Annotated in this window: 61 protein-coding genes, 1 other RNA gene, 1 pseudogene and 3 other annotated features (2 of these 66 cut by a window edge); of the genes and pseudogenes, 11 read left to right on the forward strand and 52 right to left on the reverse strand. The window is 47.2% G+C overall.

The features are described 5' to 3' along the window. The 4 genes from ssrS to M654_RS17115 form a co-directional block, all read right to left on the reverse strand. Positions 1-133, reverse strand: a non-coding RNA gene (gene ssrS, locus M654_RS17100) — 6S RNA; it reaches 64 nt to the left of the window's first position. A gap of 68 nt (positions 134-201) precedes the next feature. Beyond that, a complete protein-coding gene (gene aspS / locus M654_RS17105; protein WP_026588075.1) occupies positions 202-1,980 on the reverse strand; it encodes an aspartate--tRNA ligase in 1,779 nt (592 codons plus the stop codon). 14 nt (positions 1,981-1,994) lie between these two features. After that, a complete protein-coding gene (hisS, locus tag M654_RS17110; protein WP_026588076.1) occupies positions 1,995-3,269 on the reverse strand; it encodes a histidine--tRNA ligase in 1,275 nt (424 codons plus the stop codon). 78 nt (positions 3,270-3,347) lie between these two features. Further along, positions 3,348-3,591 (reverse strand) — a binding site (T-box leader). 54 nt (positions 3,592-3,645) lie between these two features. Next, positions 3,646-3,810 carry a YrzK family protein gene (locus M654_RS17115; protein ID WP_163170565.1) on the reverse strand — a complete coding sequence of 55 codons (165 nt, stop codon included), beginning with the start codon at positions 3,808-3,810 and terminating at the stop codon, positions 3,646-3,648. Between the two features lie 143 nt (positions 3,811-3,953). Here M654_RS17115 and M654_RS17120 point away from each other — a divergent pair, with 143 nt between their 5' ends. Continuing rightward, positions 3,954-5,525, forward strand: coding sequence for an N-acetylmuramoyl-L-alanine amidase family protein (locus M654_RS17120; protein ID WP_026588077.1), 1,572 nt, complete (start codon positions 3,954-3,956; stop codon positions 5,523-5,525). 25 nt (positions 5,526-5,550) lie between these two features. On the opposite strand, the gene dtd is transcribed toward M654_RS17120, so the two are convergent. The 7 genes from dtd to M654_RS17155 form a co-directional block, all read right to left on the reverse strand. After that, on the reverse strand, positions 5,551-5,994 hold the full coding sequence (dtd, locus tag M654_RS17125) for a D-aminoacyl-tRNA deacylase (protein WP_026588078.1): 444 nt from the start codon (positions 5,992-5,994) through the stop codon (positions 5,551-5,553). Between the two features lie 12 nt (positions 5,995-6,006). Then, complete coding sequence (locus M654_RS17130; protein ID WP_026588079.1) at positions 6,007-8,208, reverse strand: RelA/SpoT family protein; 2,202 nt, start codon at positions 8,206-8,208, stop codon at positions 6,007-6,009. Between the two features lie 164 nt (positions 8,209-8,372). Further along, positions 8,373-8,885, reverse strand: a complete 513-nt coding sequence (locus M654_RS17135) for an adenine phosphoribosyltransferase (protein ID WP_026588080.1) — start codon at positions 8,883-8,885, stop codon at positions 8,373-8,375. Positions 8,886-8,890: 5 nt separating this feature from the next. Continuing rightward, the gene (gene recJ, locus M654_RS17140; RefSeq protein ID WP_026588081.1) at positions 8,891-11,251 is read right to left on the reverse strand and encodes a single-stranded-DNA-specific exonuclease RecJ; all 2,361 of its coding nucleotides are present in this window, start codon (positions 11,249-11,251) and stop codon (positions 8,891-8,893) included. A gap of 53 nt (positions 11,252-11,304) precedes the next feature. After that, complete coding sequence (locus M654_RS17145) at positions 11,305-11,613, reverse strand: LapA family protein (RefSeq protein ID WP_026588082.1); 309 nt, start codon at positions 11,611-11,613, stop codon at positions 11,305-11,307. Between the two features lie 151 nt (positions 11,614-11,764). Then, a complete protein-coding gene (secDF, locus tag M654_RS17150) occupies positions 11,765-13,990 on the reverse strand; it encodes a protein translocase subunit SecDF (RefSeq protein ID WP_026588083.1) in 2,226 nt (741 codons plus the stop codon). A gap of 38 nt (positions 13,991-14,028) precedes the next feature. Then, the gene (locus M654_RS17155) at positions 14,029-14,325 is read right to left on the reverse strand and encodes a post-transcriptional regulator (RefSeq protein WP_026588084.1); all 297 of its coding nucleotides are present in this window, start codon (positions 14,323-14,325) and stop codon (positions 14,029-14,031) included. A 116-nt stretch (positions 14,326-14,441) separates the two neighbouring features. On the opposite strand from M654_RS17155, the gene spoVB reads away from it, so the two are divergent. Continuing rightward, positions 14,442-15,995: a stage V sporulation protein B gene (spoVB, locus tag M654_RS17160; protein WP_026588085.1), complete on the forward strand. Its 1,554-nt coding sequence runs from the start codon at positions 14,442-14,444 to the stop codon at positions 15,993-15,995. Between the two features lie 4 nt (positions 15,996-15,999). On the opposite strand, the gene M654_RS17165 is transcribed toward spoVB, so the two are convergent. Next, positions 16,000-16,644 (reverse strand): DUF421 domain-containing protein, encoded by a 645-nt coding sequence (locus M654_RS17165; protein ID WP_026588086.1) that lies wholly within the window; start codon positions 16,642-16,644, stop codon positions 16,000-16,002. A 152-nt stretch (positions 16,645-16,796) separates the two neighbouring features. On the opposite strand from M654_RS17165, the gene M654_RS17170 reads away from it, so the two are divergent. Further along, positions 16,797-17,180 (forward strand): TIGR04086 family membrane protein, encoded by a 384-nt coding sequence (locus tag M654_RS17170; protein WP_026588087.1) that lies wholly within the window; start codon positions 16,797-16,799, stop codon positions 17,178-17,180. 70 nt (positions 17,181-17,250) lie between these two features. On the opposite strand, the gene yajC is transcribed toward M654_RS17170, so the two are convergent. From yajC to M654_RS17205, 7 genes are all read right to left on the reverse strand, one after another. Next, entirely contained in the window at positions 17,251-17,514 is a 264-nt protein-coding gene (gene yajC, locus M654_RS17175; RefSeq protein ID WP_085959518.1) for a preprotein translocase subunit YajC, read from the reverse strand. A gap of 46 nt (positions 17,515-17,560) precedes the next feature. Beyond that, on the reverse strand, positions 17,561-18,706 hold the full coding sequence (tgt, locus tag M654_RS17180) for a tRNA guanosine(34) transglycosylase Tgt (protein WP_026588088.1): 1,146 nt from the start codon (positions 18,704-18,706) through the stop codon (positions 17,561-17,563). A gap of 28 nt (positions 18,707-18,734) precedes the next feature. After that, positions 18,735-19,763: a tRNA preQ1(34) S-adenosylmethionine ribosyltransferase-isomerase QueA gene (queA, locus tag M654_RS17185; RefSeq protein ID WP_026588089.1), complete on the reverse strand. Its 1,029-nt coding sequence runs from the start codon at positions 19,761-19,763 to the stop codon at positions 18,735-18,737. Between the two features lie 34 nt (positions 19,764-19,797). Next, entirely contained in the window at positions 19,798-19,998 is a 201-nt protein-coding gene (locus tag M654_RS17190; protein ID WP_026588090.1) for a DUF2905 domain-containing protein, read from the reverse strand. Then, positions 19,991-20,995, reverse strand: coding sequence for a Holliday junction branch migration DNA helicase RuvB (gene ruvB / locus M654_RS17195; RefSeq protein ID WP_026588091.1), 1,005 nt, complete (start codon positions 20,993-20,995; stop codon positions 19,991-19,993). The genes M654_RS17190 and ruvB overlap by 8 nt, the downstream gene beginning before the upstream one ends. Positions 20,996-21,005: 10 nt before the next feature. Then, positions 21,006-21,611 (reverse strand): Holliday junction branch migration protein RuvA, encoded by a 606-nt coding sequence (gene ruvA, locus M654_RS17200; RefSeq protein ID WP_026588092.1) that lies wholly within the window; start codon positions 21,609-21,611, stop codon positions 21,006-21,008. Positions 21,612-21,740: 129 nt separating this feature from the next. Then, positions 21,741-22,214: an intercompartmental signaling factor BofC gene (locus M654_RS17205; RefSeq protein ID WP_026588093.1), complete on the reverse strand. Its 474-nt coding sequence runs from the start codon at positions 22,212-22,214 to the stop codon at positions 21,741-21,743. Between the two features lie 310 nt (positions 22,215-22,524). Here M654_RS17205 and M654_RS17210 point away from each other — a divergent pair, with 310 nt between their 5' ends. Beyond that, positions 22,525-23,163: a protein kinase domain-containing protein gene (locus tag M654_RS17210; RefSeq protein WP_026588094.1), complete on the forward strand. Its 639-nt coding sequence runs from the start codon at positions 22,525-22,527 to the stop codon at positions 23,161-23,163. A gap of 80 nt (positions 23,164-23,243) precedes the next feature. Next, a complete protein-coding gene (locus M654_RS24150) occupies positions 23,244-23,372 on the forward strand; it encodes a hypothetical protein (protein ID WP_256860365.1) in 129 nt (42 codons plus the stop codon). A gap of 138 nt (positions 23,373-23,510) precedes the next feature. On the opposite strand, the gene M654_RS17215 is transcribed toward M654_RS24150, so the two are convergent. From M654_RS17215 to M654_RS17225, 3 genes are all read right to left on the reverse strand, one after another. Next, a complete protein-coding gene (locus tag M654_RS17215; protein WP_026588095.1) occupies positions 23,511-23,690 on the reverse strand; it encodes a small acid-soluble spore protein H in 180 nt (59 codons plus the stop codon). A gap of 90 nt (positions 23,691-23,780) precedes the next feature. Beyond that, the gene (locus M654_RS17220; protein ID WP_026588096.1) at positions 23,781-24,245 is read right to left on the reverse strand and encodes a DinB family protein; all 465 of its coding nucleotides are present in this window, start codon (positions 24,243-24,245) and stop codon (positions 23,781-23,783) included. A gap of 60 nt (positions 24,246-24,305) precedes the next feature. Next, positions 24,306-25,028 carry a poly-gamma-glutamate hydrolase family protein gene (locus M654_RS17225; RefSeq protein ID WP_035428224.1) on the reverse strand — a complete coding sequence of 241 codons (723 nt, stop codon included), beginning with the start codon at positions 25,026-25,028 and terminating at the stop codon, positions 24,306-24,308. 420 nt (positions 25,029-25,448) lie between these two features. Here M654_RS17225 and M654_RS17230 point away from each other — a divergent pair, with 420 nt between their 5' ends. Next, on the forward strand, positions 25,449-25,628 hold the full coding sequence (locus M654_RS17230) for a DUF8096 family protein (RefSeq protein ID WP_026588098.1): 180 nt from the start codon (positions 25,449-25,451) through the stop codon (positions 25,626-25,628). Positions 25,629-25,729: 101 nt separating this feature from the next. Here M654_RS17230 and M654_RS17235 read toward each other — a convergent pair whose 3' ends face one another. The 7 genes from M654_RS17235 to nadB all read right to left on the reverse strand — a co-directional run bounded on the left by M654_RS17235 (position 25,730) and on the right by nadB (position 32,590). Next, entirely contained in the window at positions 25,730-26,047 is a 318-nt protein-coding gene (locus tag M654_RS17235) for a hypothetical protein (protein ID WP_026588099.1), read from the reverse strand. 184 nt (positions 26,048-26,231) lie between these two features. Further along, positions 26,232-26,954, reverse strand: coding sequence for a YebC/PmpR family DNA-binding transcriptional regulator (locus M654_RS17240; protein ID WP_026588100.1), 723 nt, complete (start codon positions 26,952-26,954; stop codon positions 26,232-26,234). 114 nt (positions 26,955-27,068) lie between these two features. Further along, on the reverse strand, positions 27,069-27,704 hold the full coding sequence (locus tag M654_RS17245) for a YhcN/YlaJ family sporulation lipoprotein (RefSeq protein ID WP_026588101.1): 636 nt from the start codon (positions 27,702-27,704) through the stop codon (positions 27,069-27,071). A gap of 166 nt (positions 27,705-27,870) precedes the next feature. After that, positions 27,871-28,947 carry a SafA/ExsA family spore coat assembly protein gene (gene safA / locus M654_RS17250; protein WP_026588102.1) on the reverse strand — a complete coding sequence of 359 codons (1,077 nt, stop codon included), beginning with the start codon at positions 28,945-28,947 and terminating at the stop codon, positions 27,871-27,873. Between the two features lie 118 nt (positions 28,948-29,065). Next, on the reverse strand, positions 29,066-30,175 hold the full coding sequence (nadA, locus tag M654_RS17255; protein WP_026588103.1) for a quinolinate synthase NadA: 1,110 nt from the start codon (positions 30,173-30,175) through the stop codon (positions 29,066-29,068). A gap of 20 nt (positions 30,176-30,195) precedes the next feature. Further along, positions 30,196-31,035: a carboxylating nicotinate-nucleotide diphosphorylase gene (gene nadC, locus M654_RS17260; RefSeq protein ID WP_026588104.1), complete on the reverse strand. Its 840-nt coding sequence runs from the start codon at positions 31,033-31,035 to the stop codon at positions 30,196-30,198. Then, on the reverse strand, positions 31,016-32,590 hold the full coding sequence (gene nadB, locus M654_RS17265; protein WP_026588105.1) for an L-aspartate oxidase: 1,575 nt from the start codon (positions 32,588-32,590) through the stop codon (positions 31,016-31,018). The genes nadC and nadB overlap by 20 nt, the downstream gene beginning before the upstream one ends. A 98-nt stretch (positions 32,591-32,688) precedes the next feature. On the opposite strand from nadB, the gene M654_RS17270 reads away from it, so the two are divergent. Then, positions 32,689-33,867: an IscS subfamily cysteine desulfurase gene (locus M654_RS17270; protein ID WP_026588106.1), complete on the forward strand. Its 1,179-nt coding sequence runs from the start codon at positions 32,689-32,691 to the stop codon at positions 33,865-33,867. Next, positions 33,836-34,378 (forward strand): transcription repressor NadR, encoded by a 543-nt coding sequence (locus tag M654_RS17275; RefSeq protein WP_026588107.1) that lies wholly within the window; start codon positions 33,836-33,838, stop codon positions 34,376-34,378. The genes M654_RS17270 and M654_RS17275 overlap by 32 nt, the downstream gene beginning before the upstream one ends. Before the next feature lie 53 nt (positions 34,379-34,431). Here the strand turns inward: M654_RS17275 and pheA are convergent, their stop codons facing one another. From pheA to M654_RS17320, 9 genes are all read right to left on the reverse strand, one after another. Beyond that, on the reverse strand, positions 34,432-35,283 hold the full coding sequence (gene pheA / locus M654_RS17280; RefSeq protein ID WP_026588108.1) for a prephenate dehydratase: 852 nt from the start codon (positions 35,281-35,283) through the stop codon (positions 34,432-34,434). Between the two features lie 27 nt (positions 35,284-35,310). After that, positions 35,311-35,754 carry an ACT domain-containing protein gene (locus M654_RS17285; RefSeq protein ID WP_026588109.1) on the reverse strand — a complete coding sequence of 148 codons (444 nt, stop codon included), beginning with the start codon at positions 35,752-35,754 and terminating at the stop codon, positions 35,311-35,313. A gap of 115 nt (positions 35,755-35,869) precedes the next feature. Beyond that, complete coding sequence (gene obgE, locus M654_RS17290; RefSeq protein WP_026588110.1) at positions 35,870-37,156, reverse strand: GTPase ObgE; 1,287 nt, start codon at positions 37,154-37,156, stop codon at positions 35,870-35,872. A gap of 34 nt (positions 37,157-37,190) precedes the next feature. Next, the gene (locus tag M654_RS17295; RefSeq protein ID WP_026588111.1) at positions 37,191-37,760 is read right to left on the reverse strand and encodes a sporulation initiation phosphotransferase B; all 570 of its coding nucleotides are present in this window, start codon (positions 37,758-37,760) and stop codon (positions 37,191-37,193) included. 234 nt (positions 37,761-37,994) lie between these two features. Continuing rightward, on the reverse strand, positions 37,995-38,276 hold the full coding sequence (gene rpmA / locus M654_RS17300) for a 50S ribosomal protein L27 (protein ID WP_026588112.1): 282 nt from the start codon (positions 38,274-38,276) through the stop codon (positions 37,995-37,997). Positions 38,277-38,289: 13 nt separating this feature from the next. Further along, on the reverse strand, positions 38,290-38,631 hold the full coding sequence (locus M654_RS17305; RefSeq protein WP_026588113.1) for a ribosomal-processing cysteine protease Prp: 342 nt from the start codon (positions 38,629-38,631) through the stop codon (positions 38,290-38,292). A gap of 12 nt (positions 38,632-38,643) precedes the next feature. After that, on the reverse strand, positions 38,644-38,952 hold the full coding sequence (rplU, locus tag M654_RS17310; RefSeq protein ID WP_006637846.1) for a 50S ribosomal protein L21: 309 nt from the start codon (positions 38,950-38,952) through the stop codon (positions 38,644-38,646). 12 nt (positions 38,953-38,964) lie between these two features. After that, positions 38,965-39,040, reverse strand: a sequence feature (ribosomal protein L21 leader region). Between the two features lie 77 nt (positions 39,041-39,117). Further along, positions 39,118-39,984, reverse strand: coding sequence for a M50 family metallopeptidase (locus M654_RS17315; protein WP_026588114.1), 867 nt, complete (start codon positions 39,982-39,984; stop codon positions 39,118-39,120). Next, entirely contained in the window at positions 39,977-40,771 is a 795-nt protein-coding gene (locus M654_RS17320) for a M23 family metallopeptidase (protein WP_026588115.1), read from the reverse strand. The genes M654_RS17315 and M654_RS17320 overlap by 8 nt, the downstream gene beginning before the upstream one ends. Before the next feature lie 149 nt (positions 40,772-40,920). Here M654_RS17320 and M654_RS17325 point away from each other — a divergent pair, with 149 nt between their 5' ends. Together M654_RS17325 and M654_RS17330 are read left to right on the forward strand one after the other, a co-directional pair. Continuing rightward, positions 40,921-41,358 (forward strand): SRPBCC family protein, encoded by a 438-nt coding sequence (locus M654_RS17325; protein WP_026588116.1) that lies wholly within the window; start codon positions 40,921-40,923, stop codon positions 41,356-41,358. After that, positions 41,358-41,735, forward strand: coding sequence for an ArsR/SmtB family transcription factor (locus M654_RS17330; protein WP_026588117.1), 378 nt, complete (start codon positions 41,358-41,360; stop codon positions 41,733-41,735). Before M654_RS17325 ends, M654_RS17330 begins: the two co-directional genes overlap by 1 nt. On the opposite strand, the gene minD is transcribed toward M654_RS17330, so the two are convergent. The 11 genes from minD to M654_RS17385 all read right to left on the reverse strand — a co-directional run bounded on the left by minD (position 41,732) and on the right by M654_RS17385 (position 53,419). Then, positions 41,732-42,538 (reverse strand): septum site-determining protein MinD, encoded by an 807-nt coding sequence (gene minD / locus M654_RS17335; protein ID WP_026588118.1) that lies wholly within the window; start codon positions 42,536-42,538, stop codon positions 41,732-41,734. The genes M654_RS17330 and minD overlap by 4 nt on opposite strands. A 2-nt stretch (positions 42,539-42,540) precedes the next feature. Further along, the gene (minC, locus tag M654_RS17340; RefSeq protein WP_026588119.1) at positions 42,541-43,221 is read right to left on the reverse strand and encodes a septum site-determining protein MinC; all 681 of its coding nucleotides are present in this window, start codon (positions 43,219-43,221) and stop codon (positions 42,541-42,543) included. Positions 43,222-43,275: 54 nt separating this feature from the next. Continuing rightward, positions 43,276-43,794 carry a rod shape-determining protein MreD gene (mreD, locus tag M654_RS17345; RefSeq protein WP_026588120.1) on the reverse strand — a complete coding sequence of 173 codons (519 nt, stop codon included), beginning with the start codon at positions 43,792-43,794 and terminating at the stop codon, positions 43,276-43,278. Then, positions 43,791-44,699, reverse strand: coding sequence for a rod shape-determining protein MreC (gene mreC / locus M654_RS17350; RefSeq protein WP_026588121.1), 909 nt, complete (start codon positions 44,697-44,699; stop codon positions 43,791-43,793). The genes mreD and mreC overlap by 4 nt, the downstream gene beginning before the upstream one ends. Before the next feature lie 30 nt (positions 44,700-44,729). Then, positions 44,730-45,740 (reverse strand): rod shape-determining protein, encoded by a 1,011-nt coding sequence (locus M654_RS17355; RefSeq protein ID WP_026588122.1) that lies wholly within the window; start codon positions 45,738-45,740, stop codon positions 44,730-44,732. A gap of 87 nt (positions 45,741-45,827) precedes the next feature. Beyond that, entirely contained in the window at positions 45,828-46,502 is a 675-nt protein-coding gene (radC, locus tag M654_RS17360) for a RadC family protein (protein WP_026588123.1), read from the reverse strand. 54 nt (positions 46,503-46,556) lie between these two features. Then, positions 46,557-47,129: a Maf family protein gene (locus tag M654_RS17365; protein ID WP_026588124.1), complete on the reverse strand. Its 573-nt coding sequence runs from the start codon at positions 47,127-47,129 to the stop codon at positions 46,557-46,559. Positions 47,130-47,292: 163 nt separating this feature from the next. Continuing rightward, entirely contained in the window at positions 47,293-48,315 is a 1,023-nt protein-coding gene (locus tag M654_RS17370; protein WP_026588125.1) for an SPOR domain-containing protein, read from the reverse strand. Between the two features lie 205 nt (positions 48,316-48,520). Beyond that, the gene (locus tag M654_RS17375) at positions 48,521-49,270 is read right to left on the reverse strand and encodes a prepilin peptidase (protein ID WP_026588126.1); all 750 of its coding nucleotides are present in this window, start codon (positions 49,268-49,270) and stop codon (positions 48,521-48,523) included. Positions 49,271-49,384: 114 nt separating this feature from the next. Beyond that, the gene (locus M654_RS17380) at positions 49,385-50,698 is read right to left on the reverse strand and encodes a bifunctional folylpolyglutamate synthase/dihydrofolate synthase (protein WP_026588127.1); all 1,314 of its coding nucleotides are present in this window, start codon (positions 50,696-50,698) and stop codon (positions 49,385-49,387) included. A 78-nt stretch (positions 50,699-50,776) separates the two neighbouring features. Next, positions 50,777-53,419 carry a valine--tRNA ligase gene (locus M654_RS17385; RefSeq protein WP_026588128.1) on the reverse strand — a complete coding sequence of 881 codons (2,643 nt, stop codon included), beginning with the start codon at positions 53,417-53,419 and terminating at the stop codon, positions 50,777-50,779. A 59-nt stretch (positions 53,420-53,478) separates the two neighbouring features. After that, positions 53,479-53,710: a binding site (T-box leader), on the reverse strand. A gap of 168 nt (positions 53,711-53,878) precedes the next feature. On the opposite strand from M654_RS17385, the gene M654_RS17390 reads away from it, so the two are divergent. Next, positions 53,879-54,070 carry a hypothetical protein gene (locus tag M654_RS17390; RefSeq protein WP_026588129.1) on the forward strand — a complete coding sequence of 64 codons (192 nt, stop codon included), beginning with the start codon at positions 53,879-53,881 and terminating at the stop codon, positions 54,068-54,070. Between the two features lie 16 nt (positions 54,071-54,086). On the opposite strand, the gene ysxE is transcribed toward M654_RS17390, so the two are convergent. The 3 genes and pseudogenes from ysxE to hemL form a co-directional block, all read right to left on the reverse strand. After that, the gene (gene ysxE, locus M654_RS17395; protein WP_026588130.1) at positions 54,087-55,109 is read right to left on the reverse strand and encodes a spore coat protein YsxE; all 1,023 of its coding nucleotides are present in this window, start codon (positions 55,107-55,109) and stop codon (positions 54,087-54,089) included. 796 nt (positions 55,110-55,905) lie between these two features. Then, positions 55,906-56,454 (reverse strand): annotated as a pseudogene (locus M654_RS24435) (LysM peptidoglycan-binding domain-containing protein); the annotation flags it as partial. Positions 56,455-56,589: 135 nt separating this feature from the next. Beyond that, on the reverse strand, positions 56,590-57,671 hold the 3' portion of the coding sequence (gene hemL / locus M654_RS17405) for a glutamate-1-semialdehyde 2,1-aminomutase (protein ID WP_026588132.1). Its footprint extends 214 nt past the window's final position; 1,082 of the gene's 1,296 nt are visible here — the last part of the coding sequence; the start codon falls outside the window, past its right edge; its stop codon occupies positions 56,590-56,592.

A 57,671-nucleotide genomic window follows, 5' to 3' on the forward strand; every position in this document is an offset into this window, starting at 1 on the left:
TCTGTTCCAAACTTTGCAAGTCCTCTTTAGCACCCGAGTGATAAGAGGCGTTTGCTCCATTTGAAAACGTCGAACTCCCAAGTAAAAAAATGTTCGGTCAAAACTAGGTGTACAACAAACACATCAGGACTTTATTTGTTAAAAATGATATCATACGTCCCTTTGATTTTCAATGGGATGTACAGCCGTATATTTTACAATTTACTGTCGAATTTTGTGTTTAATTTCCAGGTGCAGCTCATCAAGCTGAGCGTTGTCGACCTCGCTTGGCGCTTCGGTCATCAGGCAGCTTGCGCTGGCCGTTTTCGGAAATGCGATCGTATCCCTCAAATTCGTACGGCCGCTGAGCAGCATCACCAGCCTGTCAAGACCGAGCGCAATACCGCCGTGCGGAGGAGCCCCGTATTCAAAAGCCTCGAGCAGGAACCCGAATTGCTCCTTCGCTTCTTCTTCTGAAAAGCCGAGAAGGCCAAACATTTTCTCCTGAACGTCTTTTTCAAAAATACGGATCGAACCGCCGCCAAGTTCATAGCCGTTTAGGACAAGATCGTAAGCCTGCGCCTTCATGTCCTGCGGGTTCGTCTCGATCAGCTTGAGATCCTCCCTGACAGGCATTGTGAACGGGTGGTGCGCGGCATAGTAGCGGCCTTCCTCAGCATCGTACTCAAGAAGCGGCCAGTCGACAACCCATAAGAAGTTAAACAAGCTTTCATCGATCAGGTTCAGCTCTTTACCAAGCTTTAAACGAAGCGCTCCCAGCGCGTCATTGGCGACTTCGAGCTTGTCGGCCACAAAGAGAAGCAGATCCCCATCTGCGGCGTCAAGCGCCTGAACAATCGCCTCCTGTTTTTCGCCGGCAAAAAACTTCGCAATCGGTCCTTTAAGTCCATCCGCTTCTGTTTTCAGCCAAGCCAGCCCTTTTGCTCCATAGTTTGCAGCGAACTCTCCAAGCGCATCGATATCTTTGCGAGAGTAGTTTGCAGCGGCACCTTTAACATTGATCGCTTTGACCGCTCCTCCGTTCGCCACGGCTGAAGCGAACACTTTAAAGTCCGAATCCTTCACTGCTTCTGACACATCCGTCAAAAGCATGCCGAAGCGCGTATCCGGTTTGTCTGAGCCGTATCGGTTCATGGCATCCTCATACGACATTCTAGGAAGCGGAAGCGAGATTTCAATGCCGTGCGTTTCACGCATCACATGCGCCATCATTTCTTCTGAGAGCTTCATGATGTCTTCCTGGCTCATAAACGACATTTCGATATCGATTTGCGTAAACTCAGGCTGACGGTCGGCGCGCAGGTCCTCATCCCTGAAGCAGCGGGCGATTTGATAATAGCGGTCAAACCCTGACACCATCAAGAGCTGCTTAAAGATTTGCGGAGATTGCGGAAGCGCATAAAATTCCCCTTCATGCACACGGCTCGGCACAAGATAGTCGCGCGCGCCTTCTGGCGTGCTTTTTGTTAAAACAGGCGTTTCAATATCAAGAAAGCCGTTGTCATCCAAAAAGCGGCGGACAGCTTTTGTGACGTTATGGCGCATTTTCAGGGAGTTGAACATCTCCGGACGGCGCAAGTCGAGATAGCGGTGCTTCAATCTGATGTCTTCAGATACTTCTGCAGCCTGGTCGCTGATCGCAAAAGGAGGCGTTTTAGCCGCACTCAGCACATCGACGGATTCCGCCTGAATTTCGATCCTTCCGGTTTTCAAGTTCGGATTGACTGTTGCTTCTTCACGGGCAACGACTTTGCCTGTAATGTCAAGCACATATTCGCTGCGGATGCTTTCAGCTGTTTCCAGGGCGTCTTTGGAAACGTCTGGATTAAATACGACCTGCACAATGCCGGTACGGTCTCTCAAATCAATAAAAATCAAGCCTCCGAGATCGCGTCTTTTTTGAACCCATCCTTTTAAAACGACGGATTCTCCGATCGCCTTCTCCGTTATTTCGCCACAATAATACGTTCGTCCAAACAAAGCGGTCCTCTCCTTTAACTTTCAGTGTTTGTTTTCAAAAAACGGATGAATTCATCAAGGCCAATGGCCTGTTGATCTCCTGTTTTCGCATCTTTGACATTCATTTGATTTTGGTTCAGTTCATCCTCGCCTAAAACAGCGATATATTTCGCATTGAGGCGATCGGCGGCTTTAAACTGGCCTTTCATTTTTTTCTGTTCATAGTCGATTTCAGCGGATATCCCCGCTTCTCTCAGTTTATAGAGAAGGGATACGGAATAGTCTTTGGCTTTGTCGCCAAGTGTGACGATATAGCAGTCAATGCCTTCATCCGCTCCGACTTTTACATTTTCAGCATCCAGTGCGGCAAGCAGGCGCTCAATGCTCATCGCAAAGCCGATGCCCGGCGCTTTCGGTCCGCCGAATTCCTCGGTCAGCCCGTCATAGCGCCCTCCGCCGGCAAGCGTCGTGATGGCTCCGAAGCCTTCCGCATCACTCATGATTTCAAAAGCTGTATGGTTGTAGTAGTCAAGTCCTCTGACGAGATTCGGATCCACTTCAAACGAAATCCCGATGTCTGTTAAGTATTGCTGCACTTTTGCAAAATAAGCTTTTGACTCTTCGTTTAAATATTCCAAAATGGACGGCGCCGTTTTCATCAGCTCATGATCTCTGTCCTTTTTGCAGTCTAAAATCCGCAGCGGATTCTGCTTGAGACGCTTTTGGCAGTCGCCGCAAAATTCATCAATGCGCGGTTCGAAGTGATCGATCAGCGCTTCTCTGTGAGCTGCCCGGCTCGTTTTGTCGCCAAGGCTGTTAATGACGAGCTTCAAATTGCGCAGACCAGCTTTTTTGTACACGCTCATCGCCAGCGCAATGACTTCCGCATCAATCGCCGGATCGCTTGAACCGATCGCTTCGATGCCAAATTGATAAAATTGACGGAAGCGTCCGGTCTGCGGCCTTTCATAGCGGAACATCGGGCCGATATAATACAGCTTTGTCGGCTGGACAGGATTTGCAAACAGTTTATTTTCAACAAAAGAACGGACTGCAGAAGCCGTACCCTCGGGACGGAGCGTCAGGCTTCTCCCCTTTTTGTCAACGAACGTATACATTTCCTTTTGAACGATATCAGTCGATTCTCCCACACCGCGTGAAAATAGCTCTGTATGTTCAAAAATCGGCGTCCGGATTTCTTTATATTGATACGCATGACACGTCTCTCTCGCAATCTTCTCTACATATTGCCAGCGCTCTGATTCTCCGGGGAGGATATCCTGCGTTCCCCTTGGAATATTAAATCCCATTTGTAAAGCCTCCTCTTCAAAATACCTTTTTCTTATATGTAAAATAGAAAAAACCCCCGATCCTACTATAAAACCAATAGTAGGGACGAGAGTTATACCCGTGGTGCCACCCTAGTTGGAACTTTTTACAGTTCCCGCTTTTCTTACCTTTAACGCAGGCTCACGTCCTCCGCCTAATCACCTGTCTTTTTCGACCTTAGTTTTCAGCGGGAAACCTTCGGAGTGTTCATTCGGATAAGATACCGTGCAGACCGCTTTCAGCCCAGGGCGGTTCCTCTCTTTTCACGTACTCTTACCTACTATTCTCCATCTTCAGTTCAACTCATATGTATACCAATTTATATTATAATACGAAGGTTCTGTTTCCATGTCAACCCTAATGACGGTTCTTTTTATTCTTTAGTGATTCTTTTGATGTCAGACCCAGCTCTGTTGCTGTTTCTTCAAGGAAGCCTATGTGCTCGGGATCGGCATCATCCTTAAGATGCAGATTCGCATCCAGCTCATGGATCGCTTTACCCATCCTTTGATTATACCTCATATCGCAACATCCTTTTGCAATCTTTTTTCTATAGTATAAACAAATCATTTTCATTTTATTAAAAAATCTCCAAGGAATATACGATATAAAGAAAGAAGTATTGTTCCAAGTTTCTTACTGAAAGGAGGAGATGGAGAATCAATATGAAAAAAAGCGCAATATTGATCCTGTCGATCATGCTGGCAGCTCCTGCGGCCATTTTCACACCGTCCGGCACCGCGTCGGCGGCGATCGGGGAAGCCGTGATCGCCACCGATGAAATCAACGTCAGAAGCGGTCCGGGATTGAGCCACGAGATCATCAGCGTCGTCAGCCGGAATGAAAGCTATCCGATCCTCGAAGAAAAAGGGGACTGGGTGCAAATCCAGTTGAACAACGGTCAAAAAGGCTGGGTTGTCGATTGGCTGATTCAGAAAAAAGCTCAAAGCTCCGGCGGATCTGAATCCACAAGCGGAAAGGTGACATCTTCCGCATCTGATTTGAGGATCAGAAAAGGGCCCGGCACTTCATATGAAGTCCAAGGCACTTTCCCTCAAGGTGAACAGGCTGATGTATTAAAAATCGATGGAAAATGGATGAAGATTTCCTATCAAAATATAACAGGATGGGTTCATTCCGATTATGTCACACAAGATGGTTCAGAGCAAAAAACAGCTCAATCATCAGGTACAAATACTTCATCTAAAACAGGCACAGTCGGAGTCTCCATTCTAAATGTCCGCAGCGATGCTTCCCATCAAGGAACAATCATCGCTACGCTGAAACGGAACACAGACGTGACGATTATAGATGAACAGCACGGATGGTATGAAATCGAGTTTGACGGGCAAAAGGGCTGGGCAGCAAGCCACTATATTGTAGAGGATCATAAAGAGAACACGGGCGATGGAGAAACAAGCGCCGCATCCGATGCTAAACAGAAAGCCACCATCGTGTACGAAGGAACAAATATTCGCAGCGATGCTTCGACTTCCTCGCCGATTGTCGAACGCGCCGAAAAAGGCGAGTCCTACCCGATTACAGGCGAAAAAGCGGACTGGTATGAAATTACGCTGTCAAACGGTAACACGGCTTATGTCGCCAGCTGGGTCGTTCAGACGTCTGATGGATCAAGTTCAGCGGGAGATTTGGACATCCCTTCACCTCCCTCATCAAAACGTTCGGATTCAAACGGTTCTATCCAAAACAAAACGGTTGTGATTGATGCCGGACATGGCGGACATGACAGCGGAACAATCGGAACGCGGGGGACGCTTGAGAAGAGGCTGACCATAAAAACGGCGAATCTTCTCGCCGCCAAGCTCAAAGCCGATGGGGTTAACGTCTACATGACGCGCAATGACGACACCTTCGTCAGCCTTCAGTCGCGTGTTGCGACCTCTCATTATCGAAATGCCGATGCATTCATCAGCATTCATTATGATAGTATCGCCAATTCATCTGTAAATGGTAACACGGCTTATTACTACAGTACGTCTAAAGATCAGAAGCTGGCCGCAGACGTCCAGTCTGAAATCGAAAAACACTCGCCTCTGAAAAGCCGCGGCGTGTTGTTCGGCGATTATTTTGTGTTGAGGGAAAATCAGCAGCCGGCTGCCCTGCTAGAACTCGGCTATTTAAGCAATCCGCAGGAAGAAGCGGTCGTCAGCACAAACGCTTACCGTGAACGGGTGACGGACGGGATCAGAAGCGGACTTGAACATTATTTCGACTAAAAAAAGCTGCCATTTGGCAGCTTTTTTACGCTTTTGAATCCATGATAAATGTAACCGGGCCGGAGTTCGTCAATTTGACATCCATCATTTCCCCAAACCTGCCCGTTTCGACAGTGACGCCTTTTTCCCGGAGGAGGCTGTTCCACTCTTCGTACAATTGAAGCGCCGTATCCGGCTTCGCCGCCTTAGTAAAATTCGGGCGCCTCCCTTTTTTCGTCTCTCCGTACAGTGTAAATTGAGAGACCGACAAAACCGAGCCTCCAACATCCAATAGAGAAAGATTCATTTTTTCGCCGTCATCCTCAAATATTCGCAGATTGACGAGCTTTTCCGCTAAATATGCGGCATCTTCACTTGTGTCATCATGTGTGACGCCGACAAGCACCATCAAGCCGGCCCCGATCTTGCCGACCGTCTCGCCGTTTACTGAGACGCTTGCCTCTGTCACGCGTTGCACAACCAATTTCATGACCTTTTCCCCCTAATTCATCACCCTGCGTACGGAATAAATGTCTTTGATTTGCTTAATCCGCTCGACCACTTTGTGCAAATGATTGATATTTTGTATGAAAATGGCCATATGAATGGTGGCTACTTTATTGCGGTCCGATTTTCCGGAAACGGATGATATATTCGTTTTCGTTTCGTTTACGGCCTGAAGCACTTCATTCAAGAGCCCGCGGCGGTCGTAGCCGAGGATTTCGATCTCGACATTATATTCCTTTCTCTGCTGCGTCTGCCGTTCATGCTCCCATTCCACCTGAATGAGGCGGTCGAGCGCTTCACTTGTCATCACATTCGGACAGTCTTCGCGGTGAACCGATACACCCCGACCTTTTGTAATGAAACCGACAATCGGATCTCCCGGAACCGGGTTGCAGCATTTGGAAAGCCTGATGAGAAGGTTCTCGACACCTTTCACGCGTACGCCTGCTTCGCGTTTTTTCCCTTGGTAAGGCTTCGATTCGACCGTTACTTCCTGAACGCTTTTCACCTGTTCTTCCTGATCGCGCATCTTCCGCTCTTTTTCTGTCAGACGGTTGGCGACCTGTGCGGCTGTAATCCCGTTATAGCCGACAGCCGCATACATGTCTTCCTCATTGGAAAAATTAAACTTGTCCGCGACCTTTTGAAGATTTTCAGGTGTTAACACATCTTTCACTTCAAAATCCAAGTTCTTAATCTCTTTTTCGACAAGCTCCCTGCCTTTTTCGACATTCTCTTCTCTCCGCTGCTTTTTGAAGAACTGGCGAATTTTATGCTTCGCCTGAGATGTTTGGGCAAGGTTGATCCAGTCCTGACTCGGTCCGTATGAATGCTTAGACGTCAAAATTTCAACGATATCTCCCGTGCGCAGCTTGTAGTCAAGCGTGACCATTTTGCCGTTTACTTTGGCGCCGATCGTTTTGTTGCCGATTTCCGAATGAATGCGGTATGAAAAATCGATCGGTACAGAGCCTGAGGGAAGCTCAATGACGTCGCCTTTTGGCGTAAAGACGAACACCATGTCGGAAAACAAATCGATCTTAAGAGATTCCATAAATTCTTCGGCATCGGTCGACTCATTTTGGAATTCCAGAATCTCGCGGAACCAAGACAGCTTTTTGTCAAAGCTTGACTCTTCATTCGCGGCCTTGCCTTCTTTGTATGCCCAGTGCGCCGCGATCCCGTATTCGGCGATTTCATGCATGTCAAACGTCCTGATCTGAACCTCCAGCGGATCTCCTTTCGGACCGATGACGGTCGTATGCAGGGATTGGTACATGTTCGGCTTCGGCATCGCAATGTAATCCTTGAACCTGCCAGGCATCGGCTTCCAGCATGTATGGATAATGCCCAGTACCGCGTAGCAGTCCTTAATGCTGTTGACAAGGATCCGCACTGCGAGCAAGTCATAGATTTCGTTGAATTGCTTGTTCTGCATGGCCATTTTTCTGTAGATGCTGTAAATATGCTTCGGCCGTCCGGAGAAGTCGGCTTTAATGTTGACCTCTTCGACGCGGGTTTTGACTTCATTGATGACTTCTTCGACGTACAATTCTCTTTCGGCCCGCTTTTTCTTCATCAAATTGACGATCCGGTAGTACTGCTGCGGATTCAAATACCGCAATGCGGTATCCTCAAGCTCCCACTTTATTTTCGAAATCCCAAGGCGATGAGCCAGCGGAGCAAATATTTCCAGCGTCTCATTTGAAATCCGGCGCTGCTTTTCCTGCGGCAGATGCTTGAGCGTTCTCATATTGTGAAGGCGGTCCGCCAGCTTGATCAAAATGACGCGGATATCCTGAGCCATAGCCACAAACATTTTCCGATGATTTTCCGCCTGTTGTTCTTCCTGTGATTTATATTTAATTTTCCCCAGTTTTGTGACGCCGTCGACAAGCATCGCGACTTCTTCGTTAAACGCTTCTTTTAAATCTTCAAGCGTGACGCTCGTATCCTCCACCACATCGTGAAGAAAACCTCCCGCAATGGTGGCAGGGTCCATTTCCAAATCGACGAGAATGCCCGCCACCTGAATCGGGTGGATGATGTACGGCTCACCTGATTTTCGGTACTGTTCGCGATGCGCGTCTTCCGCATATCGATACGCGTTTTGGATAAAAGCTATATGTTCATCGGAAAGGTAAGACTTTGCCTTTTCAATGACTTGCTCAGCAGTTAATACTTGTTCGTTCGCCATGGAATCACCTTTTTTATATTGAAAACTGTATTGTAATTATTATCAAGAAAAATGTCACAGATGTAAAGAGAAGAAATTGAAAAGGACACACCGGTCCGCAACATTTTAACGAATAGGAAAAAAGCACCCGCTTTTATGAGTGCTTTTTATAGTATAAAATTTGTTTAGTATTGCATCAAGGTTAAAATATCATATCCGTCCAGTTTATTTCTTCCTTCAAGATATGTCAGTTCGATCAGAAAGGCGATTCCGGCAACGACGCCGCCGAGCTCTTCAACAAGCTTGATTGTCGCTTCAATCGTCCCTCCGGTCGCCAAAAGATCGTCTGTGATCAAGACGCGCTGGCCAGGTGAAATGGCATCTTTATGGATGGTCAGGACATCTTTTCCATATTCCAGACCATAGTCGACTTTAATGACTTCCCGCGGCAGTTTGCCTTCTTTGCGGACCGGTGCAAATCCCACGCCAAGAGCGTAAGCAACCGGACAGCCGATGATAAATCCCCTCGCTTCAGGGCCGACGACAAGATCAATCTGTTTTTCTTTCGCATAGGTCACAATTTGATCTGTCGCATAGCGATAGACGTCCCCTTTATCCATCAATGTCGTAATATCTTTAAATTGTACGCCTTCCTTCGGGTAATCCGGCACAATTGTCACATACTTCTTCAAATCCATCTGTTTCATGTCCTCCTCATACTTTCATAAGCTTCAGCGCTTTCGCCCATCAGCTTATTCAGCCACTGTTTGAGCTCGTCCGCCGAAGAATAGACGAGCTTTTGCTCCAATTCAATCAGGCGCTGTTTTTCACGGTAAGTGTCAGATTCTGTTAAATCCCGCTTCGCGGCATCGAATTTAACAGATAAAACACCATTCTCTATTGTAACAAAACCGAGCTCAAAAAACACCTTTGTCATAAAATCAATTGTGTCTTTTGTCCAGCCTTTATGTCTGGCAAGCTCTCCGGCGTATTTTGCTAAGTCAAACGAGCCTCGTTTGAGAAGGAAAGCGTAGTACCATTTGAAATGATCCCTCGTTGGAAACGTCGAGAAAAAATGCTCGTCAGACTGATGAAAAATCAGATAAATCCGCTCAAGCTTTTTGCCTTTTACAGCATGGTCGAACCTCTCAAGCGACTGGGGCGTGTCAATGAAAACCGCATAACGGTTATGTAGATCGAGACGCTTTGCCTCCTCTTCCCCGCTGATGAAGATCAGCTCATCTGCGAGCTCAGTTCCCGCAAATGTCGTTTTCGTTTCTTCCCGGAAACAAAGGAATATCCGTTTTGCCGGATCAAGCTTTAAGATTTTTTCTTTCCATGAACGCTTTCCCCGGAAGTCAAACAGCTGCCATTCGTTTACGGCCGCATCCTTGATCATGAGCTGCGGCTTTTTTCTGTTATTCCATTCATTGATCGACAATTCGCCGACAATGGAAATATTTGCGCCGGATACGATTTTTTCTTCGATATCGCCTTTATAGAATCCGACACAATCAAGCTTTGTCCCTTCGTCTGCCAACACGAGCTTTAGGTGATTCTGATTGGCGCCGATTTTTCTCGCCTCATCAATTTTGGCGTCGCTGACAAGGACGAACGGCTTCGGGTTTCCCGTGCCGAACGGAGCCAGCTTGTTCATTTCTGCGATGCTGTCCACCGTAATATCTTCCAATCGGCAGCAAAGGTCGACTTCCTGGACGGGAATGAAGTCTTCCGCTGTTAAAACAGCTTCAGCCTGGCGGTTGATTCGTTCTCTTAATAGCGGAACATCTTCCTGGCTGAGCGTCATTCCGGCCGCCATCGGGTGGCCGCCAAAATGGGGAAGGATATCCCGGCATTCCGAAAGGTTTTGAAACAGGTCAAAGCCTTTAATGCTGCGCGCAGAGCCTTTGGCAATCCCTTTTTCTTCATCAATTCCGAGAACGATGGCCGGCCGGTAAAACCGTTCGACCAGCTTGGAGGCGACGATCCCGACAACGCCCGGATTCCAGCCGGCCCGCGCACAGACGATGACAGACTGGTCCAGACCCTCGTCCTCTATCATTTGGACCGCTTCTTCTGTGATCTGGTTGACGATTTTTTGCCGTTCTTTGTTCAGTGCGTTAATTTCTTCAGCCAGCTCCCCGGCTTCTGTGTCATCTTCTGTGTTTAAAAGATAAACAGCCGGATCAGCCTGAACGATTCGGCCGACGGCATTGATTCGCGGAGCAATTTGAAACCCGATCGTCTCTTCATCCGCGCTTTGAATCTCGGCTCCCGCAATCTTCGCGAGCGCTTTTAAGCCGGGGCGGTTCGTCTTTCTAAACCGGGCCATCCCGAGCTTGGCGATGTGCCTGTTTTCATCATGAAGCGGCACAAGATCGGCAATCGTTCCGATCGCACAAAGATCAAGAAGGTCCTCAGGAATGTCGCCGTTCAAAGCATGAGCAAGCTTAAATGCGACCCCGACGCCGGCCAGCTCTTTGAAAGGATAGCTGCATCCGGGCTGCTTCGGATGAATGATCGCATAGACGTCAGGCAAAACCGGACCAGGCTCATGGTGATCGGTAATAATCAAGTCGATGCCGAGCTCTTTTGCGACCTCTGCTTCGTGAACACCGGCAATCCCCGTATCCACCGTGACAATCAGTGAATAGCCCTGTTCCTTTATATGCCGGAATGCGGCTTCATTCGGGCCGTAGCCTTCTTTAAAGCGGTCAGGTATATAAAAATCGGCTTGAGCTGAATATTTTTTTAAGATCTGCAGGAGGACAGTCGTGCTTGTCACACCGTCCGCATCATAATCTCCATAAATCATAATCTTTTCATTTTCTGAAATGGCCTGTTTGATTCGCTGTACAGCTTTCTCCATATCTTTAAGCAGATAAGGATCATAAAAGACAGCATCTTTGCCGTACAAAAATGAAGCTGCTTTGTCTGCTGTATCGTAGCCTCTCATGACAAGCAACGAGGCGGCAAGGGGAGTGATACCCAACTGTTCGGAGAGCAGCTCCACCTTTTCTTTGTCGGGTGTTTTCACATCCCAACGCATTTTTGACGCTAACATAAATTCACCCCTCAACCACCCTATTATACTAGAGCGGCCTGAGGGGATTCAATTTATTTCGTATATCTTTCATCCTTTTGTTCTGCTGATGCAGGCTCTTCAGAATCTGAATGTTGCAGTTTTTCCATTTCCTCCTTTTTGAGCGTCCTGAGCTCTTTTTTCAGCCTCATGATCTGAAAAGCGCCTGCTGAACCGATAATCAGCGCTCCCATCAAAACAGATACCAAAATAACGAGAATCAAGGGCCATTCAGCTGTGCCAAAGAGAAAATCGACCGTGACAGGCTCGACATTGATGACCGCGAAAACAGCAACAATCAGAGTAAAAATAAGTGCAGAAATTAATGTCCATTGTTTGTTCATGATTAGTCTCTCCATTCGCATAATTGTCTAGGCGTTATTTTCCCGCCATGCTCCAATTTTAAACAAAAAGGCGCCGAGCAGGAAGCAGGCGCGTGAAAAAATCTGATTTTCACTAAAAAAAACTGCCCGGCCTATCCCGGGCAGTTCAGATCTATTCTTCTTCCAGCTTCGCTTTAGGCTTTTTCAGCTCGCGGCCTTTCCAGATCAGCCATAATTGAGCTGCGATATAGAGCGAAGAATACACACCGCTCAATAGACCGACCAGCAGTGCGACAGAGAAGTTCGTAATCGATGCAGCGCCGAAAACGAGGAGCGCAATCACGACGATGACAACGGTCAAAACCGTATTAATCGAACGCGTAAAGGTTTGCTGCAAGCTTAAATTCACGATATGAGACAAATCGCTGAATGTCTTCGGTTTGCGCTTTTTGACATGCTCCCTGATCCTGTCGAACGTAACGATCGTATCGTTGATCGAATAACCGATAATCGTCAATACAGCGGCAATAAAGGTGATATCCACCTCAAGCCTTGTGATGCTGAAGACGGCGATAATGAAAAATGCGTCGTACAGCAATGAAGCAATGGCCGCAATCGCCATCTTGTACTCGAAGCGGATCGATACATACAAGATGATGCCGAGGGCAGCGATCGCCACAGCGAAAAGCGCATTTCGCGCCAGCTCTTTTCCGACAACCGGCGAAACGGTGCTGACATTCGGCTCCATTCCATACTTGTCTTTAAAATAATCTTTCACTTCTGCAATTTTTTTCTGGTTCGGAACACCGACGAACCTGGCGACACCGCGGTGGTCACCATCCCCTGAAAGAACGATCGAATCGGCGGTGAGCCCGACTTCCTCAAAGTCCTTTTGGAGCTGTTCGCTCGTCAGCTTATGGTCGCTTTGGACTTCGATCCTTGCTCCGCTGGAGAAATCAATCCCCAGATTCAGCCTGAATACAAGGAGAATGACAATTCCGGCAGCTAAAATGATTCCGGAGAAAGCGAAAAACCATTTTCGTTTTCCGACAAAATCCCATTTTTCAAACGGTGTCGGCGGCTCGGTATTTTCGTCCGTTTTGTTGATGTCCAAGATATCTTTTTTACGGACGCCGAACCAGCCTTTTTTCCGGTCGAGCCAGCGGCTTTCGACCAATAAACCGAGCAAAAATCTCGATAGGAAAACGGCCGTGACAAAGCTTGTCAAGATCGACAGAATCAGCATTGTCGCAAACCCTTTGACAGAGCTTGTTCCAAAGATAAACAGAACGATTCCGGCAAGCATCGTTGTGATGTTGGCGTCAAAAATCGTCGCAAACGATCTTCTGTTCCCTGATCTGAAAGCCGAGCGGACCGATTTGCCGAGCTTCAGCTCTTCTTTGATCCGTTCGTAGGTAATGATATTGGCATCAACGGCCATACCTACACCTAATATGAGCGCCGCTATTCCCGGAAGGGTGAGGACGGCGTTCATCCAGTCAAATATCTGCAGGGTGATGTAAATGTAGACGGAAAGCGTGATAATCGCGACTAACCCAGGCAGACGATAGTAAAGAAGCATAAATAAGAAAATAATAGCGATTCCGATGACTCCGGCAAACACCGTATCGTTTAAAGCCTGTTCCCCAAACTGCGCACCGACGGATGTCGAGTATTTTTCAACGAGCTTGACAGGAAGGGCTCCGGCATTCAAAATGCTTGCCATGTCTTTCGCTTCCTGAACTGTGAAATTCCCTTCGATCATGACGTCAGACATATTCAGCACCTGGCTGACATTCGGGGCTGAAATGTATTTATGGTCCGCTTTTTGCGATTCTTTTTTGTAAGAATCGCCTTTTTTGTAGTCAAGCCAAATGACAAGCTGATTGTTCGGCTTCATATCGAGCACTTTTTTAGTGACTTCCCCGAATTTATCCGCATCCTTCAGCTTGATCGTCACGATCGGCTCGTTCGTATCTGGTTTAAAAGACTGTTTGGCGCCGTTTTCCACAAGGTCTGAGCCATTTAAAAGCTCCTTGTCATTCGTGTCTCTGAATGAGAGCTGCGCCTGTGTGGATAAAATTTCCCGCGCCCTGTTCTGGTTGTCAACGCCTGCGAGCTGCACCCTGATCCGGTTGTTGCCTTCAATCTGGATGTTCGGCTCGCTGACCCCCAATACATTGGCCCGGCGATTGAGCGCTTCAACGGTGCTGACGAGCGCATCCCTGTCAATTTTATCCCCTTTTTTGGCAGGCTGGACTTCATACAAGACCTCAAAACCGCCTTGAAGGTCAAGGCCAAGGCTGATGTTGTCGGCAGCCGGCTTCGTAAACAATCCCAGTCCCGTACCGATCAACAGAACGGTAACGAAAAACGCAATCAAGCGTCCTTTTTTCATTATGTATTTCCTCCTTAAATCAACCAAAAAATCGACGGTTACTTCAGCAGCTCATCGAGCATATCCTGCCCTTCTGGGCTGTCGAGTAAATTAGACGTTTTAAACGATTCGACGGTTGCATAGTTCATAAATTCGCCAATTTTCACAGTTAAAATATCATCGGCCAGCTGGTGAATTTGAACATCCTTCTTGTTCTTCCATTTCTTATTCAATAAGTATGACCATAATTCCTTTATTTCAATATCATCATAACCAAGGACCATGAACTCTTCCGTTTTGCTGAGAAGAAACGGTTTCAGATGATCCTTGTACAGATCGGCCGGATGTTTGTCCATGCTAAAGCCACGCTCCTTTCACATTTTTTCAGAGAGACTTGTCATGCTTGGACGATGTATGCGCATATCTTATTGTATATGATTAAAGGTTGTTTGAGAAGGCAGGGGACTAAGAAATGACCAAGCAGACGTTTTTAAAAGGCACGCTCATCTTGATAGCAGCAGGTTTGATTACAAGAATGCTCGGCTTTATCAACCGGATTGTCATCGCCAGATTCATCGGCGAAGAAGGCGTAGGGCTGTATATGATGGCGGCGCCGACCTTTTTTCTGGCGGTGACCCTCACCCAATTCGGCCTTCCCGTCGCTATCAGCAAACTCGTGGCTGAAGCGGAGGCCCGCGGCGATCACAGAAAAACAAAGCAGATTTTGGTGATGTCTCTTGCGATCACGGGCACGCTCAGCGCCCTTATCACACCGGTGTTCCTTATTTATGCGCCGCTGATGGCCGAAACGCTTTTAACGGATGAACGAACGCTGTATCCGCTTTTGGCGGTGACACCGGTCGTTCCGATCATCGCCGTTTCCAGCGTGCTGCGGGGCTATTTTCAAGGCAAGCAGAATATGAGGCCGCTCGCCGTATCCCAAGTGCTTGAACAAATCGTCCGGATATCGCTTGTCGCGGTCTGCACAACTGCCTTTTTGCCGCTCGGAATCGAATACGCCGCAGCAGGCGCGATGCTGTCCTCCGTTTTTGGAGAGCTTGTTTCACTGCTTTATTTGTTTATCGCCTTTAAATATAAAAAGAAAATCCGCATTCGCAAACGCTTTTTTAAGTCGCTGATATCCGGACGAACAACTTTTTTCGAGCTGATGAGCGTCTCGCTCCCGACAACAGGCAGCCGGTTTATCGGCAACTTGTCATGGTTTTTTGAACCGATCGTCGTTGCGCAAAGTTTGGCGATTGCCGGAGTCGCCGCTTCGGCTGCAACGGGTCAATACGGGGAGCTGACCGGTTTTGCCATGACCCTTCTCACCCTGCCAAGCTTTATTACGTATTCGCTGTCAACTGCCCTTGTTCCGGCCATCAGCGAAGGCATCGAACAGAAAAAAATGCAGGTTGTTGAATACCGGTTAGAACAGGCGATGCGGCTCTGCCTTTTAAGCGGCGGAATTTCCGTTGTCGTTTTGTTTTCCTATGCGGATGAGCTTGTCAGCGTGATGTACGGTTCTTCAAATGCCGCGATTTATGTCAAAGTGATGGCCCCGTTTTTCTTGTTTTATTATTTTCAGGGCCCGCTTCAAGCCGTATTGCAGGCTTTAAACCTGGCCGGGGCGGCCATGATGAACAGCCTTGTCGGCGCCCTTGTGAAAACGGGTCTGATATTCGTGCTCGCTTCACGCCCGTCGCTCGGCATTATGGGGGCGGCTCTGGCGATTGTAACAGGCATGATCCTTGTGACGATGCTGCATGCGGCAACGGTCAGCAAAGTGCTCCCCATCAGCATCAATTTAAAGGAATATGTGCTGTCCTTTGCTGTCATTTTCATTTCGGGCTGGGTAAGCCTCTGGATGAAGCAGCACCTCTTCATCGAGCACGCCGAACCGATCCGCCTCTTTTACTGCGTGCTGGCGACAAGCTGTCTGTACGTATTCCTTTTGGTCGCTTTCAGGCTCATCAAAAAAGAAGAAATCCAGCGTTTTCCTTTGTTCGGCCGCTGGATTTCCTAACGCTTTATATTTCGTCCTTGAGATCAATAAAGAAAGAACCTTTGTGATACGCGCAGAACGATATCTCGGACAGGTCGCGGTGGCCTCTTTCGGCAAGCTTTTGTTCAAGCCACTCCTGATTTTTGCCGATCCGCTGCAAATGGTCTTTCTGAACGATTCCATCGACGATCAGCGGCAGTTCAATCCGGTGATTCGTCCGGTCTTTGGTAAACACCGACAGCTTGCCCGTCGGCTCCAAAATCGCATAGGAAACATCTGCAATGCGCTCGATGTTCTTTTCTCTCAGCTGGGTCAGCAAGTCATCAAAATTATAGCGCTGGGTTCTCATTGCCTGCTCATCGATTTTCCCGCGATCAATGATAATCGTCGGTTTTCCATCGAGAAGGTGGCGGATTTTTTGGTTTTTCAATGATAAATAAGCAAAAAAAACTTGAATCAATGTTAAGACAAAAATCGGAACGAGCGTATGCAATAGGTGATCATCGTGATCCTCTATGGCCAGCACCGCTATTTCAGCGATCATAATAAAAACGACAAGATCCAATATGCTTAATTCTCCTATTTCTCTTTTTCCCATGAAGCGAAACAAGATGAAAATGACCGCATACAAAAAGACCGTCCGAAAAATAAGAGCAAATATTTCCTCCATAACGGCCGCCTCCTTCCGCTTGAACCTCTATTCATAGCCTTTGTTAAAACAGGGCTTTTATGTACAAAAAGCTCGGAACAGCTAGTCTATTTGCCGGACAGGCAGAATACATTTAAAGAGGAGGCCATCTATTTTTAGAGAGGAGGTTCTTGATGAACGAGCCAAAGCAAATCGGCAAGGGGATTTTATACAGTCTGGTCGTCATTTTCGCCTTGATGTTTGCGGGAAGCCTGCTGATTTCACTGCTCTTGACATGGACATCGCTCACCGAAAGCTCATTCGGCTGGTTGATTACCGCTATATCCTTTATTACACTGTTCATCGGCGGGTTTGTTTCCGGAGGAAAGGCGAAGGAAAAAGGGTGGCTGATCGGAGCTTTGACAGCTCTCTGCTTCTCGCTGACAGTGCTGCTGTTTCAATATCTCGGGTTCGGAGAAGCTTTCAACCTCAAACAGCTTCTGTATCATGCAGGGTTTATGGGTGTCAGCATGATCGGGGGGATTTTCGGGGTCAATCTCCACGGAAGCCGGGCATAGACCGAAAAATGAGGGAGCGGATCAATCCGCTCCCTCATTTTTGTTCGCTTATGTAATAAGCAGCTGCCGGCTATTCGGCTGACGCCTCTCGAATCGCGCGGCGATCGAATGTCAGACGTGTATTGTCGCCTGTTTTGATGACAACCTTGCTTTCGTCAATTGAATCAACGATACCGTGCAGGCCGCCGATCGTTACGACTTTATCTCCTTTTTTCAGCTCCTCCTGCATCTGGCGGACAGCTTTCTGCTGCTTCTGCTGAGGACGGATCAACAGGAAATAAAGAACCGCAAACATTAAAATAATCGGAAGTAATGTTCCAAGCATCTCCATTATTTTTTCACCCCTTTCAAATGAAATATCGCTGGTTTTCGTTTATGTGTCAGAAACTTTTAGCGTTTGGTTTATTAAAACCGTAGCGTTCAAAAAACTCTTCCCGGAAATCACCTAAACGATCTTCACGAATGGCATCTCTGACTTGCCCCATTAATTTTAACAGAAAATAAAGATTATGATAAGAAGTTAAACGAATTCCAAACGTTTCATTGCAGCGGATTAAATGTCTGATATACGCCCGTGAATAGTTTCGGCACGTATAGCAGTCACAGTGCTCATCAATCGGCCTGAAATCCTTTTCATACTTGGCGTTTTTGACGACGAGGCGGCCTTCGCTCGTCATGAGCGTGCCATTTCTGGCAATTCTCGTCGGCAGCACGCAGTCAAACATGTCGACACCGCGGATCGCGCCGTCAATGAGTGAATCCGGTGAACCGACACCCATCAAATAGCGCGGTTTATCCGCAGGAAGCAAAGGAGTCGTAAACTCCAGCACGCGGTTCATGACATCCTTCGGTTCTCCGACTGAAAGTCCACCTATAGCATAGCCCGGGAAATCGAGCGAAATCAAGTCTTTCGCACTCTGTTTCCGCAAATCTTCATATTCGCCGCCTTGAACGATCCCAAAGAGCCCCTGCTCATCAGGGCGCTTGTGGGCTGCAAGGCACCTTTCCGCCCAGCGGCTTGTCCGTTCAACAGACCTTTTCATGTAGTCGTATTCCGCCGGATATGGCGGACATTCATCAAACGCCATCATAATATCGGAGCCGAGGGCGTTTTGGATATCCATCGCTTTTTCAGGCGATAAAAACAGCTTGTCTCCGTTTAGATGATTGCGGAAGTGAACGCCTTCCTCTTCAATTTTGCGGAATTCGCTTAGAGAAAACACCTGGAAGCCGCCTGAATCGGTCAGAATTGCGCGATCCCAATTCATAAACTTGTGAAGGCCGCCCGCTTCCTTGACGATTTCATGGCCTGGTCTCAGCCAAAGGTGATAGGTGTTGCTTAAAATAATGCCGGCGCCCATCTCTTTCAGCTCTTCCGGAGCCATTGTTTTGACGGTGGCCAGTGTCCCTACCGGCATGAATGCCGGTGTATCAAAGGAGCCGTGGGGGGTGTGGACTTTCCCCAGCCTTGCTCCTGTTTGTTTGCATGTTTTTATGAACTCATAACGTATCGGTTGCTGCGACAAATGATGAGCCCTCCAATCTTTTTGTACTTTATTTGATCAGCATCGCATCTCCAAAGCTGAAGAAGCGGTATTCGTGCTCGACCGCGGTGCGGTAGGCGGAAAGCACGTTCTCCCGGCCCGCAAGCGCGCTGACAAGCATTATCAAGGAAGATTTCGGGAGATGAAAGTTCGTAATCATCCCGTCTATCGCCCGGAATGTATAGCCGGGATATATAAAGATCGATGTCCAGCCTCTCGCTTCCCTGAAACGACCGTCATTCTCGGAAGCGATCGTCTCGAGCGTCCTCGTTGATGTCGTTCCGACGGAAATGATCCTTCCCCCGCTCTGTTTGATTCGATTCAGGGCTTCGGCTGTCTCTTCCGTCATTTCATAAAACTCCGCATGCATATCGTGTTCCTCAACATTTTCCGCACTGACGGGCCGGAAAGTTCCCAATCCGACATGTAGGGTGATGAAGGCGATGTGCACGCCTTTTTCCTTCAGCGCGTCAAGAATCTCTTCCGTAAAATGAAGTCCTGCCGTCGGCGCCGCGGCTGAGCCTTGTTTTTTGGAGTAGACCGTCTGATAGCGCTCCTTGTCATCAAGCTGTTCTTTGATGTAAGGAGGCAGCGGCATTTCTCCCAGAGATTCGAGGACTTCGTAAAAAATCCCTTTATAGCGGAATTCTATTTTTCGTCCTCCGTGGTCAAGCTCTTCTGTACAGACCGCCGTCAGCCGACCGTCGCCGAACGTAAGAACGGTTCCCCGCTTCACCCGTTTCGCCGGTTTGACAAGCGTTTCCCACACGTCGCCTTCCTCCTGCTTCAAAAGAAGCACCTCAACCTTTGCACCCGTTTCCTCTTTCACTCCGAACAAACGGGCCGGCAAAACCCTTGTATCGTTCAGGACGATACAGTCGCCGGCTTCCAAAAAATCAAGGATGTGCTTAAATGTACTGTGGGTGATATCGCCCGTTTCTTTATCCAGCACCATCAGCCTTGAAGCATCCCGTTCTTTTAAAGGAACCTGGGCGATCAGGCGTTCAGGCAGGTCAAAATCAAATAAATCAACTTTCATTTTTTTCACCTTATTCTATCTATATACTTTGGTCTCATTTCATCCGTCCGAAGATCGAAAACAATAAGGACAGGATGATGCTGATGACAATGCATGTAACAACAGGAAAGAAAAATGTAACGTTTCCTTTTTTCACAAAAATGTCTCCCGGAAGCTTGCCGATGACTTGCATGAATAAACCAATGCCAAAAATGACCGCGCCTAAAATCATCAAAAGCTTTGGAAACTCAGTCATGGTTCGGAACCTCCATTTTAAAATGGCTGTAGACATCCGGCGTTACAATCCGCCCCCGCGGTGTTCTTTGAATAAAGCCGATTTGCAGGAGGTACGGCTCGTAAACGTCCTCAATCGTATGGGACTCCTCCCCGATCGTCGCCGAGATCGTATCGATGCCGACGGGGCCGCCGCCGAATTTTTCGATCATCCCCATTAACAGCTTGCGGTCGATATGATCGAGCCCGAGCTTGTCGACTTGAAGGCGCTCAAGTGCATCAAGGGCTACTTCCTCTGTGATGGAGCTGTTTCCAAGAACCTGGGCAAAATCCCTGACCCTTCTCAGCAGCCTGTTGGCGATCCGCGGCGTTCCTCTTGAACGCCGCGCGATTTCCAAAGAGGAAAGCCTGTCGATGTCAATCTCGAACAGCTCGGCTGTTCTGACGACGATTTCTGACAGCTCATCCCGGGTGTAATACTCAAGCCTTGACAATACACCGAATCTGTCTCTGAGAGGCGCGGTCAAGAGTCCGACTCTGGTCGTCGCGCCGACGAGTGTAAAAGGCGGCAGATCAAGCCTGACAGAACGGGCTGACGGCCCTTTGCCGATGACGATATCAAGGCAGAAATCCTCCATCGCCGGGTACAGTACCTCTTCAATCGAACGGTGCAGACGGTGGATTTCGTCAATGAATAAAACGTCACCGGGTTCGAGGGCGGTCAAAATCGCCGCCAAATCGCCGGGGCGTTCGATTGCAGGTCCTGACGTCGTGCGGAAATTGACCCCCATTTCATTGGCGATGATGGCGGCAAGGGTCGTTTTCCCCAATCCGGGAGGGCCGTATAGCAAGACGTGGTCCAAGGTCTCCTCCCGCATTTTCGCGGCTTCGATGAAGACCCTGAGATTGTCTTTGACTTTTTCCTGGCCGATGTACTGCGCCAGTTTTTGCGGACGCAGGCTTTGCTCAATCGCTGATTCATGGTTGTCTAGTTCACTTGATACGAGCCGCTCATCCATGAACATCACCTTACTTTAATAATTTTTGTAATGCTTTTTTAACATATTGATCTGTTGAAAGCGCCTCTTCCTTTTTCAGGTGAGGCTGAACTTTTTTAATCTCGCGGTCTGAGTAGCCGAGCGCCTGCAACGCTTCAAGCGCTTCCCCTAGAGCGGTCTTAGCTTCATGGGCTTCTTCCCGCTCTTCGTGGTTGAAAAGACTTGCCGCCGCTTCAGGAATGGCATCAGCCAATTTGCCTTTCAAATCGAGGATGATCTGTCTGGCGGTTTTTTTCCCCACTCCGGGGAACTTCACCAAAAACGCTTCATCTTCATTCTCGATCGCTTCAATCACCGCACCCGGATCACCGGAAGCAAGGATCGCAAGCGCACCTTTCGGGCCGATGCCCGTTACATTCAGCAATTTTGTAAACAGCATTTTTTCTTCCCGTGTCGAAAAGCCGTACAAAGCAGCTGTATCTTCTCTCACATAGTGATATGTATAAATCGTTTCCTCGCTGTTTTCTTTATAGATAAACGGATTAGGCGTATAAATTTGATAGCCGATTCCGCCGTTCTCAATGACAATATACTGGGGCGACACATAATCAATGGTGCCCTTTACGAATTCGATCAACGTTCATTCACCTCTTTGACTGCTCTTCATTGTAACATAAAACAGGCAAAGCTAGAATGAAAAAGTTAACATATGTTCGCTCTAGTCATAACAGGACGTTTTTTTCACCCTAAAAAAGACATAACAGCGTCATGTCTTCATATCTTTCATAATTCCCGATGATTTTACGGCTTCAATGACATGCTGAAATTCATGTTTCGTCCGATAGGGAATCCCTTTGCGCAGGTCATCCGCCATTCGGCTCTCAAGCCGCTTTATATCAATCTGAAAAAACGATTGAATCGGCTCTGACAAAACGCCGGGACGGCCGTGAAAAGTCGATATGACGCCATCCTCCGTCACCCCGATATAGCCGTTTGTTTTGCTTAAAGGAGAGATGTCATCCACCTGCTTGCGAAACAGCATGAACCCTTTTTTTTGATCAACAAGCTGCCATCCTTTATATGCGGCTTTTACATCTTCCACCTTACCGAGCGGCTCTTCCTTGTTTTCAATGCCAACATCCCCGTCTAAATACACCTTTTCAAACTGAATGTGCACCCTGTCCTGCTCCTTTGCCTCCGATGCCGATCTTCCTGCAGCTTCCTGCTGAAAACTGAACATAACGGTAAACACCAGGGTGACAAACAAACTGATTCTCTTCCATAATTTCAGGCTGTCCACACATATCACCTTCTTTTTTGCCTTCAAGATATTACCCTTAGTTTGACCAACGCTTGCAAAAATTAGTCGTCTGCATGCGTTTCCTGTTCAAGCCCCGGGGGATGCAGGATACAATGATTTTACAGACCGATGACAATGATTACATTTTAAAGCCAATGGAGAAGATGTGAAGCATTTAGGATGCAAAGCCGCCCGTTCTCATGTATAAAAGCAGTATAGAGTTTCTTTTTAAAAAGAAGGTGGACTCAGCGTGACAAAGGCGAAAAGATATTCAGAAGCAGTAATCTACGATACGAAAAAGCGGTTTAACAAGCTTGTCCAAAAGCCCGATGATTTAGAATTGATCGGGAAGGGACGAAGCGCATACGTTTTTAAGCTGACAGAGTGCGGGAGAGACATGGCGCTGAAAGTCTTTTTCCCAGAATTTACAGACATCGCTCAAAAGGAAGCGGAGATCTATCAAAAACTGGCTGATTCCCCGTATTATCCTGATATTTATGAAACAGGGCATTCATATATATTAATGGAATATATTAAAGGACATACTTTTTACGAATGTTTAAATCAAGGCATCCCTATCGAGGAAGAGATGATCCGGGAAGTGGACCGCGCTTTGCATTATGCCCGGCAGCAGGGATTAAACCCTTCCGACATTCACCTTAGAAACCTGATTCTGACCCCGTCCGGAGCGGTAAAGGTCATCGATGTCGCCAGATTTCGGCAAACAAAGGAATGCAGGCAGTGGGATGATCTGAAAACAGCCTATCGATATTATAAAAAGAGAAAGTTCCCGCAAAAACTCCCTAAATTATGGATGGAAATGATTGCGTTTCTTTATAAAAAAAACTGGCTCCAAAAACGTTGGGACGCCAGAAAAAATAAAATTTGACCGATAAAGCGAACTCATGAAACTTCAAGGAATATTCCTCGTATGAAGAAATAACACTCTCCTGAAAGGAGCATTCGAGATTGAGATTAAAAAAGAAAAAACGGCGGGAACATGCCGAATCGGATTATTGGTTTCTGCTTGATCTGATCGAGCCTTTATATTATGTGCTGAGATTCGCATTCAGAGGCATTGTGAAATTCATTAATTAACACGTCCCCGCTAAAGCGCTTTTTAGCTGAGCAACAAATACACCGCAGATGTGACGAGGCAAAAATAGCGGCTTTTCCGCTTATATCAGCGAATAAAAAAATCCCCTTTCAAGAAAAGGGGATCGCTTTGTTTCGTTTTTATTGCTCCTGTAGGTTTGCAAGCGGTACTTCCTGTTCGTTCTCAGGCTGTCCGAGCGGATAGATTCTGGCCGTTCCGTTTTGCTGATCGACATGCTGAATATAAATCGGCCGGCCGTTGTAAGTGACATCGACCATCACCGGAGATTCAACGATCTCTTGGGCGCGCTGTGTATTCATCATAAAATCCTCCTTTAGATTTTATTCATAATGTGCGCTCCCTCTTGCTTTCATATTCATATTGGCCGGTTTTTCAGGACACACTCGCGGTCAGCGAAGCTTGACGTATAAAGGCAGGTCGGTATGCCCCATTTCGCGCACATACACAAATAGGTTGCCCTTATGGTGAATCTCATGGCCAACGGCAAGCTGGACGAGCTGTTCAGCAGCCACTTTACGGCCGAACATCTTGGTCAAGTCAATTTCACGATCCAATTCCTCATCTGTAAACGATTCAAGCAATTGTTTCGTTTTTTCCGTATACGCTTGCGCCAGCTCGGCAAGGCTTGTCTCAGGGTCTTCCAATTTCCTTTTAAAGCCTTCCGGGGTTCCTTCCTTGGCTGTCAAAGCAAATCGATAAAATGAATGCAGCATATGTGTGATGAGATCTCTGGCTGACATTGAAGTTTCGGTCGGTTTGTAATCCATGTGTTCATCATCAATCTTTTGAATCAGCTCTTCTGTGACACTGCGATGTGATAAAAATTCCTGAACGATACGGTCTTTGCGCTCCACCTTCTCATTCCCCCTTTATGTTGATACAGTTTTAGAATAACATCTTTTACCTGAATGTTTTCAACATTTGTCTTCCAAAACTTTTCGAACCGCTTTGACATACCTGTAGAACTTTCTTGTTTTTGTTTCTTCCCTGTCCTGATAATCAAAGTCTTCAAAAAATGCTTTTCGTTGCGCCGTGCTGATTTCCAGCTGCACACTCATGCCTGAGCTGCTTTCATTGTTGATGTTCTCAGTATCCGTTCCGGCAAATCTGCCGTCTACTTCGACCAGTTCTGCGGAAAAATCATATTTTTTAAGCGATCTGACGATGGCTTTGGCGAGCTTTCTGTCGGTGCCGCCCACCAATGTGTGCCGACGATCGCCTGAATAGCCGTGAAAAGCGATCGTATAACGGTGTTCTTTTATTTTTTGCAATGCGAGCGGCTCGTCAAAATTTGTGCTTGTGATATGCAGATCTGAATTATTCTCATCCTTTTTTCCTTCGAATAAATAAGTCGAGTAATCATCGTTAAAAGCGCGGACAAGCTCGCTGACCCCGCCTTCGATTCTCCCGCCGTGGGGTGAAAAGATTAAGCACCTGCTTCCCGCTTCTTCATGATAATCGATATCATATCCGCCATTTTCATGCTTTTGCAGTTCCTTGAAACTGACATATTTGTCACCGGCCTGGCGCTGATATTCCTCCCTGGCCGTTTTTTCAGTCCACCTGTATACACCATTTATCATCACAACCAGAATCACCAAATAGATGAATCCTTTTATGACTACATTCTTCCTCATGTTTACTTCCCCTTTTGTTTCATGTATTGCCAAATGAAAAAAGCATGTCGGTCATGCTGAACTGTTCAAGTGTTTTTGACTTTTTTGTGACACAGTTATTTTACGCTTTACATATGACGCATTCAATTATGAATAAGTTTGATAAAAAATAAAAATTTAAAATTTTTTTATTAAACAATACTTTTTCTTTAGTGTTAAAGATAGATAAAACTTAAGAAGAAAATCTCATAAGAAAATTCGGAAAAAGACCATTTTTTCTGCCGTAAGCCCATTCCGTTCGGAAACGAGGAGCGTTTTACCACAATCAGGGTATACGGTTTGATAAAAGTGTGTCCGTCCGTTGTATGCTGAAGTTCTATTTCCTTTTTTTTATTTCTTCTGTTATCCTATAACCGATAATAAAAGTGCAGGTGAACGATATTGGAAACAGAGTATGAAACAAAAGGCTATGACACGACAACCGTTTATGACTACAACCAGTACCCCGATGTCCACCACGGCCGTTGCGATAATTGCGACTACACGCTTTTTAAGAGCTCGGTCAAGGACGGGCAATTTTTGCGCGAATGCCGGCGCTGCGGCATGAAAAAAAGCATTTAAAGCAAACCGCTTCCTGAAGATCAGGGAACCCTTCATATGTATAAAAAGTTGCCGGCAATGCGATGAAGCTTTGCCGGCAAAGTGGATTTCATTGTCAATTTCTACGCGTCTTTATTTTGGCTGGTGATGATACCGTTAACCGAATTGCCGATCTTTTCACTGATTTCAGCATTCAGGCTGTTGACATTTTGAATGTATTCGTTGATGATATTTTGCATCGCTTGGTTGAACTCTGTGTTTTCGTTTGATGAAAAATTGGTTACATCGATACCGCTGTTCTTTTGGACCAATTCATTAACGGATTGGCCAAAACCGCTGACAAGGCTGTTGATTTTTTCAATGACTTGAGCGACTTCCTGGTCTTGCTGGTTTGTGTTCAAAGCTGAGAACGGCTGCTGATTTTGCTGCTGTTCAGACATATCACATTCCTCCTCTCTATTTACTCTTTCACAATATATGTTTTAAGAAACAACTTGTTTCCGCAGCTGTTTGACCCGTCTGCTAAATGGTTGACGACATAGAAAAAGGACGCCGGGGGGCGTCCTTCAAAATCCCAAAACGGCTTTTAGTTTTGGGATTTTGTCATTTCATTTGACTCACGCTTTAAAGAACGTTTGTATACACTTCCTGGACATCATCGTCATCTTCAAGCACATCGACGAGTTTTTCGATTTTTTCTTGAACCGTTTCATCCACTTCGGCATAGGTTTGCGGGATCATCGTAATTTCCGCTGTAGCGGGTTTGTAGCCTTTGCTTTCCAATCCCTTTTTCACTTCTTCAAACTGCTCCGGCTCGGTATAAATTTCAAACAGCTCATTGCTCGTTTCGAGCTCCTCCGCGCCTATATCAATCACTTCAAGCATGAATTCTTCTTCATCTGTTTCAAGATCTTCGCGCTCGATGGCGATGTATCCTTTGCGGTCAAACATATAAGAGACGCAGCCCGTTTCTCCCAGGCTTCCCCCGTTTTTGCTGAAGGCGGTCCGGACGCTGGTCGCCGTCCGGTTTTTATTATCGGTCAGACATTTGACCATGACGGCAACACCGCCTGGCCCGTAGCCTTCATACGAAATTTCTTCATAGCTGTTTCCGTCTTGGCTGCCTGAGGCTTTTTTGATGGCGCGTTCGATGTTGTCGTTCGGCATGTTTGCACCTTTAGCTTTATCGATGACGAGACGCAGGCTCGCGTTTGCTTCAGGGTCAGAACCTCCCTCTTTTGCGGCTACATAAATTTCTTTGGCGAGTTTCATGAAAATTTTGCCCCGTTTTGCATCCTGGGCATTTTTCCGTCTCTGAATATTTTTCCATTTAGAATGGCCAGCCATATCTTTCTACCTCCAAAAAAATTCTCGTCTCTATGTACCACTTTATACGGTTTTAGCTGCATTTGTAAAGAAAATGGCAAAATGGCCGGGAAAAACCCGGCCATTATAGAAATGTCATTGATTCCGCAAGCGGTTCACATGATCATTCGTTGTGTTTCCGCGGTCTCTTACGTTCTGTGGATCGTCGTTCATTTCACGCAGCCTTGTGAATGTGCCGTTGTCTGCAGCAATTTGAACCGTTCGGTCTCCGGCATACCTTTTAGCGATTTGTCTCATTTGATTTCTGTCGGTATCTGACAGGTTTTTATCAGCCCGCACCGCGATGATGACTGTTTCATCGGTTACGACCGCCTGGCTTTCGTCGATATTATTCATTTGATTAATACGCTTCGTGATGTTTCTCGAGATTTTACGGTTTTGCGGTTTATCATATCCCGTGTTTAGTGTCCCCACTAAATGGTTGTGATAGTTCATGTCTCCCCGGCTGTACGTTCCGTCTCCCGTCGGAACGGGGTTGCCGTTTCGATTTGTCACATTTGTTGTGCCGTTTCTCCCGTTCATGTTTTCAAGCATATCCGTTACAGGCCCGTCATTATCAAAACCGTCATTACGATCTGCGTCATTGGAATAATATCCGATTGGACGGGCATTATTATCGTATCGATTATCCATGGCATTGTTCGTTCCGCAGGCTGAAAGACCGGCTGTCAAAAGCAAAATACCCGAAAACATTTTCAGCTTCTTATCCAATGGTAGAACCCCCCGTGAAAACCGCAGTCTTTGAGCATTACGCTCGCTTTTAGGATGTACGCAAAAAGGAGAGCCTACCCTTGACATTTATAGACAGCTTGACATTCGGGCATTTTTAGAAAATGCATGAAAAAAGGAACGATATATCATCGTCCCGCATGTTTGATCAGTCCTCGTCATCTTCCGGCCTGTTAAACATTTGACCTCCCGCCGGCTGCTGGTATCCTCCCATGCCGTACGGACTTCCCATCTGCTGCATTGGCGGCATTTGGCCATATGGGACACCTCCTGGGAATCCTCCCGGATATTGGCCGGGTCCGCAGCCGCAGTCATCCTTTCCTGTATGCGCCATGTTCGGATCTCCGGCATGACCTAGATTAGGCGGTGCATACCCTGGGAATGGCTGATACGATGGCATGTAGGCCGGTGCGTTCATCGGCTGGTGATGGTATCCGTGATGGCCGGCATTGTCATGGCCCATGTTATCATGACCCATATTGTCATCACCGTCATATTCGGCCGGTGATACATAGCCCGGCTGCTGCTGCGGCATGTAAGGCATTTGTTGAGCAGGATATGGATACCATGGATAGCACAAACCTGTGCCTGGAAGTACAGGTGAAACAGGGATTAAGCACCCCGGATGATACGGATACGGAAATGGTTGGTGATATGCAGGTGCAACATTCGGCATCCCGTGATACTTGTTTTCTTCTGCTCCGCCGACTTGTGACGGCTGCGGGATATTTGGATAGTTGACGTTTTCCATATGACTCTCCTCCTCATTTGTCCATGGCATATTCATGTTGGGCCCTTCCTCGTGATGTCCGTACGGTTTCGGAGGTACAAACGGCTGATGAAGCTGATTGACATTTTGATAAAAGTTGGAAATATCACCCTCAGGCATGCTTGACTGGCCGCCTATATTGGTATTGGGTACAGGCGGAACATAAGGAACCGAAGGCTTTTCTTTCGGTTTCGTATCTTCCACATCAAGCTTGACTTTAGGCTTTTCTTTTGCAAATGGATGTTCCTGCTTTTTCGGAAATTCCTTCCGTATACTGGGCTGCTCCTCTTTTTTAACCGGCACTCCCCCTGACGGCACTTTTATTTTCATGCCGGGCATGATCAGATCTGGATTGCTGAGCTGCGAGTTCAGTTTTTTCAGTTCTTGAAAGTCCACTTCATATCGTTCTGCTATTTTTTCAAGAGTGTCGCCCTTTTGGACAATATGAATTTTCAACGTTTTCCCCTCCTATGCAAAAACGTGAACGAACGCATGAGAATAACAAATATGTTTCCTCACAAATTTATGCAGAGACAGGAGGGGTTATGATAAAAACTTGTTCTTTTTGAAAAAGTTAGCCAATGCTGAGCATTCGGTTCAAAGCGGTGACGGCATCTTCTGCGATGTCTTTTTCAACTTTGATGACTCCCGTCGGTTCACCTTTGTCAATTTGTTCCAACGACCATAATAAATGGGGAAGATCGATTCTGTTCATCGTCAAACACGGACACATGTCCGGATTAAGTGATTCAATCTGTTTGTCGGGATGCTCATTGATGATTCTCTGGACGAGATTCATTTCTGTTCCGATCGCCCACTTGCTTCCAGGTTCCGCTGCATTGATCGTGTCGATAATTTTTTTAGTGGAACCGCTGTAATCGCTGTTCGTCACGACATCATGGGTGCATTCCGGATGTACGATGATATTGATCTCCGGATCGCGTCGTTTGACATGTTGGATATTTCTTACTGTGAATTTCTCGTGAACTGAGCAGTGGCCCTTCCACAAGATGATCTTCACGTCCTGTATATCACCTTCATACATCAGCTTTTCCGCTATCGGGTCCCATACCGCCATCTGTGTGAGCGGAATGCCCAGTTCATATGCTGTGTTTCGCCCGAGATGCTGATCCGGCAGAAATAAAATCCGTTCCTTTTGCGCGAGTGCCCATGTTAACATGCGGGTTGCGTTTGAGGATGTGACCGTTGCCCCGCCGTTTCTTCCCGTAAAGGCTTTAATCTCAGCCGTAGAATTGACATATGTCAGCGGAATGATCGTATCGCCGAACAATTGTGTCAGCTGCTCCCAAGCCCTGTTTGTCTGCTGCATATTCGCCATATCCGCCATCGAACAGCCGGCTCTCATATCAGGCAAAACGACAACTTGCTCATCTAATGTGAGCATATCGGCTGTTTCCGCCATAAAATGTACGCCGCAAAACGCGATATATTCCGCTTTTGTGTTTTGCTGTGCAACTTGAGCAAGCTGAAGCGAATCCCCTGTAGCATCGGCAAAGCGAATCACTTCGTCTTTTTGATAATGGTGGCCTGGAATGAACAGCCTTTCTCCGTATGTCTTTTTGATCCGCAAAATTCTCTGCACCATTTCTTCTTCCGGCAGCTCTTTATAATGATCCGGCATCATGCCCGCATTCAGATCGTTAATCAAGTTTAAAATAGACATCGTTCCCTCTCCAATCCCGTTTATTTTTTCAGATCAACATTCATGCTGAAATCCAGACTTTTCGCCGAGTGCGTCAAATAGCCCAGCGATATATAATGCACCCCTGTTCCCCTGTAAGAAGGGAGATTTTCATATGTGATGCCGCCGGAAGCTTCCGTTATGATTCCGGCAGGCGTCATTTCCGCAAATGCTTTTACCGTTTCCGGCGGACAGTTGTCAAACATAATAATATCCGCTCCGGCTTCGATCGCTTCTTTAAGCTCGTTTTCAGATTCGATCTCCACTTCAACTTTCACCATATGTCCGCAGGCTGCCCGCGCTTTTTCGACCGCTTGAGAAATCGAGCCGCAAGCAGCGATATGGTTGTCTTTAATCATGATGCCGCCGTCCAGTCCAAAGCGGTGATTGGCGCCTCCGCCTGTGTGGACAGCGTATTTTTCAAGCATGCGAAGCCCGGGTGTCGTTTTTCGCGTATCACAAATTCTAATGCCTGGGTCATTCAGCTTAATGACAGATTGATTTGTTAATGTGGCAATGCCCGACATTCGTTGGATGAGGTTGAGCACAACCCGTTCACCGGTCAAAAGCGAAGCGGCCGAACCTTTAAGATGGGCGATCACCTCCCCTTTTTCGACCGGTTCTCCATCTTTTTTCAAAAGATCGATGGCTATCGATTCATTGATGAGATGAAAACCTTCCCTTATCACCATTTCCCCTGCAAACAAGCCGCTTTCTTTCGCTGTTATCAAGGCTTCACATTGCTGATTTTCGTCAAAAACAGCCTGGGAGGTGAGGTCTCCCCAGCCGATGTCCTCTTTAAAAAATTCTCCGAGCATTTGTCTAAGCTTGAACTGCTGCATCCTTCACAATCCCTTCATTTTCTATAATCTCGACATCGCCTTTTACATGAATGATTTGTTTCCCTTTCCAGTTTTTATCATCTGCCGCCGGAAAATCTGAGCGGAAATGCCCTCCCCTGCTTTCTGTCCGCAGCAAGGCAGAAGCTGTCATCAGTTTAGCGGTCTGCCATAGATGGGTCAGGGTAAGCTGAGATTTTGTGATTTCTTTCACATTTACCGTTTGAACAGGCAGCTGCTCAAGCCGATCTTTCACCTTCCGCAGTTCATCTGCCTTACGCACGATGGAGACGTGATCTGTCATCCATTTTTGAATGTCTTTTACATCACATAAAGGTACGGCAAATGTGATGTCTTCAGGTAAAGGTGCTTTTCCGCAGGCAAAGACCGCCTGCTTCCGGCTTTTGATCCGCTCTGCCGCTCTTTGACCAAACACAATACATTCCAGCAGGGAATTGCTTGCCAGCCGGTTGGCCCCGTGAAAACCCGTACAAGCGGCTTCTCCGATGACAAAAAGGTTTGGCACAGACGTTTCTCCCCACCTATCGACAGAGACGCCACCCATTAAAAAATGCATGCCCGGTGAGACCGGAATCCGTCCGTTTTCAATGGGAACCCCCGCCTCCTCACAAATCGAAGTCACCGTTGGAAAACGCCACCGGAAATCCGGAATATGACGGATATCCAAAAATACGCGGCTTCCATCCGCTAATTTTTCATGAATCGTTCTTGAGACAACATCCCTCGGCGCCAAGTCCTTTAAGGGATGAACACCGTCCATCACCTGCCGCCCGCTTTCATCTGTCAAAACGGCTCCTTCCCCGCGCACAGCCTCAGAGACAAGCCCGTGCGCCCGCCCGTTTTTCACAAGCAGTGTGGGGTGAAATTGAACGAACTCCAAATCAGCCAGCTCGGCACCCGCCCGATATGCGAGAGAAAGTCCGTCGCTTGTCACTGAGCGGTTATTCGTATGCACTTGAAAAAGATGCCCGCATCCTCCCGTCGCCAACACCACATAGTCGGCTTTTCTGAGAACGGCCTTTCCGCTGCTGTCTTTTGTCCAGACGCCTCGACAGCGGCCGTCTTCAATCCACAAGTCCGCTGCGGTTTCGTATTCTTTCAGGGTGACATGACCGCCGAGCTGTCCGATTAAATGACGGATCAGCATCCGCCCCGTCGCATCTCCGCCGGCATGCAAAATCCGGTTCACCGAATGTGCGCCTTCTTTTCCGAGACGGAGCCTTCCCTTTTCATCTGTATCAAAAGGGAAATTCTGCTTGATTAGCTCCGCGATAAGCCGCTGTCCGTCTCTAATGGTATCATTGACTGTTTCAATGTGATTGTGGCCGCAGCCGGCGTATAATGTGTCTTCCGCATGTGCAGATCCTGAGTCATACGGTAATGTGGATGAAGCAATCCCCCCCTGTGCGAGTGTTGAATTGCTGTCACTGACCGACTCTTTTGTCACCACCATCACTTTATATGACGGCGGCATCGCCGCAGCAAAAGACAGAGCAGCCGCACCTGCCCCGACAACAATGATCGTCTGATGAGACATGATGACTCCTCCTGTAAATTTACATGTGTCTTGACACCTATATTTACATATCGATACAATAAACTCAAGTATTTTTTAAAGAATGGGAGACTTGAGTTGTGATTTATCTTGATTATGCAGCGACAACACCGATGTCAAAGGATGCTCTGCAAGCGTTCGAAAAACTGAGCACTCATCTTTACGGCAATTCAAGCAGCCTGCACGATGCCGGAGGAAAGGCGGACAGCATATTACGACACTGCCGAAACAGACTGGCGGCATTGATTTCAGGTGAACCTGAAGGTGTTTATTTTACAAGCGGCGGCACCGAATCTAATTTTTTGGCGATCCACTCGATTTTGAACGGACTCCCTGCCGATAAACGGCATTTCCTGATGACAGAAATGGAACATCAATCGATCCATATTTTAAAACGGCATCTTGACATGCTTGGATTTGAGGTGAGCTTGGTGAAGCCAAATGCCGCCGGGATCATCACCATCGACATCCTAAAACAGCATCTGCGGCCGGATACAGGTCTTGTTTCCATCCAGCACGCGAATTCCGAAACAGGCGTCATCCAGCCGCTGGCTGAGCTCTCTTCCTATTTGCATGACCGCGGTGTGCTTTTGCATAGCGACTGTGTTCAGACATTTGGCAAAATCCCTGTTCATGCTGCTCAGCTTGGAATCGATGCATTGTCTGTGTCAAGTCATAAAGTATACGGCCCTAAAGGAACGGGAGCGGTCTATATCCGGCCCGGTGTGAATTGGAAGCCGGTCTATCCCGGTACATTGCATGAGAATGGTTTTCGAAGCGGCACAGTCAATGTTCCCGCCATCGGGGCTTTTATCACGGCTGCTGAAGAAACAGCCGGCAAAATGAATGCTGTTTTTGAGAAGCAACAGATGCTGCGGAGCCATTTTTTGCGGGGAGCAAAAGAACGGAGCCTGCCGCTTTCCCTTGCCGTTCCCGAATCGGCCGACTCAGAGGTGCTTCCGCATATTCTGGGTTGTTTTTTTCATTCCTTTGAAGGACAATATGTTATGTTGGAATGTAATCGGCGCGGAATCTGCATATCAACCGGAAGCGCATGTTCTGCCGGCTATCATGAGCCGTCAAACACGATGAACGCCCTTCAGGTTCCGAGGGAGCTGGCGCTTCAATTCATCCGGATTTCCTTCGGATGTGACACAACCAAGGAACACATTGCGAAACTGTTGAATGTATTGACAGATATGAATCATGAGAAAGGAGACCAACGGATTGACAGACGGATTAAAACTTATGGGAACTGAGCGGCGCAACAAGCTGCTTGCCTGGCTTAAGGCATCGGAGGCTCCGTTAACGGGAAGCGAGCTCGCCAAAAAAGCTTCTGTTTCCCGACAGGTCATCGTACAAGACATTTCGTTGTTAAAAGCGAAGAATGAACCGATTATTGCAACAAGCCAAGGGTATATGTACCTGCGCTCCGCAGCCGGAGAAAAACAGCCGGTGCAGCGGATCATCGCCTGTGATCACCGCCCTGAAAAAACAGAAGAAGAGTTGAACTTGATCGTTGATTTTGGCGTCTCAGTCAAGGATGTCACAATTGAACATCCGGTCTACGGCGATTTGACGGCATCCATCAGGGTGAGCACGAGAAAAGAAGTCTCAGACTTTGTCAAAAAAATATCCTCCACAAATGCCGCTTACTTGTCACAGCTGACAAACGGCATCCATCTCCACACATTGGAGGCGAATGAAGAGGAAAAAATCGATCAGGCTTGCGAGGCCCTCAAAAAAGCGGGTATCCTCATTTCCGAATAAGACAGGAAACAAAACAAGGTCCTTTGCCCGTAGGCAAAGGACCTTGTCTATTCTCATAACTGATATGCATTGTAAGCCCCGAGCATTTTCACTTTGCATCCCAAAGCCTCAAGCTCAGCTATGGCGCCCGGAATCAGGACGTCGTCTAAAGCCATTTCGATATCTATGATAAAGAAATAATTTCCAAGTCCGGTTTTCGTCGGACGGGATTCAATTTTGGAAAGATTCAAATTTCTCCACGCAAAAGCTGATAGTACTTGATGGAGCGCCCCTGATCTGTCTGAAGGCAGGGTCACCATAAGCGTTGTTTTCGGCCTTGGCTTAAGCTCTGGATTGACTTGAATGGAAGCGTGCGGATCGGGATTGAGCATCACAAACCTTGTATGGTTATATTCATAATCATGGATATCCCGTTTCACGATTTCCAATTGATAGGTTTCAGCAGCCATTTCATTGGCGATCACCCCGATGTTTTCCTCCGGATGTTCATTCACATATTTTGCCGCTGCTCCTGTAGATGTTGCATATTCAAACGGAATAGCATCAAACCGGCTGTGCAAAAATTTATGGCATTGTGCAATCGCATGAGAATGGGAATAAACCTTTTGAATATCCTCCCACGTCTCTTTTCTTGAAGGATGCACAAGCAGATGCTGGCGGATCGGCGCGGTGATTTCCCCGACAATGTAAAGAGGCTGTTCATGAATTAAGTAATCGATTGTCAGATTCACCGAACCTTCGATCGCGTTTTCCAGCGGGACAACAGCCAGATCGATGTCACCGTTCATGGCTGCATCCATACAGGCTGGTATTGTGCGGAATGCCTGCTGTTTAGCTCCCGCAAAACAGGAGCAAACAGCAAGGTGTGTAAATGTTGCTTCTGGACCTAAATAACCAACTTTCATACTCATGATAGATAACATTCTCTCCCTTTAAGCGCCCGAACCGAGTATTTCGACCTTTTCCACGAATTCCAGCTTTCTTAATTTGTTCATCAGCAAATCAACATTTTCATCCATTCCCCTCGTGCTGATGGACAATGTGACATTGGCTCTTCCCTGAAGGGGGATGGTCTGGTGAATCGACAGCACATTGCAGCCTGATTCGGCGACAACCTGAAGCAGATGGGACAGTGTCCCCGAACGGTCTTCCAAATGAAAAAAAAGCGTGATGATCTGTTCTTTAACCATTGTATAAAAGGGAAAGACGGCATCTCTGTACTTGTAAAAAGCGCTTCTGCTCAGATCAACCTTTTGAACCGCTTCAGCAACAGATTCGGCCTTCTTCCTTTCAATCAGCTTTTTCACTTCAAGTGTTTTCCTCATTGCCTCCGGCAGCACGTCTTCCCTGACAAGATAAAAGGTCTCCTCTTTCACTGGTCCTTCTCTCCTTTAAAAACCGGTTTCCATAATCAATCGATCGATTTGAAAGGAAAAACGCTTCCTTTCATCTAAAATTCGGAGAGCCTGCCGGGCAAACTCTCCGAGTCGATCAGTCGATAAATTCAAATTCAAACTCAAGCAGGCGGATCGTATCCCCATCCTTGGCGCCGCGCGCCCGTAACGCGTCATCAACTCCCATACCGCGAAGCTGTCTGGCAAAGCGCTTAACAGACTCGTCTCTTGAGAAATCCGTCATTTTGAACAAGCGCTCCAGCTTGGCGCCGCTCAAAACAAAGGTGCCGTCAGGATCACGGGTGATCTCAAACGGTGCTTCTTCCTCTTCAAGCTTATACACGACCTTGTTTTCGGCCAGTTCCTCTTCGTCATAAAGCGGGAACTCCGGCGTTGTTTCCAAACGGTTGGCAATCTCAAACAGCAGATCTCTTAAGCCTTGTCTTGTGACTGCACTGATCGGAAAAACAGGATGGTCGTCAGTCAGCTTTTCTTGAAAAGCCTTCAGGTTGTCTTCCGCTTCCGGCATGTCCATTTTGTTGGCGACGATAATCTGCGGACGTTCGGTCAGCCTTAAATTATACTGCTCAAGCTCCTTATTGATGGTCATGTAGTCCTCGTAAGGATCGCGGCCTTCAAGACCCGACATGTCAATGACATGGACGATGACGCGCGTTCTCTCAACGTGCCTCAAGAATTGGTGGCCGAGGCCCACTCCTTCATGCGCCCCTTCGATCAGTCCCGGAAGATCGGCCATCACAAAGCTCCGTCCGTCCTCTGTTTCTACCATGCCGAGGTTCGGGGCAAGCGTTGTAAAGTGATAGTCGGCGATCTTTGGCTTCGCTGAAGAAACGACGGACAAGAGGGTCGATTTTCCCACGCTAGGGAAACCGACAAGCCCGACATCGGCTAAAACTTTCAACTCCAGTACAATATAGCGCTCTGTGCCTGGTTCGCCGTTTTCAGACAGCTGCGGCGCCGGATTTGCCGGTGTCGCAAAACGGGTGTTGCCTCGTCCGCCGCGCCCGCCTTTTGCGATGACCGCTTCCTGTCCATGCTCGGTTAAATCGGCGAGAACCTGCTTTGTGTCATCATCGATGACAACGGTGCCCGGCGGTACTTTCACCACCATATCATCGGCATTTCTGCCATGCTGATTTTTTGACATGCCGTGCTCTCCGCGGTCCGCTTTAAAATGTCTTTGATACCTGAAATCCATCAGCGTGCTGAGACCTTCGTCGACTTTAAACACGACGTCTCCGCCTTTACCGCCGTCTCCGCCCGCAGGCCCCCCTTTAGGGACATATTTTTCGCGGCGGAAAGCAACCATTCCGTTGCCTCCGTCCCCGCCTTTAACATATACTTTTACCTGATCAACAAACATAACGTCCTCCGTTCTATTCCTAAAAAACCGCGCTTTACCGAATATGAATTTCTGCTATGCAATCCCGGTCCGATATATCAAACCGTTTGATGATATAATCATCGGCATGTGAATCGTGAAACCCTTTGAAATCGGCCAGCCGCGTCAACATACCGTGAAAATCGAGATAGATGACGAGCGGCCCGTCCGTCTGCAATGTGACCGACAGATGATTGTCGCCGCCCTTCATAGCGGAATCGTCAAAAATCCGGAACAGCTTTCTGACGAGAACGACCAGCTTTTCTTCATAGGCAGACAAATCCCTGACTTCACCGATCACCTCATATTCAAGCGTCAGCGAATGAGCCTTCCAGTTAAATGTGAGCAGCTCATAAGCAAAGCGCGGTATTTTAAGATTTGAAAGCTTTGATTCATGCTGAGCTTCTATGACCACTTCCTCGATGATTTCAAAGACGCGGTCATATTTCTTTAATGTTAGATTTCCTTTAATCAATTGCAGTTTATTCATCCAGTCGTGTCTTGAATGGCTGAGCAAGTGAATCAGCTCATGTGTCAAAGCCTTATCATCCGTATTATTTTCATGTTTTTTCGACATTTCTTCCATTTTGGCACTCCCAATCGTTAGTTCTCTCTTTTAGGAGTCTGATTCAGTTTGTACTTTGAATTATAACAGAGAAGACAGTATAAATGAAACACGTTTATATACTTAACGAAGCAGAATCGGCGCGGAATCCCCGGCGCTTTGGCGTCCGCCGGGCGGGTGTTTTCACGATTCAAAAGGGAAATTTTCACACTATGTAAAAAACTCCGGTCAGAACGACCGGAGTTTCGTTTAAAGTTAGGCTACAGGATATACGCTCACTTTTTTGCGGTCACGGCCGAAACGTTCGAATTTAACCGTTCCGTCGACTTTCGCAAATAGAGTGTCATCTCCGCCGCGGCCCACGTTTTCACCTGGGTAAATTTTCGTTCCGCGTTGACGGTAAAGGATTGAACCGCCTGTTACGAATTGACCGTCGGCACGTTTAGCACCAAGGCGCTTCGCCTCAGAGTCACGTCCGTTCTTTGTAGAACCTACTCCTTTTTTAGAAGCGAAAAACTGAAGATCTAGTCTTAGCATGGTAGCTCACCTCCTATTTGTTTTTCGTCGTTACTTTTAAGTAACCTTTGTAATCCCGTTCGATCGTTTCAAGGGAAACGACCATGCCTTCAAGAAGCAGCTGGGCTTTTTTCAAAGCCTCCTGATCCGCGTCATCCGGGAATTTGAAGGATAAAAATCCTCCGTCTCCCCCGAGGTCGACAACCGGTTCAATGCCTGTCAGCTTCATGACCGCATTCACCGCTCCAAAGGCGACAGCCGATGCTCCCGCACAAACGAGATCCTGTCCATGTTCAGCAAAATTCGCATGACCCGACATTTCAAAAGACTGAATGCTTTTGTTCGATCGGGATCTTGTAATCGTTGCTTGAATCATATCTGACACGCCTTAAGCGTTGATTTTTTCAATGACAACTTTAGTGTAAGGCTGACGATGACCTTGTTTTTTATGTTGGTTTTTCTTCGGCTTGTACTTAAATACGGTAATCTTTTTAGCGCGGCCTTGTTTTTCAACTTTGCCTGTCACCGTAGCACCTTCAACCGTCGGGTTGCCAACTTTCACGTTTTCACCGCCGACAAACAATACGTTGTCAAAAGTAACTGTTTCGCCGGCTTCAGCAGCAAGCTTTTCAACGTATACAGTTTGACCTTCTTCAACTTTGATTTGTTTTCCGCCTGTTTGAATAATTGCGTACATCTCTGCACCTCCTAATAAACTAAGACTCGCCAATCACAGGGGGCTTTGAAAAGCGCTTAACACCTGTGCTGAGCGGTTGTAGCACGGGTGCTACATCCATAACATTAAAAACTATATCAAAGAATAGTCCCAATGTCAATGTCTTTTAGGATCGATGCGAGATCGTCAGTAGACAAGCAAGAGCTCTTCCATCGAACATGTCGTCCGTTTATCGGCGAAATAAGCGTGCAGAACTTCGTTTTCATCCAGCTGGCTCAGCTGGTCGCCGTCTTTCTCAATGATGATGGGGTGTTTGCAGCCCCTTTTGAACCTGAGCATGACCTCATAGACATTTTCATCGGCGCGGGCGGTGATCGGCGACAGCCGGCGCACTTCCCGCTCTTTCCCATAGTAGCGTTCAAGCAAAAAACGGATATGTGCATAATGCCGGTTTCGGTATTCCTTATATAAAGACACAGCCAAAAATAAAAGCAGCACCCAGGCGCTCAGCTGAAACGGGGAGATGAGTAAAATGACAGCGAATAAAGTCGCACAGCAAAAACAAGACGCCAACAAGTTCAGCCGCTGTGCTTTTTGATATGGAGCGTATTTGGAAAACAACAAAAACAGCAGTTTTCCCCCGTCAAGCGGCCAGATGGGAAAGAGATTAATCAGGAGGATCGTCATGTTGTAAAATGTAAATATCTCAAACATGTGAGGGCTGATCCACGAAGCATTCGCCAAAAGCCAAGCTGCAAATTGAAGCCAAATATGCTGCAGCGGGCCCGCCGCAATGACGGCGAGCTCTTCTTTTAACGGTCTGTTGCCGTGTTCGTCAACTTCTAAAGTTCCTCCAAAGGGCAGCAAAAAAATGCCTTTCATTCTCCATGAAAAATAAACGGCGGCTGCGGCATGGCCAAGCTCGTGGATGAAAATAATGATCATTAAACATAGCAGTGCTTTAATATGCCCGGTCATCAAGCCGAGCGCCGTCACAAGCCACAAGAGCGGATGAATATGAAGCTTTGTGACGAGCTCTGTCCATTTACTCAAATGTAATCACCTGGATCGGATCGACAAATTCGTCTCCCTTTTTTATCGCAAAGTAATAGACGCCTTTATCATCTTTATTCTGTTCAATCGTTCCGAGCTTCGCTCCTTTGTCAACAAAGTCATATAAGGCGACATCCGCTTTTTTCAGCTGCCCGTAATACGTATAGCTGTTATCCGCGTGCTGCATGACAACGGTCAGGCCGGTATCAGGGTTTTTGTCCACTTCAATAACATAACCCTCTTTCATGCTCCTGATGGCTTCTTCTTCTGTTTCCACCTTAATCCCCTGTCCGGAAAATTTCTCCTGAACCTTTCCCATAGCAGGCGTAGCCAAGTCTTTGTTGACCTCTACTTGTCCGGCCTTTTTGCTGCTTTTTGGCTGAAACAGGGCGAGCGGATGTCCGAATTTCGCTTCATACCAATCTTTTAAAGCCGCAAACTGAAACTCTTCGGTGAACACCTGTCCGATTGCCGGTTTGATCTGTTTTAAAGGTTCGAAATGTCCTTTGTAGGCGATAGCGGATACAAGAACGAGGCATGCCGCCAGAAGGCATTTGATGATTAGCGCATCGGCTTTGACGAGCGGATGTTTACCGTTTATCAAAAGCGAATTTCCTTGTGGGGCAGAGGATTCTCCGTTGGTTTCATCGTCGGCAAAGGCTGGCCAGAGAGGCGGCTGCCTGGTCTCATCTTTTTTATGTTCCGGTCGCCCCAGCGGTTTTCCCGGTGTTTTTTTCTTGCGTTTTCTCGCGATTCTTTTACGAATCTCATCTGCTCTGTGGCTCATCACCCTCATCCTTTACATTCAGGTTGGTTTGTACCATTCATATGCCTTGTCCACGGCAGTTATGACGACAACATTGACATAAAACCATAAGGTGTTATATCATACAAAATGAAACCTTTTGGTTTTATTTTATGAATGGAGGTCGGATCATGAAGGAAAACAATCAAGGCAAAGTGCCTGATATACATAAAAAAGCCGTATTTCAAGCGCCGATACAAAAGGTGTGGGAAGCTGTAGCCACAAGTGAAGGGATTGCAGACTGGTTTATGCCAAACGATTTCCGGCCGGAAGTCGGCCATGAATTTACCCTGCAGTCGCCGTTCGGGCCTTCCCCGTGCAAAGTGATTGAACTTGAAGCGCCGCACCGCCTTTCTTTCACCTGGGATACCTCAGGCTGGGTCGTGTCATTTGAACTGAAAGAGACACCGGATGGCAATACGGAATTTACCTTGATACACTCAGGATGGGGAGATCCGGAAGAAACGGTTGTGAAAGCGGGAGACAAGCAAACGGATGTCCGCAACAGAATGAACGGCGGCTGGGAAAACATCGTCAATCAAAAGCTTCGTCAGGCAGTTGAAAACTAGTGTCGACACCTGCACAAAAACACGATGTATTTCAAGCCGTTTCCGACCCTACCCGCAGAAAGCTGATGAAGCTTCTTGCCGATCAGGAATTGCCGATTACTGATATCAGCAGTCATTTTCCGATCACCAGGACCGCCGTCAGCAAGCATCTGCGGATTTTAGCCGAGGCTCGGCTTGTCAGCGGACGCAAAGTCGGCCGGGAAAAGCTGTACAAGCTGCAGCCCGAGCCGCTTAGCGAATTGCAGGAATGGCTCGCTTATTTCGACCGCTACTGGGACAACAAACTTTCAATGCTGAAATATAAGGTCGAAAACAGCGACAAAAAGATAATCTATGAAAAAAGCAATCTCAGACTGATGAGATTGCTTTTTTGCTAGGCGCGCACACCGAAAAACGATTTAATTTTAGCAAATACGCCTTTACTCTCTTCTTCAAATGACTGTAAAGGCACGGATTCGCCCAACACGCGGCGGGCGATGTTCCGGTATGCGATGGAAGCTTTATTATTCGGGTCCATGACAACGGGCTCTCCATTGTTAGACGCTTTAATGACTTGGTCGTCATCCGCGACAATGCCGATCAGTTCGATCGACAAGTGCTGGATCACTTCGTCGACATCCAATGTATCGCCGTTTTTCATTAAATGGTTGCGGATGCGATTGACAATCAGCCGCGGCGGTTCAATATTTTCTTCTTTTTCAAGAAGACCGATGATCCGATCGGCATCACGAACCGCGGATATTTCCGGCGTAGTCACGACAATCGCCTTGTCCGCGCCTGATACTGCATTTTTATATCCTTGCTCAATCCCCGCCGGACAATCGATGATGATGTAATCAAAGTCCTGTTTCAGCTGTGTGATCAGTTGGATCATCTGTTCAGGCAAAACAGCCGATTTATCGCTAGTCTGCGCCGCCGGCAGCAGGTAAAGCAGATCGTCAAAACGTTTATCCTTGACAAGCGCCTGATGGATCTTGCATCTTTCTTCAACAACATCCACCAGATCGTATATGATTCTATTTTCAAGGCCCATGACGACATCCAGATTGCGCAGGCCGATATCTGTATCAACAAGACAGACCCGCTTCCCTAAAATGGCCAAGGCGGTGCCCAGATTGGCGGATGTCGTCGTTTTTCCTACTCCGCCCTTCCCCGAGGTTATTACGATAGCTTCACCCAATTTTACATTCCTCCCTCAAGCCTTGTTAAACTAGGTCTTAAATGAGCTAATTGTTGAAGGCGGTCAATGACCATATTCTCGTTTTCATCTAAATAAGCACATTCCATGTCGTTCCCTTCTTGGATGTGGTCTGGGGAGCGATTGAGCACATGATTGATACGCAATTGCGTCGGTCTCATGTCCGAAGCCGCAATAACAGCTCGTGTATTTCCATTAAAGCCGGCATGGGCAATCCCTCTTAATGAGCCGAGAATAAAAATATTCCCTCCGGCCTTCACCATTCCTCCCGGGTTCACATCCCCAATGAGAAGCAAATCGCCTTCCGTTTCCAGCACCTGCCCTGAACGGACAATTTTAGCGACGGAAATGATCTCGCTTTCCGCTTTCAAACGGTTTGCTTCTTTCTTGGTCATCACTTCACTTTCAATGGAGTGGATAAACAGGTTTTGTTTCTCAGTGATCACTTCGGTTAGCAGTTCTTCTTGTTCCTTTGTGACATAGCGGTAGCCGAGCTTAATGAGAACACTGATTTTCTGGCCTTTTCCATCCATATAATGTTCGAGTGACAGCATATCCTGAAGACCGTATAGTAATTCTTCAAAAGAGCATGTGTCATCAAGATGAAGCGTCAGTCCATTTTTCGTTCCTTTAATTGTTACGTATTGCTGCTTTTGGGTCTTCACGGTGTTCACCTCAACATCATACTCATTTCGACATCGGCTCATAAAATCCTTTTTTTACTCTTCCCTAAGCTCTTTCTTAAGACTGGTAAAAAACACTTTAAACGGATAAACGAGCAGCATCGCGACAACAGCGTTCAGCCCAAGCGTAGGCAGAAGCCGTCCTAGCACAAATTGATAAAACGGCATGATTTCCGGACGAATCAGCATCTGCACACCGTATTGGTAAAACTCAAGCACTGAGACGGCGAGCACCGAAATAAAGATGACGACAAACGCGTTCGTCTGCAACACTTTAAATGCTTTTGACGATAAATAGCAAATACCGGCAAAACCGAACATATACACACCTAAAAGGTCTGTATAGTTAATATCATATAACAGTCCGAAAATAAATCCATATGTAATGGCAAAAGGCTGATTAACATAAGCCGTCATAAACACTAAAACAAGCAGCAGAAAACGCGGAATCAGCTGCTGATCTTCCGTCACGAAAGGCAGCCTGATAAAATCCGCATACATGCTGTCAGATACCAAAACAAACATCATGATAACGGGAAGAAGGAAACGTTTCACGAACCTTCCTCCTCATCATCCATCTTGTCGACATCAACCGTATCAAGCGTCCGGTCAACGACAATCACATTGTCAAGATTATACAAATCAGCAGCAGGCTCAACATAAGCGATTTTCGTTAAGCCGTAGGAATCGGGTTCAACCTCTGTCACCTTTCCGATCGTCAAACCTTTCGGAAAAACGCCGCCTGCACCGGAGGTTTCCACCAGATCTCCTTTTTTCACTTCCCTTTCCGCATCAGGTTCAATAATTTCCATCGAAAGCGCCTTTTTGTCGGAATCATATCCGTTGATGATTCCGTTTACTGTCTTCTTGCCTTTCTTTGCGGAGATGACGGTGGAAATTCTGTTGTTTCTGTCAGTAGCACTTAACAGCTGAACAGTGGAAGTGAAGTTGTTCACTTTCGTGCTTTTGATTTTCCCGATCAGGTTTCCGGTTTCATCTGTTACCGCCATATCCTTTTCAACACCGTGTTTTGAACCTTTGTTGATTTTGATCAGGTTCCACCACTCATACTTGTCGGGGTTTCTGGCAATAACCGTAGCCAAAATCGGCGTGTAGTCTTTGATAGACTTCAGATGGCCAAGTTCTTCTCTTAAAGACTTATTTTCATTTTCCAGCTCCTGAAGCTTTGCTTCATACTGTGTTTGGCCGTCCAGCTTCTTCCGCAGGCGTTCATTCTCTTTATACGTGTTTTTCAGGTCCTCTACATTTTCAAAGAAGTCCGCGACAAATTGGGCGGGTGTATGAAAAATGTTTTGGAATACACCAGTTGTATCGCCAATGAATTTTTCGGGCCAAGTTGCATTCCGGTCTTTTTTTAACGAAAATCCAATCATTGCCACTAAAATGATGATACAAAGGAGTAAAAGCATCAACCGTTTATTTGTAAAAAACTGCGGCATGATTATACACCTCTTCTGTTTCCTGTGTCCTTAGTTTTTGCCTTTAAATAGATGGATTTGTTCAAGTGCCTTTCCTGTTCCGATCGCTACACAGTCAAGAGGGTCTTCCGCAATTAAAACCGGCATTTTCGTTTCTTCGCTGATGACTTTGTCCAAATGGCGAAGAAGGGCGCCGCCGCCTGTCAGAACAATTCCGCGGTCCATGATATCAGCCGCAAGCTCAGGAGGTGTTTTTTCGAGCGTGTTTTTCACAGCGTCGACGATTGCAGCCACGGTGTCGCGCAATGCCGTCGTGATTTCTTTTTCGGTGATTTCAATCGTTTTCGGCAGTCCCGTCAAAAGGTCGCGGCCGCGGATTTCCATGCTTTCTCCGTTTTCAGATGCTTCAGCAGAACCGATTTCAAGCTTGATGGCTTCCGCTGTACGGTCACCGATCATCAAGTTATATGTTTTTCTGATATAAGTTATGATTGCATCGTCCATTTCATCTCCGGCAACGCGGATAGACTGGGATGTGACAATTCCGCCGAGGGAGATGATCGCAACTTCTGTCGTTCCTCCGCCGATGTCGACGACCATGCTTCCCGTCGGCTCCCAAACTGGAAGGTTCGCACCGATCGCCGCGGCAAACGGCTCCTCAATCGGGTATGCATCCCTCGCTCCGGCCTGGCGCGTGGCGTCAATGACCGCACGCTGCTCGACGGCTGTTATGCCTGAAGGCACACAGACCATGACATACGGCTTTCTTGCAAACAATCCTTTGTTTTTCACAGCTTTTCCAATATAATGTTTCATCATCGTAGCTGTCGTTTCATAATCAGCGATGACGCCGTCCTTCATCGGGCGGAGTGCCACAACATTGCCAGGAGTCCGTCCGATCATGTTTTTCGCGTCGTTTCCGACTGCAACAATTTGCTTTGTGTCTGTTTGAAGCGCAACGACAGAAGGTTCTCTGACGACAATTCCTTTTCCTTTAACAAAAACAAGCGTATTCGCTGTTCCTAAATCTATTCCAAGGTCTCTCGCACCAATTCCAAACATTTGTATGTATCTTCCTTTCTTAAAACAAAATTCCCAAGCAAAAACCCATAAATTCTATTATAGCTTAATTTAATGAAAAAAAAAGTGTTACAAATATCCTTTTTCTTTTAAGCTCACAAATTTTTGATCGCCGATGACAATGTGGTCGAGCAATTCGATTCCAAGCAGCCGGCCGCACTCATTCAGACGCTTTGTTACATCTATGTCTTCGCGGCTTGGAGCCGGATCTCCGGACGGATGGTTGTGGACGCAGATGAAAGAAGCGGCGGAGCGCTTCAACGCCTCTTTAAACACTTCCCTTGGGTGGACAATCGAAGAATTCAGACTCCCGATAAAAACGGTGCGTCTATGAATGACTTGGTTTTTTGTGTTCAGGTAGAGGCAGACGAAGTGTTCCTGCTGAAGGAAGCGCATGTCTTCCATTAAAAAATTGGCGGCGTCTTCCGGAAAGCGGATCACATGCCGCTCTTCATAAACCAATTTGTGTATGCGCCGGCCAAGCTCAAGCGCCGCCAAAATGTGAACGGCTTTTGCACGACCGATCCCGGAAATGCTGGAAAGCTCTTCAACGGACGCTTCTTTTAATAAACGCAGACCGTCAAACGTCTGAAGCAGCCGGTTTGAAAGCTGCAGGACCGATTCTTTTTTTGTCCCCGTCCTGAGCAGGATCGCCAGCAGTTCGTTGTTTGCCAAGCTTTCGGCCCCTATTGAAAGGAGCCGTTCCCGCGGCCTTTCATCCTCCGGAAAATCCCTTAGTTTCAATGACAGTTCGTTTATGATAAACCCTCCCTGTGACTCCCCTTCTCGTTCGGTTCATCAAAAGGAATGAAACCCGAATGTTTTCAGCATTCGCATCGTTTTTGAAATCGGCAGGCCCACAACTGAATAATAGTCACCCTTGATCTCCTTGACAAAGAGCGCGCCTTTTCCCTGAATCCCGTAAGAACTCGCTTTGTCAAACGGTTCCCTTGTTGCGATATAAGCGCTGATCTCCTTTTCTTCAAGGGGCCAAAAAACAACCTCTGTTTCTTCAAAAAATGTTTCACATCTGCTGTTTGACTTGATGCAGACACCTGTCAGCACTGAATGGGTTTGTCCGGAAAGCATGTTAAGCATCCTTTCCGCGTCGTCTGAGTCCTTGGGCTTGCCCAAACAAACACCGTCAAAACACACAATCGTGTCTGCGCCAAGCACAACAGCATCGGGATGCTGTTCGGATACTGTACGCACTTTTTGTTCCGCCAACCATTTGACGTTTTCTGCAGGCGAAAAGTTTCGACTTAATTTTTCTTCTGCATTGCTTACAACAATGTCGTACGGAATTTGAAGAAGATCGAGGAGTTCCTTTCTGCGGGGTGATTGTGAAGCTAAAATCAGCTGTCGTGTCATAGAAGCCATCCTTTCATGGGTTTTTGCATCAGAAAAAAAGATACCTGCCTGTTTTATCCTACCAAAAGAACGCGAGAGCCACAATTTCAGAAAAATAACTTTTTGATGACAAAAAGCGGCAAAAATAAAAAAACCAGCCGCACAGGCTGGTTTTTCACATTGTTTACTTGATTTGGCCCAAGAGCAGCTGCTGGCTTTTCCAGCCGTTCGCTGCCGTCGGATTCTCCAGCAGGTCTGCGGCTTGAAGGATGGCCTCTTTTGTCTTTTCCGCGTCTTCTTTGGGTTGTATACCGTCTATTTTCGCTTTTAGGTCAGCGACATTTTTGGATGTAACCTCAGCACCGAGAATCGCTTTGGCGGACAGCTCAGCCGCTTCTTCAAAAACCGGGGCTAGCCCTGAAGCCAATGAAACCGGAAGCTCCTTGCCGCCCCATGCTTCAAAGTCATGATCGATTAATATTTGGCCCAGTTCAGTTGTCATCTGCTTTTCCCCGGTTATGCCGGCGATGACGTAAAACCCGTCTTCTTTCGACAGGGAAACGGCGGCATAGCCTTTGTCTGTTAATTGGGAAGTCAGCGTTTCCGCCCCTTCTTTAGAAGAAAACTTGCCCGCCTGGACAGCAAAGCTGTTAAACTCTTCTCCCGCAGCTTTTTCTCCTCCGTTCTGCTGACTGTCATCGCCCGCTTTAACCGTCTGGCTGTCTTCCGCATCTGACCCAAGGCTGCCTGATGCCGGCACATCTTCTTTGTTGGCCGCAAGATTCAAGGCGAACACCCCGAGGCCTGTCCCGAGCAAAACGGCAAATATAATCGTGACTGCGAAGCGCTTGACGGGATATGCAAGTGACTTTTTTGTTTTGGGATGGCTTTTTTTGTTTTCGTTTTTCTTTTTATAAGGTGTAACCACTTTCGGATCGTCTTTCAACACGTTTTCTTCTTCATCGGGAGGAACCCATGTAAATTCGTCTTGCCCGGTCTTCCCGTCTTCTTTTGAAGCCGATATTTCCTGTTCCGCCTTGCGTTTTTCCTCCCAATTCGAAAAGGTTAGTTTTTTTTGCTCAAGATTTTTTGAACATTCTTTTTCATTTCCGTAGATTGTCTCTTCTTTGCCGTTGATCATCACTTTAAGGGGATCTGCTTTATGCGGTTGTCCGGTCGAATGTTTTTTGCTTTTCCGTTTTTTCATATCCTTCCCTCGCTTTCTTTCTATGTTTATCATGATCTTTAAGGCGGAACCCCCGCCATTTTCTAGGACGTGTCAGAGAGGGAAGCCAAAAGGAAGGAGGAGGTCTCCTGAAGGCTGTCCCTCTTATTGTCCACACTTTACCACAGCCCGAAAAAAAAAGAACAAGACTTTTGTCGTCTCGTTCAAAAAGGTTTCGTCAATTTTCTCATATGTGCAACAGTTCAATATATGAATCAATCAACGGTTCTCCATAGAAGCAGACAATCACTGTTCCGATTAAAATGGCAGGTGCAAAAGGTATCGGCTCGCTTCCTTTGACCTTTCCGGCGATCATTCCGGCGAAGCCCAGCAATGTTCCTGCCGCTGCGGAGATAAAAAAAACGGGAAAAATCAGCCTTGCGCCAAGGACAAAGCCAATAACGGCGAACAATTTCACATCTCCCCCGCCGATCCCATCCTTCGCGAACAGCTTGACAATAAGCGGCAACAGGAGACCGGCGGCCGCTCCTGGCAAGCCGGAATACCAGGGCTCAAGCGGAACCAGCATTCTGCCAATGACGAAAAAAGGCAGAAAAAAACAAAGGATGGCATCTGGAATCACCATATACGCGATATCTGAAACCAACACGATCAAAAGCAAGGAAAAAAGGGCGAGCATGAGCAGCAGCTCTCCCGGGCTTTTAAAACGGAGCCCCGCCAAGACAAACAGCAATGCAGTCAACAGTTCAACAGCGGGATAAAGAATGGAAACAGGGCTTTTACAGCCCTTGCATTTTCCGCGCAGAAACAGGTATGACAAAACCGGAATAAGCTCAAGGGAGGTCAGTTTGCGGCGGCAGACAGGACATGAGGAGCGGGGGAAGATCAGCGATATTTTGCCGGGGATGCGGCGGCCGGCTGCATTAAAAAAAGAGCCGAGCACTAAGCCTGATAAAAAAAGATAAGCCAAAAACATCAGCATCAGCCTCACAAGTTATTTACCCGGCAAAAAGACCGGGAGCTGTTATTTTAGCAGACAAGGTGAGGTATCGCTTTTCCTAAAACAATAAAATGCGTCCTCAGCCATAGGCTAAAAACGCATTTTATGTTCATTTAATAAAGACCTGACCTCGGAAATAAAATAAAGCGAACCTGTGATGACAACGACCGCTTTTTCATCGGCCGTTTTTTCATGTATAAAATCCAAAACAGAGCCGATTGATTCATCATATGTTTTATGCCCGGCACGGCTTTGTTCAAACAGCTTTTGAGCAGATTCCGCTCTCGGGAAGTCGAAGGACGCAAAATGAATGGATGAAGCAAACGCCTCTATGATGCGGATCATGTCTTGATAAGGCTTGTCCTTTAAGGCGCTGAAGCAAACGTGTATGTTCCGCTCTCCAAAGCGGCCAAGAACCGTTTCACTCAGCCGGCTTACCCCTTCTTTGTTATGTGCCCCGTCTATAAATGTAAGCGGCTTGTCCAGCACTTTTTCAAACCGGCCGGCCCATGCGGCTTTTTTGATTCCGCTATAGAGCGCCTGCCGGCTGATGTTCGCCTGTTGTACAGCTGTCAGCCATTCAGCTGCAAGAATCGCCAAGGCTGCGTTTTGCCGCTGATGGGTGCCGATCAGGCCTGTTTCCACTTGTTCGTAGCGCTTTTGAGGTGTGATCAGCGAAAACAGTTCGCCATCCGGCAATGAACGTTCATCATATCGTTCACAATGCTCATGAAGGGATAGATAAAGAGCTTCCTTTACCATTGCTCTCCGCTTTATGACCTCGGCCGCTTCAGGCTGGTGAACGGCCGTCAAAACAGGAACACCGTGTTTAATGATGCCCGCTTTTTCTCGGGCGATTTCTTCAAGCGTTTCTCCTAAAATCGCCGTATGGTCATGACCGATTGAGGTAATGACTGTCACTAACGGCTCAACGACATTCGTCGAATCCAGGCGGCCCCCTAGACCGGCTTCAAAAATGACAAAATCGGTCTTCCTGTACTTTGCAAAATATAAAAATGCACAGGCAGTAATGATTTCAAATTCGGTCGCCGCCCCCAAATCGGTTTTTTCAAGCTCAAGAACGAGGGGATATACTTCATTAAACAGCGCTGTCCATTCTTCGTCTGAGATCGGGATGCCGTCCACACTGATCCGTTCATTAAAGGTGATGATGTACGGAGAAGTGAATGTGCCCGCCGAATATCCGGCTTCATTTAACACCGAGCGGATGTAAGCGACGGTCGAGCCTTTTCCGTTTGTGCCGGCTACATGAATGGCCTTGAGCTTTTTCTCGGGATGATCGAGCTCATTGAGAAGCCATTCCATCCGTTGCAATCCCGGTTTCACGCCAAATTTGAGCCGTCCGTTAATCCAGCTGAGTGCTTCAGAAAATGTTTTGAACATGCGTATTCCCTCCCTTCAATGATGAAGGTGTTTTCCAGCCGCCCTTGGGGCCCGGAAAACACCTTCTCTTTTTCCTTTTTAGTTTTTCAATTCAGCGATCCGCTTTTCGACAGCTTCCCGTTTCGCCGTATAATCGGCTTCTTTTGCCCGTTCTTCTTCAATGACGTGTTCAGGCGCTTTTTTCATAAAGCCGTCATTGTTTAATTTTTTCTGAACCCGTTCCACTTCTTTGGTCAGTTTATCAAACTCTTTTTGAAGGCGGCTGATTTCTTCGTCAATGTTGATCAGACCCTCGAGCGGCAAAATCAGCTCGGCACCTGAAACGACGGCGGTCATCGCTTTATCAATCGTTTTGATATCCGTTCCGATTTGAAGCAGGCTCGGGTTTGTGAAACGTTCCACGTACGAGCGGTTTTCATCGAGACGGGCGGCGATTTCCGGTGTGCTCGTTTTAATATACAGCTCGATTTGCTTGCTGAGCGGTGTATTCACTTCACTGCGGATGTTCCGAACGGCGCGGATCACTTCGACAAGAAGCTTCATATCCGCTGCAGCTTCAGTGTCGGTATATTCTTTGACGACTTCAGGCCACTTGGCGACTGTGATCGATTCCCCTTCATGAGGAAGATGCTGCCAAATCTCTTCCGTCAGAAACGGCATAAACGGATGCAGGAGGCGCATCGTTTGATCGAGTACATACGCCAATACGGAGCGCGTCGTCTTTTTCGCCGCTTCATCATCGCCATAAAGCGGAAGTTTGGCCATTTCAATGTACCAATCACAGAAATCGTCCCAAATAAAGTTGTACAGGTGGCGGCCGACTTCACCGAACTCATATTTATCGGCGAGATGCGTCACCGTTTCAATCGTTTCATTTAGTCTTGTTAAAATCCACTTGTCGGCAACCGATTTGTCCCCGGTCAAGTCGAGTTCTTCATATGTCATGCCGTCCATGTTCATCAGCGCAAACCTTGACGCATTCCAAATTTTATTCGCAAAGTTCCATGTTGATTCAACTTTTTCAAAGCTGAAGCGCAAATCCTGCCCCGGTGAGCTTCCTGTCGCAAGGAAGTAACGCAGGGAATCCGCTCCGTACTTATCGATCACATCCATCGGATCAACGCCGTTTCCGAGCGATTTGCTCATTTTCCGGCCCTGGTCATCGCGGATAAGCCCGTGGATCAAGACGTCTTTAAACGGCCGTTCCCCGGTGAACTCGACCCCTTGAAAAATCATTCTGGATACCCAGAAGAAAATAATGTCATAGCCAGTTACAAGGACGTTTGTCGGATAGTAGCGTTTGAAATCTTCAGCGTCGATATCAGGCCAGCCCATTGTTGAAAACGGCCACAGCGCCGAACTGAACCAGGTGTCAAGAACATCGTTGTCCTGCTCCCAGTTTTCGGCATCCCCCGGCGCTTTAACACCGACATAGATTTCGCCCGTTTCTTTATGGTACCAGGCCGGAATCCGATGTCCCCACCACAGCTGGCGGGAGATGCACCAGTCACGGATATTTTCCATCCAGTGAAGATACGTTTTTTCAAAACGGTCAGGGACGAAGTTGACTTTTCCTTCGCTTTTTTGCAATTCGATGGCTGCATCGGCAAGCGGCTGCATTTGCACGAACCACTGCGTTGACAAGTACGGCTCAACGACTGCTCCGCTGCGTTCGCTGTGGCCGACCGAATGTGTATGCTCTTCAATTTTGAACAGCACACCCTCTTCCTGAAGATCTTTGACGATCTGTTTGCGGCATTCAAAACGGTCCATACCTTTATACTGAAGGGCGTTGTCATTCATCGTTCCGTCTTCATTCATGACGAGAATCCGCTCGAGGTTGTGGCGGTTTCCAATTTCAAAATCGTTCGGATCATGGGCGGGTGTGATTTTAACAGCCCCTGAACCAAATTCCATATCGACGTAGTCATCTCCGACAATCGGAATTTCTCTCCCGGTGATCGGCAGGATGACCGTTTTGCCGATTAAATGTTTGTACCGTTCATCTTCCGGGTGAACGGCGACCGCCGTGTCTCCGAGCATTGTTTCCGGACGGGTTGTGGCGATCTCGATGGCGCCTGAACCGTCTTTCAGCGGGTAGCGCATATGGTAAAACGCACCCTGAACATCTTTATAAATGACTTCGATATCAGACAGAGCCGTTTTTGTTGCAGGGTCCCAGTTGATGATATATTCTCCGCGGTAAATCAGGCCTTTTTCATAGAGCTTGACAAAGACTTCGCGAACCGCTTTTGACAGCCCTTCATCAAGGGTAAACCGCTCTCTTGAATAGTCGAGGCCAAGGCCGAGTTTTGCCCATTGGCTGCGAATGAAATCGGCGTATTCCTCTTTCCAATTCCATGTTTCTTCAAGAAATTTTTCGCGGCCCAGATCATAGCGCGATATGCCTTCTTCACGGAGCTTCGCTTCAACCTTTGCCTGTGTCGCGATTCCGGCATGATCCATACCCGGCAGCCAGAGCACGTCATATCCTTGCATGCGTTTCATTCTTGTTACAATATCCTGAAGCGTCGAATCCCAGGCATGGCCCAAGTGCAGCTTTCCCGTGACATTCGGCGGCGGGATGACGACGGTGTACGGCTCTTTTTCCGGATCATTTTCGGCTTCAAAAAACTTGCCGTTCACCCAATATTCATATCTGTCTTTTTCAATTGAGGCCGGATCATATTTTGTCGGCATCGTCAGTTCTTGTTTATCCATATTCAAACCTCCAGCAGTATAAACGGCTGATCAATAAAAAAGAGTCCTCTTTATCCTATCAAAAGGACGAAGAGAACTCTCTCGCGGTACCACCTTTTTTCATGAATGCAAATACGCATTCATGCACTTAAATGGGATAACGGGACTTTCCCGAATTTCTCTACTTTTTATGTTCGAGAAATTGCGCTCCTGGGCGACCTTCCAAAAAAGACTGGCTGGGAGCCTTTCAGCGAACCGACATCCCTCTCTGTAAGCGTCTGTTTTTGTACTCTTCCCATTCAAAGCGGGTGGATCATTGATTTTTCAGCACGTACTTTTTCTTGTTCTTATATTACTAAATCTTTTTTCATTTCGTCAATCATCTTTTCCGCTTTTATCTTGTTCTATACAAGATTGGGCCATGCACACAGGCTTTTTTTTCTCATATGATGCTGTAACGACAAGGAGAGGAGGCAAAATATGCGAAAAAAATTCAACACATATTCACTCCAGCCCTGGCTGAAACAAATCAAGCTTGTCGCAGTCCAGGTCGCCCTCCCGATTACGATCTTTCACGGCATTCGAACCATAATCTTCCCAACAACGTTTGATGTTCTCCTTTTAGGCATTCTGATACTCCTTGCCTGCGCCTTTCACCTTGACTGGATTTAAGTAAAAAAAGTCCGCATCATGATGATGGGGACTCTGTTTCTTCCTGCAGTTTTCGGTTTTCTTCTGTTTTATGAATGTTCATCACAAGCGGTTCTGCATTTTTCATCTGCCAATACGCCTTCAAGAGTTTCGTGCAAGCTTCTTTTTCCTCCAGCTTCTTCTCTGTCTGATAGCGGCTGAGTGTCTTAAACATCGCCCCCGGATATGCCATATAACTTAAGAATAAACTCACTTCCTCCTCGCGCAGAGGATAAACACCGTGGTACGTATAATACCAGTTCACACATTCCGTACATGATGCAGGATTGGACTTGAACATTCTTGTGAAAAATAAGATCAGATCATTCGCAGGCGGGGCATATCCCGCTTTCTCAAAGTTTGTAAAATAGCCCGTTCCCATATCGTTGTACAGAAAATGATGGACCGACAATTGCCCGTGGTTCAAGACGATTCTGGAAGACTCTTTTTCTTTGATCGCTTCATGCCATTCATCAAGGCGGTCTAGCGCAAAATCAACGGCGGAAATCGTCTCTCTGTAATACATGGCCGCCTGAAGCTGAAAAGGGGACATATACCATTCTTTCTCAGCCCGGCTGACAATCTCTTCGTATTTTTGTTTCTCTATCTCCCATTTTCGTTTTGTCCGATCATAGTGGCCGACGATATCTTCCCGCCTCATCCTGAGTTCTTTTTCCGTTTTCTGATGGATGAGGGCAATTTCCTGAAACAGATGTTCATGCTTTTGATCCCGCTCTTCCCCTCTTTCCAGCGTGAGCCAGGGCATTAAATAGCAAACTTCTTGACCCGCTCCGGTTAAAAATTCCCCTCCGCGGTTTCGGTAGACAGGAACAAACTGTCTGTAGCCTTTTTCCTCCAGCAGTATCATCTGTTCAGTGAAGCGGTTATTCCTTGAAGGCTCCAGCTTCTTTAACGCGAATACACCGTGGGCGGTGTAAACCTTCCATACTTTCGGGCTGACAGGTTCGATATATTCGGCGGCTAGACCGTATTCATTTAAGAGAGCCTGGATGTCTTCCATTTTCGCTCACCACATTTTTGCTCATACGTTAGGCATGGCTGTTATGATAATCAGGAATATAAAGGATCTGTCCTTCTTTTAACTCTTCGTCAAGGGAAAGGGAATTCATCCGTATGAGCTGCTGAACATTAATGTCGTAACGTTCGCACAGAAGATCGATGGTATCATTTTGCTGAACGATGCACATCCTCATTCGCGAAAACTCCTCCTCTCCCTCTTTTGTAAACAGCTTTGTCAAATAAAGCGCATTGTCATTTTCTTTGGCGGATGCTTCATGTATATCGGCTTCATCTCTCGCTTCCTCTTCAGGTTCTGTCTGCTCGTGAAACGAGTATTCCGGAATCTCAATCGAGTGGGCGGCTTCCTCCTCTTCAGAGGATTCCTGCGTCACTTCAATGTCAAAAGAATCCGGCTCTCTTTCTTCATCTTCGTCCTCCAAAAGAGGCGGGTCGCCGAAAAACGGAGTTTCATTTGATTCTTCATGGTTTTGATAAGTTCTGTAAACCGGTTCCTCTTCTTTTTGTTCTTCACTTTCTTCTCTTTCAAGTTCAGGTTCAGCCTCTTCAGCGCTTTTGGCAGATTCCTTTTGGGCCTCTGCATCTTCTAGGCTGTCAGCCGGCTCTTTTTGTCCTTCCCATTCACGCTTCGCCCTTTCCGCCGCCGACAGTGACGCAGTGAAAAACGGTTTTGCTTCATGTTCGTCATCGCTAAGAAACGACTGATAAATCGGCACGTTTTCATCATCCGTCTCTTCGTTCCGCTGATTCACGGCCTGCTCATCGTACGGGGTGTCAAGATGAAGCGGGATTTCATTCAGTTCCTCTTCCTCCCCTTGGTCCCTGTAAACGGGCTCAAACGACTCTTCAGCTTGTTGTGCATCTTCAAAAACCGGCACATCCGCTTCCTCAGTCTCGTCGGCGTCCCCCGCCACGTCCAGCAGTCCTTCAATCGCCAAGTCCGCCTGTATCGTCAGCATACGGGCATCTGTCAATTGATAATCGAAAGCGTCGATAAAAACAAACACGTCATTTAAGTGGCTGACTTTGTTTTTGGGGATGGTGATATCCACAGGGAAACAATGCGTCAGCTCCGCGCTGCTATCCCCTTTTAGCTTCACATCTTCCACAAATCGGCTTGTCGCAGGCAGCTCAGCATACTCCCGGGTTTGATCTATGTTGTATTCGCCTGTCAGCTCTAATGACCCGCGTATGGATACATAATCATTCACTTCCTGAACGGAAATATCCGGATCCAATGAAATTGATAATAATTCCGATACTTCCTGTCCCTTTTGAAAACAGATCGACTCTTCTACAGAAAATTGCAAACGATTGTTTTGCGGCAAACTGATATCCTCCCTTCACCTAATTTTTAAAATTAGATGTCAGTAAAGATGTATGAAAAGAACCGGGAGAATATGAACAGAAAACATGGGGGCGCACAAAAAAAGCCGCCGGACATGCCGGCAGCCTCTCTGCTTTTATTTGGATCGGCCGATTCTCGCGAATACCCTTTCAGCGGCCGAAATCGTCTGTTCAATATCTTCTTCAGAATGCGCGGTTGACAGAAACAATCCTTCAAACTGTGACGGCGGCAGGAACACGCCCTCATCAGCCATGCCTTTATAATACTCGGCAAACAGATCAAGATCAGACTGTTTGGCCGTCTCATAATTGATGACAGGTTCGTTCGTAAAGAAGAAGCCGATCATCGATCCCGCACGGTTGAATGTATGAGGAATGCCGTGTTTTTCAGCGGCTTCAGAGATGCCTTTTTCCAATCGGTCGGCTTTGCGGGAGAACTCCTTGTAGGAATCAGGCGTCAGCTGCTTCAATGTTTCGAGCCCCGCCGTCATCGCCAGCGGATTGCCTGACAAGGTACCGGCTTGATAAATCGGTCCGCTCGGAGCGATTTTCTCCATGATCTCGGCTTTTCCTCCGTAAGCGCCGACAGGAAGACCGCCGCCGATCACTTTTCCGAGGCATGTCAAATCAGGCGTCACACCGAAGTATCCTTGTGCGCAGTTGTAATCCACTCTAAAGCCTGTCATGACTTCATCGAAGATCAACAGTGCGCCATGCGTTTCCGTCAGCTCGCGAAGCCCTTCAAGGAATCCTGTCAGCGGCGGAACAACTCCCATATTTCCGGCTACAGGCTCTACGATGACGCCGGCTATGTCATCTCCGTATTCCTGAAAGACAAGCTTCATGCTGTCGAGATCATTGTAGGGAACAGTAATCGTATTTTTGGCGATGCTCTCGGGAACCCCGGGGCTGTCCGGGAGACCCAGTGTGGCGACCCCTGAGCCTGCTTTAATCAGCAGCGAATCGCCGTGTCCATGGTAGCAGCCTTCAAATTTCACAATTTTATTCCGGCCTGTATATCCTCTCGCAAGCCTTAAGGCGCTCATCGTCGCTTCGGTACCCGAGCTCACCATGCGCACGACCTCTATGGAAGGAACGCGCTCGATGACAAGCTCGGCAAGCTCTGTTTCAACCTTTGTCGGCGCGCCGAAGCTCGTCCCATTCAGAGCGGTCTTTTGTATGCCGCTGACGACTTTCT

This window comes from Bacillus sp. NSP9.1, from assembly GCF_000465465.2.
Classification (GTDB): domain Bacteria; phylum Bacillota; class Bacilli; order Bacillales; family Bacillaceae; genus Bacillus; species Bacillus sonorensis_A.

Coding starts and splice junctions, on each gene's coding strand:
- hisS (WP_026588076.1), bottom strand. CDS start 3,269: ATGGGATTTAATATTCCAAGGGGAACGCAGGATATCCTCCCCGGAGAA.
- M654_RS17115 (WP_163170565.1), bottom strand. CDS start 3,810: ATGAGGTATAATCAAAGGATGGGTAAAGCGATCCATGAGCTGGATGCG.
- M654_RS17120 (WP_026588077.1), top strand. CDS start 3,954: ATGAAAAAAAGCGCAATATTGATCCTGTCGATCATGCTGGCAGCTCCT.
- dtd (WP_026588078.1), bottom strand. CDS start 5,994: ATGAAATTGGTTGTGCAACGCGTGACAGAGGCAAGCGTCTCAGTAAAC.
- M654_RS17130 (WP_026588079.1), bottom strand. CDS start 8,208: ATGGCGAACGAACAAGTATTAACTGCTGAGCAAGTCATTGAAAAGGCA.
- M654_RS17135 (WP_026588080.1), bottom strand. CDS start 8,885: ATGGATTTGAAGAAGTATGTGACAATTGTGCCGGATTACCCGAAGGAA.
- recJ (WP_026588081.1), bottom strand. CDS start 11,251: ATGTTAGCGTCAAAAATGCGTTGGGATGTGAAAACACCCGACAAAGAA.
- M654_RS17145 (WP_026588082.1), bottom strand. CDS start 11,613: ATGAACAAACAATGGACATTAATTTCTGCACTTATTTTTACTCTGATT.
- secDF (WP_026588083.1), bottom strand. CDS start 13,990: ATGAAAAAAGGACGCTTGATTGCGTTTTTCGTTACCGTTCTGTTGATC.
- M654_RS17155 (WP_026588084.1), bottom strand. CDS start 14,325: ATGGACAAACATCCGGCCGATCTGTACAAGGATCATCTGAAACCGTTT.
- spoVB (WP_026588085.1), top strand. CDS start 14,442: ATGACCAAGCAGACGTTTTTAAAAGGCACGCTCATCTTGATAGCAGCA.
- M654_RS17165 (WP_026588086.1), bottom strand. CDS start 16,644: ATGGAGGAAATATTTGCTCTTATTTTTCGGACGGTCTTTTTGTATGCG.
- M654_RS17170 (WP_026588087.1), top strand. CDS start 16,797: ATGAACGAGCCAAAGCAAATCGGCAAGGGGATTTTATACAGTCTGGTC.
- queA (WP_026588089.1), bottom strand. CDS start 19,763: ATGAAAGTTGATTTATTTGATTTTGACCTGCCTGAACGCCTGATCGCC.
- M654_RS17190 (WP_026588090.1), bottom strand. CDS start 19,998: ATGACTGAGTTTCCAAAGCTTTTGATGATTTTAGGCGCGGTCATTTTT.
- ruvB (WP_026588091.1), bottom strand. CDS start 20,995: ATGGATGAGCGGCTCGTATCAAGTGAACTAGACAACCATGAATCAGCG.
- M654_RS17205 (WP_026588093.1), bottom strand. CDS start 22,214: ATGTTCAGTTTTCAGCAGGAAGCTGCAGGAAGATCGGCATCGGAGGCA.
- M654_RS17215 (WP_026588095.1), bottom strand. CDS start 23,690: ATGAATACACAGCGCGCCCAAGAGATCGTTGAATCTCCGGTGATGGTC.
- M654_RS17225 (WP_035428224.1), bottom strand. CDS start 25,028: ATGAGGAAGAATGTAGTCATAAAAGGATTCATCTATTTGGTGATTCTG.
- M654_RS17235 (WP_026588099.1), bottom strand. CDS start 26,047: ATGTCTGAACAGCAGCAAAATCAGCAGCCGTTCTCAGCTTTGAACACA.
- M654_RS17240 (WP_026588100.1), bottom strand. CDS start 26,954: ATGGCTGGCCATTCTAAATGGAAAAATATTCAGAGACGGAAAAATGCC.
- nadA (WP_026588103.1), bottom strand. CDS start 30,175: ATGTCTATTTTAAACTTGATTAACGATCTGAATGCGGGCATGATGCCG.
- nadC (WP_026588104.1), bottom strand. CDS start 31,035: ATGCAGCAGTTCAAGCTTAGACAAATGCTCGGAGAATTTTTTAAAGAG.
- nadB (WP_026588105.1), bottom strand. CDS start 32,590: ATGTCTCATCAGACGATCATTGTTGTCGGGGCAGGTGCGGCTGCTCTG.
- pheA (WP_026588108.1), bottom strand. CDS start 35,283: ATGAAAGTTGGTTATTTAGGTCCAGAAGCAACATTTACACACCTTGCT.
- obgE (WP_026588110.1), bottom strand. CDS start 37,156: ATGTTTGTTGATCAGGTAAAAGTATATGTTAAAGGCGGGGACGGAGGC.
- M654_RS17295 (WP_026588111.1), bottom strand. CDS start 37,760: ATGGAAGAAATGTCGAAAAAACATGAAAATAATACGGATGATAAGGCT.
- rpmA (WP_026588112.1), bottom strand. CDS start 38,276: ATGCTAAGACTAGATCTTCAGTTTTTCGCTTCTAAAAAAGGAGTAGGT.
- M654_RS17305 (WP_026588113.1), bottom strand. CDS start 38,631: ATGATTCAAGCAACGATTACAAGATCCCGATCGAACAAAAGCATTCAG.
- rplU (WP_006637846.1), bottom strand. CDS start 38,952: ATGTACGCAATTATTCAAACAGGCGGAAAACAAATCAAAGTTGAAGAA.
- M654_RS17320 (WP_026588115.1), bottom strand. CDS start 40,771: ATGAGCCACAGAGCAGATGAGATTCGTAAAAGAATCGCGAGAAAACGC.
- M654_RS17325 (WP_026588116.1), top strand. CDS start 40,921: ATGAAGGAAAACAATCAAGGCAAAGTGCCTGATATACATAAAAAAGCC.
- mreC (WP_026588121.1), bottom strand. CDS start 44,699: ATGCCGCAGTTTTTTACAAATAAACGGTTGATGCTTTTACTCCTTTGT.
- M654_RS17355 (WP_026588122.1), bottom strand. CDS start 45,740: ATGTTTGGAATTGGTGCGAGAGACCTTGGAATAGATTTAGGAACAGCG.
- M654_RS17365 (WP_026588124.1), bottom strand. CDS start 47,129: ATGACACGACAGCTGATTTTAGCTTCACAATCACCCCGCAGAAAGGAA.
- M654_RS17370 (WP_026588125.1), bottom strand. CDS start 48,315: ATGAAAAAACGGAAAAGCAAAAAACATTCGACCGGACAACCGCATAAA.
- M654_RS17375 (WP_026588126.1), bottom strand. CDS start 49,270: ATGTTTTTGGCTTATCTTTTTTTATCAGGCTTAGTGCTCGGCTCTTTT.
- M654_RS17380 (WP_026588127.1), bottom strand. CDS start 50,698: ATGTTCAAAACATTTTCTGAAGCACTCAGCTGGATTAACGGACGGCTC.
- M654_RS17385 (WP_026588128.1), bottom strand. CDS start 53,419: ATGGATAAACAAGAACTGACGATGCCGACAAAATATGATCCGGCCTCA.
- M654_RS17390 (WP_026588129.1), top strand. CDS start 53,879: ATGCGAAAAAAATTCAACACATATTCACTCCAGCCCTGGCTGAAACAA.
- ysxE (WP_026588130.1), bottom strand. CDS start 55,109: ATGGAAGACATCCAGGCTCTCTTAAATGAATACGGTCTAGCCGCCGAA.